We start from the raw sequence: 57360 nt of genomic DNA on the forward strand, positions 1-57360 counted from the left end.
ATATTGATGACCGTGGCGCCGCTGTCGACCGCGTGCACCACCGCGCTGGCGAGGGTGTCGACGGTGCCGTAGCCACCCGCCGACATCGCGCCGGGATCGTCGGAGCGGTAGCTGTTCTTGGCCTGGTAGGCCAGGCTGGTCTGGCGAATGGAGAGGATCGCGGCGGCGGGCGCGACACCGGAGAAGCCGTCGCCGCCCTCGGGTGCGGGCCGACCGGCGATGAGACCCGCCACCAGGGTGCCGTGCCCGTCGCAGTCGGCGGTGCCGTCGGAATCGGAGACGTAATCACCGCCCGGCCGCACCGACAGTCGCGGATGCGGGTTGACGCCGGTGTCGATCACCGCGACGGTCTGTCCCTCGCCGCGGCTGAACTGCCAGGCGGCTTGGAGCCCGAGCGCCTTCTGCGCCACGGGTACTCCGACGGGCGCGGGTCCGGTCCAGATCGGTTGGGAGCACAGCAGCCGCTGCTCGGACGGAACAGGCGGGGCCACTGGGGCATTCGTGATCAGCGCCCCCGGATCGACCACGGGCGGTGCCACGCCGAGTGCCGCACCGACCGGACCTACCGCCAGCGTGAGCGTCAAGGTGACGACGACGGCAGATCGGACGAGCTCACGCATTCCGGGCCATGGCGTAGACGTCGAGGATCCAGAAAACGAGCGGACCGATAATGCAGATCAGCAGGTATTCGAAGATCTCGCCCGCCCGCTGCACCACCGGCGAGACTTCCATGTTCGGCCCGGCGACCCCGATCAGCATGCCGAGCCCCGCCACCAACAGCAGCGCGCCCGCGGCGGGCAAGGCGAGTTCCGGCATCCGCACACCCCACAGCACCGCAGGCACGATCAAGGCCGCGCAGCCACCGGCCACCAGTACCGCGGCCTGGGTCAGATCCGCGAAAGCCCTTCCGCGCCTGGCGAGTACGACACCGGCCGCAGCGGCCAGCACCGCGCACTGCCAGCGGTGTTCGGTGGCCGAGGCGACGATCACGATCGTCGCGAGCACGGTGATCGCGACGATGCCGAAGATCATGCCGGACTGAAAGTCGTTGGCGCGCCGCGATCGTTCGCCGAGGCCGGCCGCCGAGGGGATGGCGGTTGCGCCGACTGCGCCGATGCCTTCGATGGTCGGCCGTGGTTCGTGGTCGCGCGGGTCGATGGCCCCGCCTGCGGTCGGTACCGGAGGCACCGGAAGCCGAGCGGCCGCCACCGCGATCCGTGAGGCGAGGGTGATGCCGAGCAACGCGAAGACGATGATCCCGGCTGCAACCTTGAGCGGTGCGACATCCCAGATCGTCACCGTGCCCGCGGCGCCGACGCCGAACGTCGCGACCGTGATGACACCGGTGAACATCGTCGTGCGCACCGGGATCGCCCGCATCGCGATCACCGCGAGCAGCAGGGTGGCCGCCGCACCGAACAACAGGTGTGGCGCGCCGGGGCGGCCGGGCACCAATGCCGCTGTGCCACTGCCCATCAGGAGCAACCCGCACAGGGCCAGCGCGGTGGCGGGAGCGGTCGCCGCATACTTCTTGGCGACCAGGGCGGCGCCGATCAGGATAACCAGGCCGACGCCGAGGCCCGCCGAGCCGGCCAGCACCGACCAGCCACGCGCCGCCGCGAACAGCAGCAGGAAACACGTGCCGACCACTGCCGTGATCGCGCCACCCATCCCAGCTCGGCCCGCCGACTCACCCGACCAGCCGCTGAAGGAGTCGTCGGTCAGCCGGGCGACCGCGTCGATCACATCATCGAACAGCGGCGGCGACTCGACCGAATCCACCGCGCGCAGCACCAGCAGGTCGCCGTCGAACACCTCGGCCTCGGTGAGCGTGCGCCCTGGATCGATCGCGGTCTGACCGGGCTGGGCCAGGGTCCAGTGCTGGGCGGCGAGCGGCCCGTTGTCCTCCAGTTCGGATAGGTCGGGATTGCGAGAAGCGATGAGCGCCACCACATCCGGGATGAAATTCGCGATCGCGACGGTCGCGGGCAGCACCACATCCACCTGGGTGTTGCCACCGATCACCGAGACCCGGCACAGTTGCGGCTCGATCGCCGTGGACTCCATCACGTTCGGGAAATTAACAACGGAGTCGCTCGCTCGCGCGGGCTGAGCAGTGAGTTTCCTCAGTCGTAACCCTGGTCGGGCGCTGACATGCGGTTCTGTGGCGGCGGTGGTCGCGCGCGGTTAATCCCCGGTGAATGCCGCATGCTCGCGAGCAGGGTAAGGAGTGACGCGGCAACGTATTCCGGCTACGTTGCGCCGCATGTCAGCGATTCGTTCAGCCCAACAGGTCTTCGACGCGGGCGTGCTGTCGTTGGGTCTGATGGTCGACGGCCAGCAGGCCGCCAAGAACCTCGAATACGCCAAGGTGGCCTTCCGCCGGGCCACCGAGCTCGACCCGGACATGTGCGACGCGTGGCTGGGCCGCCTCGCCGCAGGGGACGCGTCCAACGAGGTGTTCGGGCAGCTGCACCGCACCTCGACCACCTCGCTGATGCGCGAACAGCGCCGGCTCGGGTTGCCGCCGCGCCAGCTGGCGGGCCGCTTCCAGATCGGCCAGTACATCGACTATCCGGTCGCCGGCTTCACCGAGATCTGGATCGCGCACGCCATGCGGCTGCTGGACGACAAGCAGTTCGACGAGGCGCAGCATGTGCTCGACGAGCTGGACGAGCGCCGCAAGAAAATCACCGACGACCCTGATGGCGCGCTGGACGACCGGCTCTGCGCCTACGCCCGCGGTGTCCTGTACTTCACCGCCCAACTCTGGCCCGACGTGATGGCGGTGCTCGCCGGGTCAGCCGAATGGCAGGACCAGTACATGGCTGTCGGCGCACACGTCATGGTCGGCACCGCGTGCGCGCACCTCGGGCTGTTCGGCGAGGCGACGCGCCGCCTCGAACAAGCCGAGCACGGTCCGATCCCGGCTGCCCGCACCGCTGCCATGTACTGCCGCGGCCTCGCGCTGCGCGAGCAAGGCAACGAGGACGAGGCGCGGTCGCTGTTCGAGACGGTGTACAGCCAGGTGCCCGGCTTCGCCTCGAACGCTCGCGCCATGAGCGATCCGACGTTCCGGATCATGGTCACCACCCGCGAGCAGATCGAATCACGCACCAACCGTTGGGATCCCGCGACCGCGCCGTCCCTGGACGAGGCCGCCGAACAGGAACACCAGGACCGGGCCGAGACGATTCTTGCTACCGCCCGCGCGGAATTGCAGGCCCAGATCGGATTGGCGGCGGTGAAGGTGCAGGTCGCCAAGTTGCAGTCCTCGGCCACCATGGCCAAGATTCGTGCGGAGAAGGGGCTCAGCAGCATGCCGCGCGGGCAGCACCTGGCGTTCACCGGTCCACCCGGTACCGGCAAGACCACCATCGCCCGTGTGGTCGCCAAGATCTACTGTGGGCTCGGGCTGCTCAAGACCGACAAGGTGGTGGAGACCAAGCGCTCCGATTTCGTCGGCCAGCATCTGGGTTCCACCGCGATCAAATCCAATGCGCTGATCGACTCCGCCATGGACGGTGTGCTTTTCGTCGATGAGGCATACACGCTGATCCAGCAGGGGCTCTCCGGTGGGGACGCGTTCGGACGCGAGGCAGTGGATACTTTGCTCGCGCGGATGGAGAACGACCGAGACCGGTTGGTGGTGATCATCGCGGGTTACGACGGCGAGATCGATCGCTTCCTGGCCAGCAACGACGGGCTCGCCTCCCGGTTCGCCAAACGGGTGAAGTTCGACTCCTACTCGCCCGATGAACTGCGTGACATCGGCAAATTCATTGCCAGCAAACGTGATTCCGCACTTTCGGACGAGGCGGTCGAGATCTTGCGTGAAGCGTGTGTGCAGCTGTACGCGGCGGAACGCACCGACCAGAGTGGTCTGCCGCGGCGCGGTGTCGACATCGCGGGTAACGGGCGGTTCATCCGCAATGTGATCGAGAGCGCGGAGGAAGAACGCGAATACCGTTTGGCCATGGACGAATCCCTTGATCTACGGACCCTCGATGAGGACACTCTGATGCGGATCGAGGCGGACGATATGCGGAAGGCGCTGGATATCGTGCTGGCCACGTTGGCCTGACGCCGTGGCCGTTTTAGGTGATCGCGTCGAGTTCGGCGTCGAAGCCGTTACCCTGAAGTGTGCTCGGCGCGCTGGGGGAGGTAAGTGAAATGCCGCAACTGCGAAGGTTTCTCGTAGAAACCGCATATGCGACTCCATTCGTATTGGCCGTAGCGTCGGTGCTGATGTTCGTACTCGGGTTCGACGGGGTATGGGTAGTCATGGTGTCGGTGCTGGTCGGCATGCTCATGGGGAAAGTCGCCGAAGCTTTGGTGGGGATGGTGCGGGCGTATCGGTCTGCGGCGCAGCCTGTTTCATCGGATCCGGTCTGGCGGATCTGGCAGCGGCGAACGCGTCACGATGGTGATCTCCCGTGAGCGCTGCGCCGTTCCGTCAGTGTCGGAGCTGATCGGTCGGTCCGTCGCCTCGGCGGGGATGACCCAGCCTTGCTGTGGCCGCAGGGACGGACCAGCGGAATGCCGGGCCGGAGTAATGGGCTACTTTCGGGCGAAGGCTGGGCTGACTACCTAGTGCGCCATCGATGTGCTTGTCAGTGCGTTTATTGGCATCGTGCACCGGCGAAACACCGTAAACGAGGTCGCCCCCCAGCTACTGAGCTGACCTGGGCGACCCGAACTGGACAGTGGATCAGTTCCGCCGGGATCCGGCTCCCACGGGCGAGCCTGGCGACCGGGCACGGAATTGTGCGATCATGAGAATTCGGCCCGCGGGTGCGCTGCGGGCCTTGGATCTCTCACCGTTGCCGAGGCCCGGTGAGCACCGCGAGGATCTAAAGCACTCGCGAGCGATGCAGGGGCTCGGGGACAACGGCGTGCACCACTGCCTCGGCAGAGCGGGTAATTCGGTAGATCCCCTTCGGCGAAAGGCGCGCAATCGTGACGTCGGCAACGCTCTCCAGATCTGCAGCAGAATCTCTGAAACCCATTGTCCAGCAGGGCTTTCTGGTTCAGCCGTTCACTCGGCACTGCCAGGTGGTCCAGCGCGATGGTGATCACGCGGTCATCGGTGTGTCACCAGGCAACAGTTACTTCTCCGGTCAGCGAATCCGCGATCTCGCCAAGTGGGGACTCGCGCACTTCGATCGGGTCGACATCGTCTACACAGATGTGTATGTGGCCGAAATGTTCGAAGCCGTAGGGTACTCCGCGCTCGACGCTCGCCGTAAGGCGGACAAGAACATTCGTGGTGTTCGTGCCAAAATTGTTGCGGCAGTTGGTGATGCCGACCCGCAGGGGAGGCGACTGTTCGCGAAGGCGATGTCGGAGTTCCGGGCCAACGAAGCGTACCGGGACCTACATGCGGATCTCGTCAGACGATCGGCCGACGATGCGGAATTCCGCGCCGTGTGTCATCAGCTGGTGGCGCGGTTCCTGTCCTCGAAGGTGCTGGATGGGCGCGCACCTACGCCCCGTCAGCACGAAGTGTGCCTCGACTACATCCGTGCCGAGGCCCCACTGTTCCTGGACACGCCCGCGATCCTCGGGGTGCCCTCGTCACTGAACTGCTATCACCAACTACTACCGATGGCGGAACTGCTGTATGCGCGTGGGTCCGGTCTTCGCGCCTCGCGTAACCAAGGCCACGCCATCGTCACTCCTGTCGAAGGAGCGGGCGCATGACTACTCTCGACACCTTGCTCGCTTTCCCGTTCTCCGCCCGTGGCGACCGAATTCCCGAGGAGGTCAACGCACTTCGCGAAGCAACGCCTGTCCGCAAGGTACGCACCATCGCCGGTGACGAGGCCTGGCTGGTGAGCTCCTACGCCCTGTGCAAACAGGTTCTGGAAGATCGCCGGTTCTCGCTGAAGGAGACCTCCGCGCCGGGAGTGCCCCGCCAGTACGCCCTCACCATCCCGCCGGAGGTGGTGAACAACATGGGCAACATCACGGGTGCGGGTTTACGTAAGGCAGTAATGAAGGCCCTGAGCCCTAAATCGCCTGGCCTCGAAGAGTTTATGCGAACCACGGCCACAAATCTGATCGATGCCCTCGTCGCCGAGGGTGCGCCCGCCGATCTGCGCAACGATTTCGCCGACCCGTTCGCGGCCGCACTGCACTGCCACCTCCTCGGCATTCCGCAGCAGGACGCACCCAAGCTGATGCGCAGCCTGCACATCGCGTTCATGAACTCCGCCGAGCCCATCCCAGCCGCCGAGCTCAACTGGAATCGGGATATCGCCTACATGGTCGAGCGCCTCGACGACCCGGAAACCTTCGGCCTGATGGCCGAACTCGCCGCCCTGCGCGACGATCCAGACTACGCGCAGGTTTCCGAACAGATGCTGGCCACCGTCGGAGTCACCTTGTTCGGCGCCGGCGTGATCTCCACCGGCGGCTTCCTCACCATGGCACTGGTGTCGCTCATCCAGCATCCGGAACTGAAGGCGCAACTGCTCGCAGACCCGGCGCTGATCCCCGCCGGAGTAGAGGAGCTACTGCGCATCAACCTGTCCATCGGCGACGGTCTGCCACGACTGGCCACCGAAGACGTCCAACTCGGAGATGTCCTGGTCAGCAAGGGTGAGCTGGTCCTCGTACTGGTGGAAGGCGCCAACTTCGACCCCGCCGCCTTCCCCGCACCTGAGACCGTCGACCTGAACCGCCCCAACGCCAGCGCCCACCTATCCTTCGGCGGCGGTCAACACTTCTGCCCCGCCACCGCCCTGAGTCGCAAGCACGCCCAAATCGGCCTGGAAGTCCTACTGAGCCGCATCCCCACCCTCGACCTAGCCGTACCCATCGACCAACTCGTCTGGCGCACCCGCTTCATGAAACGAATCCCAGAGCGCCTACCCGTTTTGTGGTAGTCGCCGTCCGATACCCCGCCTGACGAGGAGGGCGGGGTCGTCGGCACTGGTCACCGGCTGCCGCGCGTCCGACACCGGCAAGGTCGAACGCTCTGTAGAACCGGGAGCATCATTGCTGCGTCCTATAGTTGTTCAGGCGTCCACGGACTGCGCTGCGAGGGGAGACTGCATGTCGGACGAACTTCAGGTCGAGCCGGATCGGCTCCGGGATGCCGCACGCTTCATTGCCGACAAGGCGCAAATCATCAAGGACGGGATAGTCCAGCTCGATAAGACGGTCGGCCAGGAGCTGCTGGCCGACGGGTGGCAGGGAAATGCTGCCTCGGCCTACGACGAATCCTGGATCGAGTGGAAGCAAGGGGCGGATGATATCGCCGCTGCGCTGGAGGAGTCAGCGTCGAATCTTGTTGATGCGGCACATCGGTATGAGATGCGAGATCAAGTAAATCGGGACGCGATCGCACAAGCCGGAGAGTAGGTGTAAGGGATGGCGGACGATTACAGCTACCGCGTGAACCTCCAGCAACTCGACGACGCGATCGCCACTATGGCGAAATTCGGAACTGAGGTCGAAGGATGGTTGCGGGAAGTCGATCAGCATATTGCTGATCTGCATCTGTCCTGGTCGAGCAATGCGGCCGAAGCTCAGCGCGCTGCCCACGACCGATGGATGGCGGGCGCGGCGGAGATGCGGGAGAACCTCGATGAGCTGCGTGAGGTTGCGCGACGTGCACACACGAACTACACCGGGGCTGTCCAGACCAACACCGAGATGTGGCCGTGAGTCCGCCGACGCCCTTTCCGGTCATCGTTTGCCGAGGCGATGACTATCGCTCGGCCAGTGAAGGAGTCGGTTTCATCCGCGATGACGCCGGCGAGGTGCACGGCGCGCTGCTGCTGACATTGTCGGGATACGCCGGAATGGGTGGCAGCGACAACGCCGGTGCGCAATGGGCGAAGTCATACGACGAGGCTGTAGATGCGGCACTGCAAACCTCGTCGAAGCTGGTATCGACATGTGCCCGCACCAGCGATCTGATAGCCGCAGGTGCGCACAACCATGCTGTTGCCGAGGCCGGTGCCAATGGCGTCGAACCGCCGTCGGCGCCCAAACCCGGGATGGATCCGTGTTTGGCGATCAGAGTTCCCTCGGCGGGCGGTGGCGGTGGCCCGGAGCCATTCGGGTGGTCGTTGATCAAGTCGGTATCGGGGTTGGTGTGGCCGAATGGCCATCAGGACCAGTTGCGGGCCGCGAAAGACGTTTGGTACGCCGCCGCGGAGTCGATGGGTACCGCCACCAGCCGGTTCCCAGCGACCGTTGGTCTGCTCGAAAACCAGCGGTCGGCCGAAATCCCCGCCGCAGTCGCGGCCTGTAGCGAGACAGCCGACAACTTTCTCGAGTTGGAGACCGCGTTCCGGGAGATCGGGGATTCGTGCTCCGAGTACGCCCAGCACCTCGACGACGCACATCACGAGATCCTGGCCGAGCTGAAGCAAATGCTCATCGAGACGGCCGCGATCGAAGCCGGCCTGGCTGTCTTGATCCCGTTCACGGGCGGGTTATCCGAGCTCGGCAATGGAGCGGTCATCGCGCGAATCGGCATCTACGCTGCGCGCATAGGCCGCATCATTGATCGGCTTGTCGTCAAAGTCACCGCAATCGTCGGCAGGCTCGGCTCGATAGTCACCGGCAAGCTCAAGCCGTTGCTGACGAAGCTCGGGGAGTGGTTGGAGAAGGCCAAGACCAAGTGGTGGCGGTCCGACTCCGGTGGTGGGCTGCCCGAGCTCCCACCCAAGCCGCCTGCAGTGAAGCCGAAGGTGAACAACACCAAACTGCAGAACATGCTGGACGACCTCTACAAGGGCGCGGAAAACCCAGCCCGAGTTGGGGACGGGACAACTGCGGACGCTGTTCGCAACGAGTATCGAACTCTGGAGCCCACTGAAGGTAGATGGCATCTGCAGAAAGCGATGGAGACACAGCGAGGACTCGCGAAATGGCTTATGGACAAGTCGAATACCGATCCGGCCGATCGGGCGGTGGCGATTCGGGAACTGCAGAACCTCATGGACGCATTGGCGGGGCGGTAGAGGGTGAGGCGAGATTATGAATGAGCAGACCGATAAAGAGATTCTGGACATGCTCGACACCTGGACTCGGAGCCTGGTGCCCGAGCAAGCGCGGTTCGTCGACGAACTCGCGGCTCTCGAGCCGGAGATCCGCCCGCTGATCGCTGAACACATCCGCGATAACGACGAGCTTCTCCCGACACTGTTGATGGGCGACATCGCTCGATGGGTGGCGCAGGTTGTTCAGAACAGTGACGATCCGCGATCACGATTGGCACCGTTCTTCCTCGAGCTCGAACGGGCTTGGGGCGATGGACGCGGTCCGGTATCCGATCTGATCGCGGTGTCATTTGTAGAGAACGTCTTCGACAATCCTGGCATCGTCGAACTCTTGGGACCCAATCTCGCTCACTACTACCGGGTTTACACCGGACAAGAGAAGGCACGTGACGACGAGCGCCGACCAGTGCCCAGCATCGTGAAGCAGATCAGGAAGAAGCTGGGCCGCTCATGACCGACCTGCAGAGATGGGAGCAGCAGCTTCAGCAGGAACTCGCCGAAATCCGCCGCAGCGCAGAAACACTCGCGAAGTCGGCCGCAGCTGTGACCGGGCGGGGTGAGCTGCGGGGCATCACCATCGAGGTCAACGCCGGCGGAGACATCACGACCCTGCATATTGCACCGGCTGCGATGCGATGGTCCACCGCGCAGCTGACCAATGCGCTGCTGGACTGCCATCGCCGTGCCCGAGCCGACGTTCGCGCCAAAACCGAAGAGGTCGCTCGGACGGCCGATCCTCGATTGCGCAGTCAGCTGCAGGAGATTCTCGGCACGACGGAGAACCCGCCTGCGGAACAGCGTCGGACGTTGACGGAGGAGCAGGTGCAAGCGGCGGACGACGCGTATTTCGAACGGATCAACCAAGGTTGGACCACCGAGCGCTGACGGTCGTCGGTTCATGGCTCGCGCGCGGGTTGCGTTCTACGTCCTGAGCTGTAATGGAGCTAGAACACGTTGCGCGGGGTTTCGAGTAGGCCGAATGCGTTGCGACTGCCCTCTCCGCTGAACGGGTCGCTGCTGGACTTGTTCGATCGTCGCCACGGACCCGCTGTCGTGGGTCGCACGCAACACCGCGCCGACTGTCTGGCCCGCGCTCATCGCCTCGTCTCGTACCGGGTCAGCAGCACTCCGCCGGGAAACATCCGGGTCTCCACCAGGTTCAAGTTCACCCAGCTGTCCAGCGCGGTGAAGAACGGTGTGCCGCCGCCGACCAGGACCGGCACGGTGACCAGCACGTATTCGTCGATCAGCCCCGCCCGCATAGCCGCACCGGCGAGCGTCGCGCCGCCGATGTCCATCGGGCCGGCGTCCTCGGCCTTGAGCCGCGTGATCTCGGTGACCGCGTCGCCGGTGAACAGGCGGGTGTTCCAGTCGACTGTGCTGGTCGTCGCGGAGAACAACACCTTCGGCATGTCCCGCCAGCGACGGGCGTACTCGATCGCCGCCGGTGTGGCGCCGGGCTGCTGGTCGGCGGTCGGCCAGTGGGAACTCATCGCCTCCCACAGCTTGCGCCCATACAGCGCCAGGCCCGTCGCCGCCACCCGGTCGGACCACCACTGGAACAGCTCGTCGCTCGGTGACGAGTCCGGTCCCTCGCCCCCCACTCCAGCCGAGGTCGTCGCCGGGCGCGGCGATGTAGCCGTCCAGGGTCACATTCATGCCAAAGGTCAGTTTCCGCATGCGGCAGCCTCTCGTGAGTCGATCTCACGCGTACAGACGGTAGCGGTGGATGCTCATGCAGCGGGGTCGCGCTGCGAACCTGCGTCCGAGACGGCGTCTCGATGCTCGCCGCGCCTACGCCAGCCGCGGTATCCGCGATGTAGTGCGACGGCGCCGAGGATCGCGGTGACGCACCACACCGCGATCGCGGTGTAGGCCAGGGGCGCCGACAGGTCGCCGATCGATGCGCCGAGTGCGGTGTAGACGAAGGCGCGCGGCGCCGAGCCGATGAAGGCGCCGACCGCCATCTGCCACACCGGAATGCCGAACGCACCGAAGACATACGACGCCAGCGCATCCGAGATCCCGGGGACGAAGCGCTGCCCGACGACAGCCCAGAGGCCGCGCCGCTCGATCTGCGTATCGATCTGCTCGGCGCGGCGGGCTCCGATCAGCCTGCGTGCACTCTCGCGGCCCGCACGCCGTCCGAGCACGCTGGCGATGATTGCCGTGCCCACGGTCGCGCCGAGCGTGACGAAGGTGCCGACGAGTGGACCGAACAGCAGGCCGCTGCCCGCGGCCAGGATCGTGCCGGGGACGAAGATCGCGCCGAGGGCGGCCGAGGCCACCACATAGACCAGCGGTGCGACCGGGCCGGTCGACTCGATCAGCTCGCGCACGGCGTCGATGTCGATTACGCGGGCGACGGCGACGAGATAGAACATCACACACAAGAACGCGGCGAACAGCACGAGGCGGGCGATGTCCAGTCGCCGACTGATGCGGTAAGGGCTGCCGTTCTCGGTCATGATGCGGGCAATCTTGCCGCATGCCGTCCGGACCCACGAATCGACGACGGTGCAGTAATTCCGCTGCGGCGGTCCTGATGTCGTGCGCGTCGATACGCGGTGGATCGCTAGTCGAAGTCCGGCCACCGCAAGCCGAGAACTTACGTGACGGATTTGCCGACGACAGATTTGAAGAGTCCGTAGAGGACCTCCAGCCCACCCAGGACCATCAACACGATGCCCAGCTTGGTCAGCGTGACGACCGGCGTATCAACATCGCCGGCGAACCGCCACAGCACGAAACCGATAACGAGGGTAATGCCGCCCATGATCACGGCTTTGAATCCTGAATTCATCCCTTACCTCTCCAAGTAGTCCATACGACTGTACTGTACAGTCGTATGGACCGGCGAGTCGTCAGACCACCGCGACAGTTCCCGTGCTGGAGGTCAATCCATGAGCAAGTTCGTCGGTATCACCCGCGACGCCGTCTATATCAGTCCGGTCGAGAAGCAGTGAGCGGTGCGATGGTGACGGACAACGCGCACGCCCTGCGGCGCGCCGAGCTGTTGGACGGCGTCCTCGACGTTGCGGCGACCCGAGGCATGGAAGCGGTGAGCGTGCGTGAGGTCGCCGCACAAGTCGGGGTGTCCCCAGCGAAGGTGCAGTACTACTTCCGCACCAAGGACGAAATGCTGATCGCCGCATTCAGACACGTCGAACAGCTCCTCGACGACCGCGCGGCGCAGGTGAGCTACGAGCACGGCGTGGCAGCGGCACTGCGGGCTGTCCTGGTGGATTGGCTTCCGGTCGACGCGGCACGAGCGCGGTTGGTGAAGGTATGGATCGCGTTCCTCGCGCGCGCCGTCGTCACCGACGAACTCGCCGCGATCGAGTCGGCCTATCAGCAACGCACCCAGGCACAACTGATCGAGGCCATCGAATCCGCTATCGAATCCGGCGAATACGCGGCCGAGGTCGAACCCGCACTCGAGGCGCGACTGCTGTCCGCACTGGTCGAAGGGCTATCGGTGCGCATGCTGACCGACCCGGTCGGGTTGCCGGCCGAAACTGCTATCGCGACCCTCGACGCGCACCTGGCCGTCCATCCCAGGCGAGCAGACCACCGCGCCTCGTCGCACGCGCATCACCGTGCTGACTGAGCTGGCTGCGGGCGCGTCGGTCTGGGATCGACGCGCCGGTCTGCCTAGGCCGTAACGGGGCGGGTGCGGTCGGTGGCCAGCAGGACCGCGACTGCGCCCAGCAGCGTGCCGGTGACCCAGCGCTGCGCCCGCAGCCACAGCGGCCGGCCGGACAGGAACGATGCGAGACTGGCGGCACCGAGCACGATCAGGCCGTTGATGGTTAGCGCGATACCGATCTGCACCGAGCCGAGCAGCAGACTCTGCAACCAAATTCGCCCGTGTTCGGGAGTCACGAACTGCGGAATCAGTGCCATGTAGATGATCGCGATCTTCGGATTGAGCAGGTTCGTGACCAGACCCATGGTGAAGAGTTTGCCCATGGAGTCGGCGGGCAGACCGGACGGCTCGAACACCGAGAGGCCGCCGCGCAACGTCTTCCACGCCAAGTACGCCAAATACGCTGCGCCGGCCAGCTTCAGGGCCAAGTACAACCCGGGCACCACCGCGAAGATCGCGGTAAGCCCGACGGTGGCGGCCACGAGATACACCATGAACCCGATGGCCACGCCCGACAACGACACCAGACCCGCGCGCCGTCCCTGCGATACGGTCCGCGATACCAGATACACCATGTTCGGCCCTGGCGTAAGCACCATTCCCAGCTCGATCGCGGCCACTCCCAGCACCGCCGTCGTTTCGATCACGCCTCATCCTCGGGCACACCCATAGCGGCTGTCGACCGCCACTTCCGACGCACTGGACTGCTCGACGCCGGGCCGATGGTGAACCAGCACAGCGCGTGCCGACCACGATGACGTCGTACATGAAACTCGACTCCGGTATGTCCTCGACTGTTCCGGATCATGCGCGCAGCGGGATCATGGTGCATCTGGTCGGTGTGCATTTGTGCCGTCGACTTGATCAGAGCCTGGGCTTCACCATGTGGACCGCACCGCTGATGTGGTTGGGTGGGAGGGGATCCGGCGTGGGCAGGAGTTGGTAGCCCGCGTTCTGATACATGCGGATGTTGCGTTCGCTGCGTGCGCCGGTGAACAGGATGAATTGCTCGACGTGCGGGGGAGCGAGACTTTCGATCAGGCGCAGCAGGTGGGAACCGGCTCCTCGACCGGCCAGGTCGGGAGCGACCATGAGCCGGCCGACGTGCCAGTCGCTACCTTCGACCTGGCCGCGCACCGCAGCGACCAGACGCCCGCGCTTCCGGACGACCAGAGTCGTCGACGTAGTCGCCCACGCCAGTACCTCGTCGTGAGTCTCGTGCAGTGGGGGGAGGTCGAGCATGTTGTTGAGCACCGCCTCCGGGACCCAGCAGCATCGCTGCAAGACAACGAGTTCGGCGAGATCGTCTGCAGTGAAGAGGGACAGTGTGGAGTCAGGGAGAACGTCCGATAGGGCGTCGCGGGGTAGATCTATCTGCTTCGGCGAGTGTGTGGCCATGAGTGGTTCCTGATCAGTGGTGCGGATGGACAATACGGCGTGCGGATCAGCGCATCGGCTTGTGGAAGATGAGGAAATCGCACGGGGTGGCGAGCAGCGGCACCAGGTGCGGGTAGCTCTCGTCCAGCGCACCCTTACGCTCGAGGGCGTACCCGAGCCGCAGATACCAGCCGCGCAAAAACTCCTTCACCGGATGCGCCCAGCTGCGGGGCACCAGTAGCTCCAGCTGCACCGTCCGCGCACCCTGATCGACACAGTGGCGCTCGGCGAAATCGACTAGAGCACTGCCGATTCCGGTGCCGCGCTGCTCGGGCGCGCACACCAGCATGCCGAATTCGCCGATGCCATCGGCCAATTGCTGAATGCGGACGGCACCAACGATTCGGCCATCCTCATCGCGCGCCACGGCGACATGACCGTCGGTGATCAACCCGGCCAGCTCGGATGTCGTTGTGCGGCTGGCGCCGTCACGCCACAGACCCGCTTCGGCCACTTCGTACACTCGATTCACCAGGTCGGCAAGCTCCGCGAGTAGCGCGGTATCGTCCGCCGCCTCCGTCGGCACCATCTCGATGGACACCATCGGTACTCCTTCTCGCATCGTGACGTTTCCCGCGTCCGTTCCCGCGCTCATGATCACATGGCGACGGCGTCGGCCGCGCCTGAGGCCGAATCTCGAGGCGCGGCCGCCTGTTTCAGTGTTCACCAGCTCCTCGGGCCCGACGCCGGGTTCTTTCCGCTCTCCTCCGGCAGGGTCTGGTCGCGGCGTCGTCTTGTGTCGGCTTCATCCGAGGACTGCGGTTAGATCGAGATGGGCGAGTCGGTTGGGATCGGACAGGATGTCGATCGCGGTGATGCGATCACCGGCAACGGTGAAGGCGAGGACGGAGAAGGGGGCGCCCTCGACGGTGTTGACCAATCCTGCACAGTCGTTGACCAAGGCGGGGTGGATGGTGCAGAGGGTGGCCATGCGCTGAAAGGTTTCGGCTTGTCCGGCGACGGCGGCCGCGCCACGGATCACGCGCATCGCTGCGCCGGAGTCGGCGCGCAGCACCACGTCGGGGTCGAGGAGGCGCAGCAGTTCCTCGAAGTCGCCGCCGCGGGCGGCGGTGAGGAAAGCGTCGACGACGCGGCGATGACCGGCCCGGTTCGAATCCGGGCCCGGACTCGAACCCTGGACTCGGCGGCGGGCCTGGCTGGCCAGTTTCTTGGCGGTCTGGGGAGTGCGGTCGACGATGGGTGCGATCTGTTCGTACGGCAGCGCGAACATGTCGTGCAGGACGAAGGCGAGTCGTTCGGCGGGGCTCAGCGATTCCAGCACGACCAGCAATGCCAGGCTTACCGAGTCGGCAAGTAGCGCTTCGTGTTCCGGATCGAGGGTGGACTCGCTGGTGATCACCGGATCGGGCAGGTGGTCGGCTTCCAGTGGTTCTTCGCTGCGGGTTTTGCGGGAGCGCAGCATGTCCAGGCAGACGCGGCCGACGACGGTGGTCAGCCAACCGCCGAGGTTGCCGACGTCGCTGGTGTCGGTACGTGCCAAGCGCAGCCACGCCTCTTGGACCGCGTCGTCGGCGTCGGTGAGCGAGCCGAGCATCCGGTAGGCGACCGCCCGCAGGTGGGTGCGGTGTCCTTCGAATTCCTCGGCCAGGAACTGGTCATCGTGCACGGGGTCCTCCTCGATCTAGTCCCGTACCGATGACGAATGGGCGGCGGAAAACGTGACCCTATAAGTCTTCGCTGGCTTTTCCCATCACCGGTTCGGTGTGCGCTTCGCCCCGAACCGGCCGCCGGAAGTGGACCCGAGCCGGGTAGGAGCGGGCTCTACCTGCCCTTTTCCGTGTTGCGGTCACGTTTTCTCGCCGCCGTCCGTCAGTGCACCAGAACGCCGATCGCGGCGGCTTTTCGGAGCCGAATGCTCCCGCCTCGCGCGCCATCTCGGCTGCTATCGAGAGGAACAACATTGTGAACGAGATCGAAGTACACGGCACCGTTGCCGACGGATACGAGCAGGTGCATGCCGAGTTCGCCGCCGTCGTCACCGAGGAGGACGGGGAATCGAGTGCGCAGCTGGCCGCGTTCGTGCGAGGCCGGAAAGTGGTGGACCTGTGGGCCGGCCGGGACGTTTCCTGCAATACGCTGACCGGTTTGCATTCCACCAGCAAGGGCGCCGCAGGCCTGGTGGTGGCGCTGCTCATCCAAGACGGTGTCCTCGATGTCGACCAGACGATCGCCCACTACTGGCCACAATTCGCCGCCGCGGGTAAACAGCGCATTACCGTGCGCGACGTACTCGTCCACCGGTCCGGGATCGTCGGGGTCGACGGCGGACTCACCATCGCCGAACTCGCCGACGAAAAGATCATCGCCGAACGACTGATCGGGCAGCGGCCCTTCTTCGAACCGGGATCGGTCCACGGATACGGCGGGTTCGTCACTTACGCCATCATCGGCGAAGTGGTGCGGGCAGTGACCGGCAGCACCATCCAGGAACTGTTCGAACAACGGATACGCGCCCCCTACGGGCTGGATGTCTACCTCGGCCTGCCCGCCGAACTCGACCACCGCTACCTGCCGATCCTGCCGTGGCGAGCGACCCCGGAGATGGAAGCGGCCTTCGCCGCCAACGCACCCAACCCCCATGGGATCGCGGGCATCGCCTACAACCTCAACGCGCGCGGCTTCACCGCCGCCGACGTCATGACACTGCCCAACGACACCACCCTGCGCCGCCGCGGCCAAGGCTCGGCCGGTGGCGTCGGCAGCGCGAACGGCGTCGCAGCGATGTATGCCGCGGCCACCACCGGCATCGCTGGCCGGGAACCGCTGTTGTCCCTGGAAACCATCGCCATCGTCTCCGCCATCCATTCCGGTGGAGCGGATTTGGTGCGCGGTGCACAGGCGCCCTACGCACTGGGTTTCGAAGCCAAGAGTCTGCTGTATCCGTTCCTCGGCACCCACGCCTTCGGACACACCGGCTCCGCGGGCTCGGACGGATTCGCCGACCCACACAGCGGCCTGGCCTACGGCTACACCCGCCGCCGCGCCGCCTTCGCCTTCAACGCCCCCGAGAACGCCCGGCTCGCCGCCGCCGTATACCGCGCCGCCACCGGCACCCCGATCGCCTCGGCCGCCTGACCCGCTACCGGCCGACCAACTATTCAGGAGCAACGAACATGTCTACTCGCACCACGTCGATGATCTCCCGCACCCTGAAACTCGCCCGCTGGATTCCCGTGACCGCCGTGCTCGCCGAAACCGCGGTCGGCGCCTACTGGGACCTCGCCCGGATCTCCTACGTCCGCGACTCTTTCGATCACCTCGGCTACCCCATGTACTTCGCCACCATCCTGGGTGTCGCCAAGACCGCCGCCCTCGCCGCGATCCTGACCCCCGGCCACCCGCAAACCAAGGAATGGGCCTACGCCGGACTGGTCTTCGTCTACGGCGGCGCCGCCACCTCCCACATGGCCGCCGGGGACGGCCCCGACAAGTGGGCGATGCCGCTGTGCTTCGCCGCCGCCACCTTCGCCGCCCGCGCCTGGCTGCCCCAGGGCACCGCCACCCTGCGCGCGCTCGGCATCTCCGGAAACCGGCCCCAGCCCGCCTGACCCCGGCCGATTCACCACAACAGAGAAGGAACACGATGAACGCGAACACCACCACCCAGCGGCGCAGCGGCTCCCGGCTGCCCAATCCCCAGCAACTGGTTCCCGAACTCGGTGAGGTCGGCGCGGCGCTGTTCAAGGCCACCGGCAACGGGGCGATTCCGCGGGCCACGATCGGTCTCATCCAGCTACGCGCGGGCCAGATCGTCGCAAGCACCTACCTCGCCATCCTGCACGCGGGCAACCTGCGCACCGCCGGGGAGTCCGAGGAGCGGATCGCCGCGGTCGCGACCTGGCGCGACGCCCCCTATTTCACCGACGCCGAACGCGCCGCGCTGGCGCTGGTCGAGGCTGTCCTGCAACCGTCCGCGCACGGTGAGCGGGTACCTGAGGAGCTCTACGCCCACGCTGCCGAACACTACGACGACAAAGCCATGGCCACCCTCGCCATGGCCATCGGCCAGGTGAACTTCTTCGTTCCGCTCGCCCTCATCGGACAGCCGCTGCCCGGCCGCCCTCCGGCCGAGCAGTGGACCGCTGTGCCGGTCCGATAGGTCGACACGGCCGGATGCGGGGCAATTGCGCTCCGGCCCCACAGCAGTGCCGGTACCCGGTGTGTCCGCGGAATTACCCGGCAGCGTCCGGCCGCATGGCTTTGAGGAAGACCTCGACGAGGGAGTCGGCGTATTCGGTGGTCAGCGGGCCGGACCGGAGCAGCCAGCGTTGATAGACGGGCGCGTAGAGCAATTCGAGCGCCAGGTCGAGATCGGCGTTTGCGTCGAGTTGCCCGGCCCGTTGCGCGCTGCGGAGCCGGTCCTTCTTGGCCTCGTCCAACGGGCCGGCCAGCTTGGCGTGGTACTGGGCGGCGAGGACTGGGTCGTTGATGATCTCGGTATTGAGCGCGCGGATCGGTCCCTCGAACGCGGGATCGGCGAATTCGGCCACCGTCGCACGCATCACGGTTTTGAGATCTGCCTTCAGGTCGCCGGTGTCGGGCAGTGCCATGCTCTGGTCCGGCCCCTCTTCGCTGAGCGCCAGGAACGCGTCCAGGACCACCGCGCCCTTGGAAGGCCACCAGCGGTAGATGGTCTGCTTGCCCACACCGGCCCGGGCCGCGATGGCCTCGACCGACAACTTCGCATACCCCAGCTCGGAGACCAGTTCGCGAGCCGCGGCGAGGATGGCCTGCCGGGAGCGTTCACTACGGCGCGCGGGATCGGGCTGCTTGACCATGCTCGGATCATAGCAGCGACGCAAGACGAGTCGGTCCGTCTTGTCAGGGTCGGCGGCGAGACGTATCGTCTTGTCTCGTCACAGTGGATCGAGTAGGAGGAGGTGGAGCCCATGACCCGGGTATGGCTCATCACGGGTGCGTCACGAGGACTGGGCCGGGCGTTCGCGGCGGCGGCGTTACAGGCTGGCGACCGGGTGATCGGAGTCGCGCGCAATATCGAGCCCCTTGCCGACCTCGCGCGGCAGTACCCCGACCACCTGGTGCCGATGACGCTCGATGTCACCGACCGCCCGGCCGTGTTCGTGGCCGTGGAGCAGGCGGCCTCGGCCTTCGGAAGGCTCGACATCGTGGTGAACAATGCCGGCGCCATGCTTCTGGGCATGGTGGAGGAGGCGAGCGAGGAGCAGATCAGGGCCCATTTCGACGTGAACCTGTTCGGTGCGGTATGGGTCACCCAGGCTGTACTGCCGCACCTGCGCGCCCAGGGTGGTGGACGCATCCTGCAGGTCACCACGATGGGGACCGGCGGCGGGTTTCCCATGGTCGGCATGTACGCGGCCGGCAAGTCGGCGCTGGACTCGGTGAGCGAGGCCGTGGCGATGGAGGCCGAACAGTTCGGAGTGGAGCTCACCATCGTCCAGATGGGCGGCTACGACACTGGCCTGTTCACCACAGGTACCACCGCGACCACGCCCGACCCGCACTACCAGCAGCTGCGCGACGAGCTGATCGCGATGTGGGGCGAGGACGCCGGACCCGCCCCGGACACCGCAGCTCCGGTGATCATGGAGCTGGTGGACCTTCCGGACCCGCCGCGGCGCCTCATCGTCGGCTCCGGATCCTTCGACGTGGTCCAGCAGGACCTTCAGGACCGTGCGGCTCAGTATCGCGCCTACGAACACCTCAGCCGCAAAGTGCCCGGGTGATCGACCGTCGACGCCGGGCCGATGGGTCGCAGGCGGGGGCAGCGCGCGCGGCGGCGAGAGTGACGGTCAGCTGTCGGGTTCGTCCTGGTGGCTACTTTCAGGCGAATGGCGGTCGGTCACCATAGCGCTCCCATGATGTGCTTGTCAGCGATTCGGCGGTCATCGTTTACCGGCGACACACCGTTCGTGCGGGCCACGTCAGCTACTCGGACAATCTGGGCGCGGCGAACTGGACGGTGGATCAGTTCCGGTGGGGGGAGTTGTGCGGAACCAGCGTGGGCGGTCTGTATCTCCGTGTGGAAGCGCTTGCGGGCATCGCGAGGGAGTGCCGTTTCCGACCGGCGGCCGACATGTTTGCGCAGATAAACGCTGGTAATTAGCGGGTGTACCCGGGTGTCCGAGAACCCTCGGGCACCCGACCCGCGGCTGCGTCACGCGTGACGCAAAGCTGTGCGCGAGAGGGGACTTAAACTCCTCGCCGCGTCACTGATGGAACGGCCGTGTGTTCGAGCGCTGTTATTTTACGTTGCAGGAGCGTAGCACAAGCTGTCTAGCGTGTTGAAAGTCTTCTCTATCTTGTTGTGTTGTAGCAGTTTTCGTGCTGAGTGTGTTTGTTGCTGGGTGGGTGGGTGGTTTCGGGTGGGCGGTGTGGGTTTTGCTGCGGCCGGGAGTTGTGTTGTCGAAAGGTTTGCTGCGGAGGCGGATTCGATGGTGTGGGTGGTGCCGGTCGCTGTGGTGGGCGACCGGCACCGTGTTTTGTTAGTCGGTTTGGTGGGTGAGTAGGGGGTGGGGTTGTTGGGTGAGTGTTGCTAGGGCGGTGGTGATTTCGTAGAGGTCGGCTTTGACGTAGGTGGTGGTGGTGCCGTGGGCTCGGGTGCGGTGGCCGGCGTAGGCGCGGGCGGTGGCGTAGCCGTAGGCGCGTTCGACCCAGGTGAGGGTGGTGTGGCGTAGCCAGTGGGTGGTGATGCGTTGGGCGGCGACCCAGGGGAGGTGGGTGCCGATGCGGGTCCAGAGGTGGTCGTAGCGTCGGCGGGTGATGGGTTTGCCGTTGCGGTAGCGCAGGAGCTGACCTTCTGGTGGGCTGCGGCGTTGTACTGCGTGGTGTTGTAGGTGGGCCATGAGGGTGGGGGAGACCGGTTGCCAGCGGTCGATGCCGTTCTTCTCGCGCAACAGGATCAGACTGTTGTGGGGGTCGAGGTCACACGGGCGCAGGTTCAGGGCGCCGCCGCGGCGGCAGGCGGTTTCGATGTGCAGGCGTAGCAGCAGGGTGTCGAGTTCGCGGTCGTCGCCGGTGATGGAGGTGACGTGGCAGATCTCGGCCAGGCGTGGTGAGGGGATCGCTTGCCGATGTGAGGCGGGCCGGACGGGCCTGGTCAAGCGGGCGGCGGGCCAGCCAACGTGTGGAATAGGTGTTTGTCGTGGAAGCGTCCAGCATCACCGACGGTGCACATGCGGTAGACAATGCTGCGGTTGATCGGTTCGGCGACGGGTGGTGGTGCGGTGCGCAGGCTGTCGATCAGTTCGTCGATCGACGTCAGGGGGGGATGGCTGGTGGGATCAGCACGGCGCGTACCTTCTTGCGGTGGTGCAGCTGAGGTGGAATGTAGTGCGCTGGTTGGGCTGCGGGTGCGTGCTGGCGTTGTGGCGTGACGGGGGTGAGCTAAATGCTGCTCGGGGTGAGGCACTCGGCCGCGCGGCCCAGGTGCGATCAGCCGCACTGCCGGGTGCACGAACAATGACGGCGCATTCGGCCACGTAGTAGTAGTCATCACGCGCAGAAGCGCACTGAACCACCCCTGTGAGGCCGGACGTCCGGGCTCACAGGGGGATTAAGGCCAGGTGGGGAGTTGTTCGTAGGTGGCGGTGTCGCGGTTGAAGGTGAAGGCTTGCCATCGGCCGTGTTCCGCGGCGGCGAGTCGGGCACCGAGTGCGATGGCGATGGAGAGTGCGCCGCTGAGGAAGATCGTGTGTCGGCCGCTGCGGGCGGTTGGTGTGAGGCCTGCGTTGCGCCAGGCGTGGCTGATTTGGGCGACGGCGGCTTCGAAGGTTTCGGGGTTGTTGTTGAGTTGGTGTGTGGAGTTTCGCAGGGTGAGCACGATGCTGATCCGCTGTTGGACGCAGATGGTGTTGACGTCGGAATCGAAAGTGGCGCCTCGGTTTTCGAGGTCGAGTGCGAGTGCTGCGTGGGTGGGTTCGCCTGCGGTGAAGTGGTGCAGTTGTTCGATTGTTAGTGGCGTTCGGGTGGCTGTTGTGGAGGTGCGCAATGAGATTGCGTCGAAGTGGGTGTTGGTGCCGTTGCCGCGCAGGGTTTGGTGGATGCGGATGTCGCGGGCGTGGGCGCTGCCAAGTCGGGTGCCGAACCAGAATCCGGCGTGCAGGGGCATGGTCGGTATGAGATGGAATTGGGTAGCGTCGGGGGTGAGTCGTTCGGCGAGTGTGATGGCGGACAGGGTTTCGTCGGCGAGTGCTTCGATGAGTGGGCGAGTGGGGCGTTGGCCGTCGGTGGTGGGGATTGCGGTTTTGAGGGCGACGGTGCAGGTTCTTTGGGCGTAGCGTTCGGCCTGTTGGTCGAGTTGAGCGGCGCCGGTTAGACCGCGGGCGGCGTCAGGTGCGGTGATTACGATCGCAACGCGAGTGCGGCGGCCGGTGTGCTGGCGCAGGAGTGTGCCCAGGCTGATGACGGCGATTCCGATCAAAGTCGCGGCCACGAAGTACCAGCGGCCGCCTTCATCGGTGGTGACAAACGATTTGGCGGCTTCGACGCCGAAGCCGCCGGCGATGATGCCGCCCACTGTGGCGGCGATGGTGCCGTCCTGCAGGGCTTGGTGCCCGTGGCTGATGGTCGGGGGTGATGTGCCCAGGATCGTCAGCTGCGGGGCTCGTGGGTGGAAGCTCATGGGGGTGCGGGTTCTCTCGACGAGCAGGGTATCGCGGTTCAAGGGTTTCGGGTTGGCGGATGCGGAACGTGGGAACGAGTCGGTCTGATCCGGTGATGACGGCTCGGCCGCCGAGTGAGCCGGGAGCGTTATCGGGTGCTGCCACGGACATCGACCAGGTCGGTCCACACCTTCGCAACGAGGCCGACGAATGCATTGCCTGGCAACTCGGCAATCTCGTTGACAGAATGCGCAAGTCGCAACGCCGGTGCTGCGTCCAAGCTGCCGCCGATACTGAGCTCCTCGAGGATGTCTCGGAAGGAACATGGGAGCGATACGAAGGTGTTGACCAGTTCACGCTCGGCCAATGACTCCAATCGTTCGATCGGTGGCCGCCCGTCCGATCGAACCTCGCGTGTCCACAGCGTTGTCACCACTCTGATCCGACGGTCCAGCTCGTTCTTGGGGAATTTCAGTCCGAGATCCGATGCGACATTGGTTACGACGGCTGGAACACTGACAGATTCGCGGGCCCGCCATTCTGCGCGCAATTCCGCAGACGTAACGATATCGGACGCGATTTCGGACAGCTCAGCCAGAGCCTTGGCGAGACTCTCGGCGAGTGCTACCCCGCAGACTGCCCATTGTGATTCAGCCACACCATCGGTGACCAAGCGGACCCACCTATCTCGTACCTCGATTGCAGAAATCGCATTCGTATGCTCGTTAGCAGTGCGAATGTTGAGGATGAGTGTTGTGAACAAATCCACGGCAGGATGCCGGTCATGTTTATCTTTGAGGAAGGCGATATCATCGGCGAGGGTTTCTTTCCAGAGTTTATAATACGAAGATACCACCTTGCGGAACTCGGCCTCGGTCGAGCTGTCGACCAGCCAGGTGTCTTCCGCTGCAGAGCGTAGCCCGACGCCAGCGCACAACCTCTTCTTCTGATCTATTTCCTGAAGGCTGGACATTGCGAAGATCGTAGCCGTTTTCATTTCACCGACCTCGTCTCGGGACGAGTCGACGACCCACGGATCGGGTCGGCGATGGTGCCGCGCATATTGAAGGCGATATGAAACTTCGGTAGCAGATCGCCTCGCTTCCGCAGCTCGCTGACCGAGAACCTTAACGGTATGAAATTCACTTCCACCGAGAGCTGATCGACCCACACGGCACCGCGTCTGCCATCTGCGGCCGCCCAGGTAACACGGCCGGTGAATTCACGAGCAGTTCCGTCCGGATTCGAGACCACATATGAGGACAGAACGCGCCTCGACATGTCGGTTGATTGTCGTTCGACCGATTTGAAGACCTCGTCCGATATCGCAAAATTGCCGAGATGGAACAGCGATATCCCGCGCAAGAAGTCTACTTTATAGCGAACATACCGGGCGGGGCGTGTGATCAAGTCGGTAATTTTCAGGCACTCTTCCCAATCGGCGCGGCTGAACGGAAGTGCGATCCGCTCGTTGCTCAAAAAGGGGGTACCGGCCTTCAATCTCCAGAACAAATCGAACAGCAGATGCGAGCAACGCCAGTCGTCACGAACAGCGGCGGGAGCGGTCATCAATCGCTCAACTGCTGCGGCGAGGCCAGCTGCGCCGGTATCTGCTTCATAGCGCGCCAAGCAATAGTACGCTGCCGGGTCGCCGCTCTGTCGGAGCACATCCAGATAATTGGATTCTCGCGCCTGATCCTGCATCAGACTGGCGATATTGGCGCGTCGTTGAAGATAGTTTGCTCGCTGGCCTGGGTTCAGTAGCTCCGAGTCGAACGAGTCCAAAGATGCATCGGCATCTGCCAAAACCCGTACGCGGTCGACAGGCGTCAGATTCGACTTTCGTACGAGGTTGTCGCTCACCCAGGCAACAACATCGACCGGATACACGTTCTCGGGATCGAGTGCTCTGGCTTCGAGTGATATTTCTACCACCCGTTCCATCAAATTCATCACCCGGTCTGGTTGGACGGAGTTGGCGGTGAGTTCGTATATCTCAGCGCCGACCGTAGACGCCAGTTCGACCAGCAAGAACAATCGAGTTCTTTTTCCAACGTTGTCTTCATACGCCGTAGCTTCGAGTAGACACCGAGAATACTCCAGAATGCGAAGTCGTTCATCAAACTTCGGTAGATCTCGCTTATTTTTGACGACATACTCACGCCGAAGATTGGCCTCAAGCAGAACCAGGCGTGGATGGCCTGGCGCACCGCGCTCCCGGCGATCGCGCAGCGAGTCGGCGAGGGCTCCATAATAGCGGCTGTATTCGCTCGAATTATTCAGACCTGCTGCCTGTGGTCCGATGCGTCCGATCAAATCGACGATGAATTCAACTTCGCGACCGCCCCAGAGTGTGGAATCGGCATGAATTTCGGTTATGTATTGTGCTAGTATCTCGACCTCGGATTCGAGAGTGATATTCTCTCGCGCCAGCAACTCGGCTTCGAGTTGCGTCCGACTCCCTATGTATTGTTCGCCACTGTTCTCGTCTTCGGTCCATCGGAAAATATCGAAGCTGGTGACCAGATCCACGATCTGGTTGACGCCTGCCCTGCCGATGATTCTGAGCAGCAGTTCCAGTGGTACCGGGAGGCCCCGTCTACCTGCCACGAGTACCACCGCAGTCAGCTGCTCGGCCGTCGAGCGTTGGTCGAAATGGAGGCTTTTCATCTCCTCGTCGGGATGATCGGAGGGCACAAATACTTTGATTTCATAGCCGGCGACAAGCAATGCGTGTGCTACTGCGCCGTAGCATCCGACCTCGGTTCTGTCGAGACTGCGTGCTTGTTTCTCAAGGCCGAATTCGGATGCCCGCATTTCCATTGAAAGGCCTCTGCGTAAGCCTCGCTCCGTCTGCGGCAGGGCTCGGTAGAGCAACGCGAGAAGGGATGATTCGAGCTCATGATCACTCAGCTCCGGGGTAGGGATTTTGAATCGCCGAAGCCACGCTTTCATCTCGGTTATCTCGGCCTCTGACAAATCGGGCGACGCACTGATAATCTCTGATTTCGGTCGCCGTCGAAGCTTGTAACTGCTGCCGACGATCTGGACACGGCGTCCTCTTGCCCTGAGATCATTGTTCAAGCCATAGTATTCATCCGGAGACTCCATGCCATCCCAGATGAGCAGAACGGCGGGCAGGCTGTTCTCTTCGGCCCATGCGCAGAATCGATCTATGTCCGAGAGGTTCGGGCGTTCGCCTCGACGAGACTGGTGCAACACGGCGAATTGACCGGCTCTGGCGATTTCGATGGCCAGCTGACACAGTGCCATTGATTTGCCCGTGGCTGTTTGTCCCATGAGAATCAACGGCTTCGGGTTCGGCTCGCTGAGCCCTTTGCGAACTCGCCTCAGGAGTTCTTCCTCGAAGTCTCTGGTGATCTTCATCCCGCTTGCTATCGACTTCCAAGGTGGCATTCCCTCACTGGAACCGAGAAGTTCGAGCAGGCGCTGGTACTCAGTGGGATCGGGTCCCATGGGTGATGGCTCCAGTAGTTCGGTGTCGATCGGTCGGACCGAGCCGATGACCTGGTTCCAAATATCGACCCCAATTTTGGCGAATCCGTTCTTTACCGGGATGAGGCGTGTTCCAGAACTGTCGGCTGATTCGTACCGAAAATTCAAGACTCCACTATGTGAAAGTTCGTCGAGAGCCTCCGCGGCGGAGGATGAGTGCGTGATCAATTGCCCGCGTCGAACAGCTTCATCTATGAACTGGTCGCGCGCCAATTCTGGTGTCATTGAAAACAGGTGGGCTTGCCCGGGTTGCAGGCGGGTCAAGAGAGAGTACATCTCTTCGGTACTCAGCCAATCCTGCCGACCAAAGCATTCAATTAGAACTATACCGCGAGGCGTTATCAGCTTGGTAGCAAAGGTGAACAGCGTATCGCGCGCGCGTGTTCGAGTGTCACTTTCTTGTATGGCGTTTGTCGGTGGACGTTCGTCGGGAACCAGCTCTACGCCGCCGAAGAGCATTCGTACTATCAACTCGGTGGCACTGCGCGGAAAGCGTCCGAGTTGAGCACCGCCGGTCGCGGCAACTCGCCGCCATGGTGCTTCGAACAAGTGTGGTAGTGCAGCGTCGATGCGGCTGGTGAATACTCCGTTCCAGCTGTAGCCGGCCAGGCGAAGTAGCTGCTCGCTGGGTGCGTCGGAAAGCATCCTATCGCTGTATGCGGCGAATTCTTCGGCGAGATCGGTGCCCGGCTCTGCCTCCGATGGCAGCGGCGGCGGGGCCGTCGACCGATCGAGGCCCAAATTCTGGCCGAGTAGCAGGAAGCGGGGACCATGTGTCAGCCCAAGAATCAAACTGCGTCGTTTGCTATCCATTTCGGATTTCCAGTTCCTGTTTGACCCGTTTGTAAAGATTAGTGTGCTACCTGTCGTGCTGAGGTAGGTATTTGCCTCGGCTTATGTTTTGGCAAATATAAAGAATCCAACTGCAGGTCTTGCAGATATATTGACGACGCCCAGAAGGCGTGTCCTTCCAATATTTGGCTTTCATTTTACGGCGGCGCGAGGTTCGGTACAGTCATTCGAGTGATGGCTTGACTTTTGGCGTTTGTTGCGGTATGCAAGATGCGCGCGCTCAAGCGAGGCAACGGCACGCTACGGTGGGTATGGTCGGCTGCCGACGGGCCCGTCTTGGCCTATTTCTCCTCCTTGCTGCCGGTCTTCCCGACCAGTTCGGTGCTCACGACGTGATGGTCTCTTCCTATATTTAAACTTTGCGCGTTGGTCACTGCGTGGACCGAGCTGAGCGGTTGAGTTCCGGCATGACGATGAGTCGGGCGTTAGAGGCTGCGTACGCGAACACTCTATTCCGCGTGGCGCGCGGTTCCACCGGCCACGCGGCAGCACCTGAAGATCGACGGACACAGACGATCTCGATCATCAGTAGCGCTCTGTACTGCCGAGGAGTGGCACTCTCGATGTCCGCTTTGTCGGTATGCCTTGCGATCATGACTGCATGGGTCAATAGACCTGGTAGGCAATGAATTCCGGTGCAGGGCGATGTTCAACCCGCACCGGAATTCGTGCTTCCGGCCGGGAAATTTCGTTTCCGGATTCAGCGATGCTTGGGACCCGGCCGTGGCCGGGTGTTCGTCGGGGGCTGCGGGTCCAGCGGGCGAGAGCGTCCGGCGAGGGCTGCGGGCCAGAGGACGACGGCGAAAATCGTGTACAGCACGGCCCAGGGCAGCCAGCCCCAGCCTGCCGCGGCCGCGCGCACGAGGCAGTAGATCGTCAGCCCGGGCAGGAGCACGCACGGCGTGAGCACCACCAGCACTCCGGCGCCGACCAGGCCCCACGCCCCGCCAATCGCGGACTACGCTCGTTCGCGTGACTGTCCCGAAACTTCGAGCATCCGACGCGAGCGGACAGACACTGGAGGATCCGACCGACACCCAGGTGCACGACCTCTTCGCGGGCCTGAACGCACGCTGGCCGTTCGCGATCGTGGAAAGGCTCGATCGCGAATCGACGGGCCAGTTCTACTTCCAGATTCACCTCGATTACGTCGGTGACCAGAACCCGGATGCCGACGAAGAGGTCGACATCGACTATGACGTCGAGTTCCGAGACGGTGGCCCGGACAAGCACTACCGAGCCAGGGTCGCCGGCGCGTATCGCATCGACGGAATGGATCTCGCGTACCTCGCGTACACGGTGTATAGCGCGTGGCGGGCAGAAGACCCGCGACTGGAAGATCTGCTGTCGTGGGAATTGCTGAAATTCGACAGCTGAGCTGATGCGCTGGCGGGCCTCTCCAATCCGGCACTTCAGCCGGGCACGGGGGTCGAGGAACATCGGCGTGAAATCTTCCGGTAGCGCTCAATCGGCCTTCCAGGAGGCCGAGAGTCGCGCCGACCCTGGGCGCTACCGCTCATAGTTTCGTGAGTCGACCGTGGCACCGGGGCAGTTACGCCAGCTCGGAGACCGTGTTGCCGCATATAGCGCGCGGCTATATGCGGTTACTGCTAAGCGTGGTGTTGACCGGTCGAGGCCTACCGATGTCCTCGACCGGTCAGCCGATCCATGTTGCAGTCAGTAGGCCCCTGCGGCGATTCGATACACCGCTGAGGGATCTTGGCTGGTCCTCCCGGTCAGGTACAAATCACCGGAATTGGCAACTGCGACATCGGAAAGTATCAGTCCGTTTGTGGGAATCACGGAGCTTGTAGTCGATCCTGTGGGAAACCGCATGAGCGCTGTATCGATGAAGTCGCCGCCTGGCCCGTGGCGCGACACGATAGCGAAGAGATCTCCGTTGCTTGCTGTGGTGCATTTCTGCGCGATTTCGTTGCTGAACAGCGGGATCACTGTAATTGTGGTTCCGTTGTCGAGTCGCAGAATGCCGTGGTCGGCGATACCGCCGGTTTCTCCGTCGTAGTTGCCGCCGGCGTAGATGACCCCGTCTGGCGACGCGGCGAGGCAGCCCGATCCGGCTGCTACCTCGGTGCGTCCAGGATAGTTCGGCTGCAGAAACGGCAGAACCGTCGACGTGTTCGTCCCTGCCTCGATCTTCTCAACTCGATTGCGAGCGTGACTCTCGGGTGCTGTCGGATCTTTTCCCAGCACGTACGTATTGAATTGACCGTCCACTGCCACGTCGACGAGGCGCTGCACCTGCGAGTACGGCACGGTGACCGCTGAGGCTGCTCCCGGGGCCAGCTTTTGCACGAGATGTCCGCCGGCGGGACCACCTGGGGTGTCGGCTACGTACACCGCCCCTGCCGTGTCGGTGGCGATTCCGACGACGTAGTACAGCTGAGCGAAGGGCAGCTCAACGGGAGTCGTCGAACCGGGGGCGTACTTGACGACTTTGCCTCCCTGCGTGTGGCTTGCGAGGTAGAGGTCGCCATTCGGGCCGATCGCGAGCTGGCTCGGGTCTGGGAAACCGGTCAGCGGGACCTGCTGCAACACACCGGATCCGCCGGTAGAACTGCGGGTGATGGTCAGACTCGCGGGGCCGCTGATCGTGGCGACCAGTCCACGTGCCTGCCCGTCAAATCTAGCGAACAACTCCGTCAAGCTGTGCGCGAGCGCCAAGACGTTGCTGCCCTTTTCGGTGAGCGCGCCGGTCTGTTCGGCATAGCTCACCAAGCACTGCGTCACGATCTGCGCTGAGGACAACACGTCGTCGACGTTGCTCGGGTTCTTCCCGGCCAGATCCATGGATTGGCGCACGCACTCGCCGGCCGGTTTGATTTGGGCGAGCGGCTGTCCTCGTGTCAGGCGATCGGTGACGAGCTTCATCGTGGTGACCAGGATTTGGAAGGTGGTCAGTCCGGCGTTCGGCGTCAAGGTCGCGGAGCTCGGCGGGAGGTTCGCTTCGAACGACGCCGATCCGCCGGTCAAGATCTGGGTCGCGTCTCCGTCCAGTCCGGCACCGATTTCCCCTGCCATCCAGTTGAAGACATCATCGACGGTGCCGATCGTGTCGGTGTTGATCACGCCGTCGATAGGTGGATCGGTCGTTGCGTCCCATACCAAGCTGGTGTTCGAATGCAGCGTCAGGCGGGCTGCACCGGATGATCCACGATCCAGGCACGGCCAGACCACATCGTCAGTGCCGGGAACTGGCCCGACACCAGGCGAATTGACTCGTGGCAGTGAGTATTTCGTCGCACCGTCGATGTAGTCGGTGAACGCGCACCCGGGCTTGGGGTACCGGGTGCCGGTCAGCTCGCCCCACTTCTGTCCGAGCCACGTGCTGGTCTGGTCCCAGTTGATCTCGAACGGAAAGACAATGCTGAGTTGTCCCAGCCGTGCGGTGAGCACCTTGGTACCCGGATCCCATGTCGCATCGGTCCATGTCGCGGTTTGGTCGCCCTGGTGCTGAGACAGCAGTTTCGGAACCGAACGGTGCGTTGTGCCGCCAAGACGATCCGCAGGCAACCCGGATAGGTTGTACCGCAGGGTGATCGGTGTAGCGGGCTGCATGTTGCCGTCGCCGAGCCGGATCGACACCGGTGCTGCGATCACATCAGCGAGTTCGGCCTGCGCCGCGTTGAGCTGGGTGGAAGCCATTGCCACGGTGACGGCGGTGCCGACCGGTGCCACGCCCGAGTCGCCGGTGACTTCCACGGCACCAACCACGGCAGTGAATCCCTCCGGCCCGACCGTGGTGGTCAACGGCGGCGGTGTCGGGGGCTCGTTCCCGCTCCCGGAGCTTCCGCTGCCTGTATCGGGTAGCGGAGCCGCTTCCGCGACAGATGCAGACATCGGACCGGTCAGGACCGCCACGGTCAATACTGCGACGGCGGTTCGCCACCGCGCCTCGGCGCGTGCAGACCGAAACCTACCGACCATTTGTATTCCTTTCCAGCAAAGTCGAATTCACAGCTGCGAGTCAATCGCACAGGGTTGTCGAATAGCTGCACTCGACTGAGCGGTTCAGTGCTCGTTGGCCGATTTCCGCGTGCATTTCCGGGCAAACTGGACGCAGAATTCCGACCAGTACTCGCTGAGGATCGACAGAAGGGTTGGCCTCGCAATTGTCGATCGCGACCGGGGCGGGATCGGTACCCGACATTCCGCCGAAGTTCAGGCCAGGCCGACCGTCGTGTTCAGGCGGAAGCGACCCGATTCGGTCCAGTGTGGGCAGCTATCGACGGTGGGTGTGCGTGTCGCAGTCCGGTCGCGGTGTGAGCATGAAAACCGGGCCGTGGCCGATTGAATAGCGGGTCATCGTCCAGTGGTGGGGTCGGTGGGTGTATGGGTCACGTAGAAGGACCCTCGCAGAACTCGCACAGCAGCCTCCGCCGTAGGTACGGCGTTCGATAATCGACAAACGTTGATCAACAGTTGATCTGGCGACTGCGCGCGCACACTTGAAGAGCAGCCCCCCGTGCGGTCTATGCGTTTGCCTTGTTGTATGCCTCGGTGACGTCAGGGAGATTCGTTCCTCGGGCCGATACTTTGCGTCCGTTCTTGGTTGCCCAGTCGCGGATGGCGGCTGAGTCCAGTGCTGCCCCGGGGGCACGGAAATTGGCAGGCCGGACGTGGGCATGCCGATGTACGCTCAGCTCTTCGAAAAGGAGGCAACTGTGGGTGCCGATGCGAATGCATTTGACACGAACGCGGAAGCGGCACAACCGCAATCCGCGGCCGGGCCCGACCGTGTGCAGAGGCAGGTCGGGTACACAAGGTTGCCATTTCTCGGCGCCCACATCTCAGGATTGCCCGCGCCTACCGTGGAGGAGCTGGGCATCGAGTGGATCCACGACGTGTGCCACCGATTGTGGATGTATCGCAGTGCCGATCATTTCGAGCCCGACATTACGGTCCCGATCGCGGAGAGCCAGTGGCGTGAGACCCGCGCGCTTTCAGGCTCGACCGCCGAGTCTCTGATGCTCGGTACGGCGGCGCTCATCGAGATCGCGTGGCTCGAACGGGGCCTGCAGCAAGGCAAAGTCGCGCCGCGGATGGGATTGGGCCAGCGGTACTACGCGGACACGGTGTGTGAGACCTCGATTGCCGTCGGGCACCGCCTGATCAACTTGATTGCCCGTGTGCTGCGCACCGACGCTGCGACACAGCAGCGGATGGCAACCCACGGCGTGGGCGGAAAGAAAGTCCTAAAATGGCTTGGGCCGGGATACAAGCCGTTTAATTCCACCGATCGTGGTGCATGGCTCTCGCTCAACGAGGTGACCCTCAACGCGCTGCGCGATGTCGCTCCCGCGGGCCAAGGCGATGTGGCAGCGGCTGTGAACCGGCTGGCAGACCTGGAAGCCTCGCCGGAGTGGGGCGACGCGTTTGAGCACCGTGCCGAGAACTTTCACCGCTGGCGTCTTGAGCATGAGTATGTTGCCGGTGTCGATCAGGTCTCAGGCAACGCGCGTGACGTCTATGACCACACAAACCAGATCGTTACAGGTAAACGGTATGGGGGTTACAACGACGTGCGGTACTCGGCCGCTGACGGTCTCGGCGACCAGGCGGTGGTTCGTGCCCGCACGGGTCTGGTGGCGACCGCTCATGCCGCCGACGACGTTCTGCAGCATATTCTCGATGCTCTTCCCGACCTGACGAAAGGCTGCTGGATCGAACTCGGCACCTCGACCATCACCTCGGGCAGAGGAGGTCGGCGGAGGTCATAGCCGTCTGTTCGCCTCGCGACTCCGTCGATGCGCGGCGGACGAAGGCGTCGGTGCTCGACGTAGTAGTTCAAAGAGGAACATCCGGTAAGCCCACGCCGCTGTGAGCGCTGAGTGAAGCGGCCACGCTGCCGTGGCCCGGCCTCAGGTACGTCGTGTGAACCAACCGCTCCTAGCCCGGCACCGCCCAGGGCAGGAGTACTTAAACCCGGAGAGCGGTCGCTTGCCTGCGGGTAATGTGCTTCATCATGCTGCGGGGGCGGATCGCCTGCTTGCCGCACGCTGAAAGGTAGGGGTCATGGGGCTCCGACGCGGCCGCTCGGTCAACACGGAACTCGAAGCGATGGCCTTCATGGCCATCAGCGACACACCGGGCGCCAGCCCGAGCCCTCTCCGCGATCCCGCTCGCATCGCCGCCGTTGTCGAAGTCTTGCGCTCCGGGCTGTCCGCGTCCCTGGGTAGTGCAGGCCGGATCCATGGACTGCGCGTTCAAGCGCTCTTTCAAGCTGTCGTGGTCGCACTGGGGGCAGTGAAGTTCATCAAGCCGGAGGACTTCGGCATTTACTACAGCGACGATACGGACGGCGCGATCCTGCCCGCCGATTTCATGCTCGTCCTCGCGGACGGGCAACGAGTGCTGGTCGAGGTTAAGAACGTCGCGCCGAAGGATATGTCCGAGGGTTTCGTGATGCGCCGCCAGGACTTTGACGCTCACAAACGATATGCCGCGATGGCTGGTGCGCGACTGCTGTTCGCACACTACTGGGCGGGGTTGAAGATCTGGACCCTTGTCGACGCTGACATCATGACCGTCAACGCCAACAAGGTCCGGCTCAAGATCAACCAGGCCATGCGGGCCAGCCAGATGGCTGCACTCGGCGACGCCTGGATCGCGACGAAGCCACCACTGACCTTCACCGTCCACGTCGAACCCGAAGGCCAGCAACGGCTCGGCGACGGACACTATGAACTTCAGATAGCGGCCATCGAGATCGCTGCCGCGGGGCATGTACTGACCAATCCGGTCCAGAAACGAATGGCCGTCACCTTCATGTTGGGGAGCGACTGGACCGAGAACGTCGAGGTCCAGTTGACCCATGCCGACGTGGTAACAAAGATCGTATGCATACAGGAACCGTTCGGAGATCAGGACTACATCGACAAGATTGCCGAGCAAGGCTTCGCGTTTCTCGGACCGCTCAGCGCCGTTTACTCCCGCCTCTACCACATGGACACTGTCGACGAAGACGGTGAGATAACCGCGTTGAGCTCGGAACCTGAACCCGGCTTCTTGCGTGATCTCATCCCAGACGACTACTGGGAACGCGACGACGATCTCCTGCCTATCTGGAGATTCCAGATGGAGAGCATTGACCCGGCACACACGCCCGAACGTCCGCAAATCAGCGTTAGACGTTCTGGATAACATCCGGCCCAAGCTGACTCCAGCCAGGGCGAGTGAGCGGTTGAGCCGCGAACCGCGCGTTCGAGGACGCGCGCGCATCTAGAACGAGTCGTAGTCAGTCGCTGGTCCGTTCACGGACGATAGTCTGCTTGAGCTGTCCACGGGAGCTCGAACGATGTACGCGAAGTACGCGGGATGATCGAAACGACTGGACCGGCGATACTTTCCGCCTTCTACATATATCTGGATTTGGGCCGTGCCACCCGCCGCGAGTATGGGCCACGTTATGAGAATCGACCTCTGGTTGTGCCCTTATTGCTGTCCAGTACTTGCCAGCTGAGTTAGGCGAAGGCGCCGAGTATGTGGCCCCAGTCGCTGTTGTGGTTGGCGGTGAGGTGGGCGGGGCCGTCGGTGTGCCACCGACAGGGTCTCCGTGGCGTCGTAGACGGATCCGCCCGGCATCCGGGATTGGCAGACCCTGTGCCCTCCTCGTTCAGTAGCCCTCGTCCAGGAGCCGGATGATGTACGGGTTGAACACCTCGCGCCGGACGTGGGCGAAACTCGGGCGCACCAAGGCATGCGGGTGCCTTCCGGCCTCGTACCGCACTCGGTCGGCGAGTTTGGCGCGAAAGCGGTGCAAGGCGGGCCGCACGTCGAGGCGGTCCCATACCATGTCCGGCTGAGGGATCAGCATCATCTGATAGAAGCCCGGACAGTAGGCGTCGAACTCATCGAGATGATAGACGCGAGGCGATCGCAGACACCCGCCGTCGACGGCGACGGTCTCCAGCGGGAGATGGTAGCTGCGCCCGGCGAACGTGCGGACATGGTCATGCTCTCCGCGCGGCACTTCGCGGTAGTCGTGGACGGTCCGGCTGGCGCCGGCCGTCTCCGGCGCTAGCCGGGGTGTCGAGCCCACAAGTATGTGGTCCAGCGCGGACGTCGTCATGAAGTGAAGGCTGAGCAGGTAGTCGGCCGGTGCGATCGATGATGGCAGCAACGGGTCCGGCGTGTCCTCTGGCCACGTCTCGATCTTGTGACTGAATACGGTCCGGCCGTCATCAAGACGGTCGGTGAAGATTTGGGCCCGGTAAGCGAGATAATCGACGTCTCTCGCCGAGGCGCGGGAGAGGCGCGACAATCGGCTGACGATTGCGTCGAGGGCACGGCTGTCGTCGATGACTACTAGCAGGTCTAGGTCCGAAGCCGGTGCCCCGTATCGATTGCCCCGGACGTAGCTGAACGGAGCGTAGCTCGTCGAGCCGACCAACAGGCCCGAAGTGCTGGTGTCACCGAGAGCCTCACGTAGTGCGCGGGTGTCCCGCAGTCGACGGCAGGTCTCGACGACCGCCTCGTAGAGAGACGGCCGGCGCCGGGAGCCTCGATAGGGCGCCAGAGCCAGAATCCCGCGGTCGTCGGTGAAGTGGGTGCGGTACAGGTCGACGTCGACAACCTCATGCTGGTTGACGTCGGCCAGGACGGCCAGCAAGTGCTCACACATGAGCTCCTCCCGCCCGACGTAACTCCACGAGATCCGCAGGACAGCGTCAGCGAGGGCATCGGCGAGCGGGTCGGGCACGTATCCTGCTGTGCCGCCACTGAGAACCTGTATCCGCTGCTGGTAGAGTGCCCGCAGCCGGCGCCAGTCCGCCTCCCGTTCGGCTGCTGGCAGCACGTCGGCGACCAGACCCCGACGACGATAGCTTGTGGTCATGGCCACAACCCTCGGCGCTCCGGATCGGTCCGGCCAGAGGGTTCGGACGGACGGATGCGGCCGGTAGGTATGGATAGGGAAGAGGTCAAGAACGCTCTCGCGGACGCGCTGCACAAGCTTGCCGGCCGCGGCCACCTCAACCAGGAACTGGGGGAGGTCCTTGGTGCAGCCCGAGCCACTCTATCGGACTGGAGAAACGGCAAGAGCCTGCCCGACACCGTACGTGAGGGCTCGGACGGCCTCACCGTCATCGGTCGGCTTGAAGCACTTCCGACCTCCGACGAGGTGCGCGCTGTACTCCTTCCTATCCTGCAACGGGTACGCAGCCTGGCCGAGGCGAACGCTACGTCGCCGCGCCGCGGTCCTGACCTCGCCGAGAAGCTCCGGCCGGGCGGCACGGCCCTGCCGTCGCCTCCACCGAACTTCGTCCCGCGTCCGGCCGAGGGCGGTCGGTTGATCTCTGCCCTGATCGACGCCGACTCGGCGACCACGGTCGGTCTGGGATCGGCCGCGGCTGTCCACGGCACCGGCGGATACGGCAAGACAAGCCTCGCCGCCTGGGCCTGCCGTTCACCGGATGTCCAGGCGGCGTTCCCGGACGGTATCCACTGGGTCGAACTGGGTCGTGATCCATCGACGGAGACGATCGTCGGCGCGTTGTCGGATCTGGCCGCCATGCTGAGCGGTGAACCGCCCCGGGGCTATTCGACGGTGTTCGCCGCCGGTGCCGCGTTTGCCGGGGCCACGCGAGGCCGGCGGGCTCTGATCGTTGTCGACGACGTGTGGAACGCTCGCGATCTCGACCCTTTCCTGCGCGCCGACCCGACCTGCAAGCTCCTGGTGACCACACGCCAGCCGCGAAGCCTCCCCCCAGACGCCGTCCGGATCGAGGTCGACCGGATGACGCCGACGCAGGCACAGGCTCTTCTCGGGGCGGGGCTCGACCCGGCGACACAGCCGACGATCTTCCGCCTGTACGAGCGCTCCGGACGCTGGCCGATCGTGCTCAGCCTGCTCAACGGCGTACTGCGGAGCATGGTCGACGAATTCGGGCTGCCTGTCGCCGACGTCGTCGACGACATTGTCGCCCGACTCGATCGCCGTGGTGTCGCCGGGCTGGATGCGATCGCCGACGAGCGGGATCGGACCATCGCCGGCACTCTCGAGCTCAGCCTGGACGAGCTCGGCGCCACGGCGGGGGCGGACACCGGGCGGCGAATGGTGTCATTGTGCTGCTTCCCGGCAGGCACGCTGATTGATTACTCGTTGCTGGAGATCCTGTGGGGCGCCGACCGCCTTGACGTCCGCCGGACTTGCGCGGCTCTGGCCGCTCGCTCACTCGTGCAGGGGATCACCCGCGACGGGGTGCACCTTCACGAAGTGATCCACGACTACCTGCGGCGCTCCCGCTGGCCGGACGTCTTCACAGGGCATACGGAGCTGGTCAGGACGGCCCGCATGATGGTGACCGACGGCTGGCACGAGTTGCCACACCGGCTACCGGCGCTCGTCAACCTGCTGGCGTACCAACTCGTCAACGCCAACCTGGAGGATGAACTTCGATCGGCCTTGTCCGACCTGCGTTACCACGCAGCGCGGATGGTCGGCTCGGGCCCGGCCGGCCTGGCCAACGACACCTTCATCTGCTCCACCGCGTTCGCGCGCGATCCGTTCCTGGCCGCACTCGCCCGCTGCTTGTCGCTGGAAGGCCACGTGGTTGTCGGTCTCGATCGTATGGAAGATGTCGCCTCGACGTGGTATAGCCGCCTGGTCGGGCACCGCGAACTCCGATCCGGGGTGCAGTCGGCGGCAGACCTGCTGGCTGAAGCCCTGGTCGCCGAGCACCCGTTCCCAGACTTTCCCGATGAGCGCCTTCAGCAGGTGCTCCACGGTCACGCCGGCCCGGTGTCGGCTCTCGCCTGGCGCGACGACGGCAACCAGTTGGCGACCGCGTCCGAGGACGGCACGGTCCGGGTGTGGGAGCCACGGTCGGGGCGCGAACTGCTCAGCGTCCGCCTCCCCGCGGACCGCAAACCCGGCCGGCTCGCATGGAGCCGGGACGGTCTCCACATCGCTGCCGGCGGCGACGGGTTCGTGGCGCTGATCGACCCGGTCCTCGGCGACGTGCTGGCGCTCGAACCGCTGTCGGGTCCGGTCGGCAGCGTACGGTTCGCCCCCGGCTCCGACTATCTGCTGGTCGCGACGGGCGACGGCTTGGAAACCCGCATCCTGGACGGTCTCCGCCAGGGAGCACGGCTCGATCTCCCGGCCAAGTCGGCGATCTTCCTGGCCGACGGTCGAGCACTGGCCGCTGGGCTCGACGGCCCCGGACAGCTGTCGACTCTCGACGTCGCGACCGATTCCCTGTCGGTGCTCCGGCAGGTGGTGACCTCGGCTCAGGTGATCCGCGGCTTGGCCGGGCACCCTTCGGGCGATTCCGTGCTGGTCCTCGCGGCTGGCCCCGCGCTTCTACTCGTGGACTCCGGCAGCCTGGAGGTCGTCGCGCGATCCGCCGATCAGGAGTCGGCCCGGTCCACGGCCGCGTGGAACGACACCGGGATCCAACTCGCGGTTGGCACTGGAGACGGTCACGTCGACGTCTGGGGCCACCCTGAGGACGGCGCGGTGCATTTCGCCCCGGCCGACCCGCTGCGGCAGTCCTGGGAGGACCGGCTTGGATTCGTCACCACCCTCGATTACCACCGCGCGCAGGTGCGGGATGTGGCCTGGCAGCCTGGCGGCGACCAATTGGCGGTGGCGACCCACTCACCTGTTGTCCGCCTGTGGGGCGGCCTGCACGCCGATCGGGCGGCGCCCACCGACACCGGTTTGTACTGTGTCGCCTGGCAGCCGTCAGGCTCGCTCATCGCTGCAGGGAGCCTCGACGGCGAACTCCGCGTCGTGCGGGTCGGCGACGGCCATTCGTGGACCCGGGAGGCGCACGGCGGCCAGATCCGCGGGCTCGCGTGGTGCCCAGACGGCACCATGCTCGCCACGTACGGCGAGGACGGAAGACTGCTGATCTGGTCGGTCGAACCCGAGCCGAAGCCGCTGGCGTCGGTCACGCCGAACCAAGGGCCGGATGCGGCGATGAACGACTGGCCCGGTCCGGTCGTATGGACGACAGCGGGGATCGTTGTGGCCACGGGCGGCTTGGTCTCGTTGATTCATCTGATCGACCGGACTCTACGGCTCGCGGGCGAGGCGAATGTCGGTCAATTCGTCTCCGCCATGGCCTGCGCGCCAGGCGGAACACATGCCTTCGTTGGCACCGCCGACACCGCGTTGACCGTCGTGGACTTGGCTACGATGCACGTCGCGCACCACGATGCCGGTGACGAGACGATCACCGCCGTTCGTATGGTTGATGGGCGACCCGTCACCTGCGACCTGATAGGCCGGATGCATATCTGGGACCGGGAAACCTGGCGACCCCGCCCGTACGTCTTGCTTCCGACGGACACGTTCTACGACTCCGACGTGAGCGCCGACGGCGACGTGGTCGTCGCGATCGGCAGCGAGGGTTACGTATACCTGCGAAGTGGGGTGCCGGACAGACCTGCGTCGCGCCTGCGGGTCGACGCCGCCCTGAACGCCTGCGCCATCTCGCCCGGCGGCGACCAGGTCGCGTTTGCCGGAAGCGCTGGGCTGTATCGCTGCCGGATCGGCTGGAACACTTGATGATCCGGAATCCATGCTGCCCGCGGCGAGACGGCCGCGCCGCCAGCCACACCGTTGACTCGCAGGCCGGCACGCCGACGCGCTCCGGCGAGCCCACGAACCGCCGGAACCCCGGCGGCGTCGATGCTGGATTGTCTTCGTGGCCCGGTGCCTCTAGCTGAGGTAGTGGGTCACGATGTCTGCAACGGTCCGGGTGGACGTCCCATGGACCTCCGGCGATGCGCTGCTGGTATGCGAGGGATCGCCGCCCATGGTAGCCAATGGCTCGCCGTGGTAGTCGGTCTTCGCACTTCCGGGCTTCGGCATTCGAATGCGATACTTGCGGTGGTTCTTCTTGGGGGTGCCGATGACCGTACTCATCGCTGCGGCAATGACATTGATCGGAGTCGCGGTCGGCGGCTGGGTCACGCTACGAGCTCAGGACCGGTTGTTGCGACGCGACCACAGCACCCAATGGCGAGATATCCGTTTGGCGGCCTATACCGGCTATCTGGCCGCGTTTCGGGAGTACGTCGCCTACGTGCAGCGGCCGGGAGCGAATGTAACGGTGGTGCCGCGTCCGGTGCGGCCGCACGACCCGATGCCGGTTTTCGACGAAGCCGGAGCCGTCTATAAGGAGCGACTGGAGGCCGCCAAGACCACCCTGCGGCTGGTGTCGGGTCAGCCGCGCGTCGTGCGCTCGTCCAATCTGATGGTGCGCTGCGCCCGTCAGCTTGCTGCCGAACGCGCCGAGCATGCCGTCGAAACCATACCGGCACACACCTTCGAGCAATTGTGGTCCGCCGAACGGGAGTTTGTGCTCGCCGCGCGCGCGGAACTGGGATTGCCCCACGACTTCGAGATCGGGGACCGGCCGACTCGGCGTCCCGGGAGCAACGCGGACGAGCTGTCGCCGCTCGCGGTATGGATTCAGGCACCCGAATAGGGTCCGTCCAGGGGCCTGTCCACGCCCGGGGCGAAGTCATCACCGCGGACGTGGGCGAAGCTTTGCCGCAGCATGGCGTGCCGATGCCGCGTTGTCGCGATTCGGACGTGCTGAAGCGACACCTTTAGATTGGCGTGCGAATGTCTCGCCGAGTCCACGAGCGGACGGTTGGATCCAGAGGATCAGCGGGATGGTGCGGTGTGCTCAGTCCAGTTCGTCCCGTCCCACCAGCGCAGGACGGTGGGCTGAGCGCTGTCCGGGTACCAACCGGCCGGCGCCGATGGTGGAGGTGGGCGCGGTGGAACTACCGGGTCTGTTGTAGTGGTCTCGACGGCCGCATGCGGTGGTCGGTGCCCGTCGACTGGCAGGTCAACGGTGCGAAGGTGGCCTCCGGCAAGCGCCTGTGCCAGTGCCTCGCGCAACGGTTCGAAGCGTTTGACCTGCTGTTTGGTTACGAGGACGGCGTTTGGGTTCGCCGCAGCATCGATTGTGGTGCTGGCTTCTGGGTCTTCGCCGATTACTACGAATTTCAAGTACCCATTCACCAGCATTGACGGCGACTTCCACTCAACATGCTCCAGGTAGTTGAGTGGGATTCGCCTCGACTCGTACCCGTTTACGTTGGCTGAAAGCTTCGCGACCACACCGGTGCGTTGGATGTTGATCCACCACCCGTCGAAGGTAATGGTGCCGTCATGGCCTTTGGCCGTAATCAGTTCGGGCAGGGCCAATGGCTGGACGTCACGGGGTTCGGCCGACGTTAGATGCGCCCGCATCGCTGGTTGCGATGTGGCCTGGTTTGCAGGTTGGGCGGCATGTCCGACAACTTTCGTGTCGTAGATGCCAGTCCCGGGTACGCGGAGCGTGCGCCGTAGTTTGCCGTCCGCACCGATGCCGACCCGGACTGGACCGGCGCCGGCGCTGACGCCGATGCCCTTTTTTGATGCGGTGAACCGCACAGGGCCAAGCTTCTTAGACTTTCGGAACTGGACCATATTCGGATATCGGAGCTGGCAGCACGGGTGATACAGGTCACTCCTTTGGATGCGAGTTTCGCAGACATAAGCGCCGACGCTGCGGCGGGCCGAACGCAGGATAAAGCCGATGAGCGCTCACACTACGTCGGCGATGTGCACCGTCAGCGCCTCGTAGCCACGTCGGCGCCTGGGCTCGCCTCGACCGTGATCACCATCTCTCGAGTTGCCCGATAACCATGAGTCGAGGGCGCCCACTGGATCCGGTCCGGCCACCTCATGCCGCACCGTCCTAGCGATAGTTGCCCGATAGCCGTAGTTATCTGGCAACTTGCGACCGTTCGAACAACCCGCCCGACACGTTCCCTGAACAGCATCGGTACAGGAGCCACTACGGCCTGCGCTCCTGGTGGACAAGCGGCAGACAGTCCGCCGGTCACCCCGTGTCGATTCCGGTGCGATCCTGACCCAGTAGTTCCGGGCGAACGCTGACCCACCCTGTGACGAATCATGAGGTGCTCAACGTGGAGGACTGGGCGGAGATCCGCCGATTGCATCGGGCCGAAGGCATGCCGATCCGGGCCATCGCCCGGCATCTACACGTCTCGAAGAACACCGTAAAGAAGGCCCTAGCTGCGCACCAACCCCCGAGATACCAACGGCCGTCCAAGGGTTCGGCCGTCGATGCGTTCGAACCGCAGATCCGGGCGCTGCTATCGGAGTTCCCGGACATGCCGACGACGGTGATCATGGAACGAGTCGGTTGGCAGCGCGGCAAAACCGTGTTCTTCGAGCGAGTCCAGCAGCTGCGACCCTTGTTCAAGCCACCGGACCCGGCCTCGCGCACCGAGTATCAGACTGGCGAGCTCGCTCAGTGCGACCTGTGGTTCCCGCCTGCCGATATCCCGTTGGGGTTCGGGCATGTCGGTCGACCGCCGGTGCTGGTCATGGTGAGCGGGTATTCGCGGGTCATCGCCGCGGTGATGCTCGCTACCCGGCAAAGCCCTGATCTGCTGGCCGGGCATTGGGCGTTGATCTCACACTGGGGCCGGGTGCCGCGCGCACTGGTGTGGGACAACGAATCCGCAGTCGGGCAATGGCGCGGCGGCAAACCCCAGCTGACCGACGCGATGAACGCCTTCCGTGGAACGCTCGGCATCAAGATAATCCAATGTCGTCCCGCTGACCCTGAAGCGAAAGGACTCGTCGAACGCGCCAACGGCTACCTCGAGACCTCGTTCCTTCCCGGCCGAAGCTTCATCGGCCCAGATGATTTCAACGCTCAGCTCGCCGAGTGGCTGGAGCGGGCGAACCAGCGCCACCATCGGCGATTGGGTTGTCGGCCGGTCGATCGTTGGTCTGCCGATCGAGCCGCGATGCTCGAACTGCCGCCGGTCGACCCGGTCGTCGGGTGGCGGCTAACGACGCGGCTGCCGCGCGACCACTACGTGCGCTTGGACTCCAATGACTACTCGGTGCATCCAGCAGTGATCGGCCGCAACGTCGACATTCGTGCCGACCTGCACCGGGTGGTGATCCTCTGCGGCGGCACCGAAGTCGGGCGTCACGAACGGTGCTGGGCGCGGCATCAGACCATCAGCGATCGCGTCCACATCGCCGCGGCTGCCCAGATGAGGCGGTCTCGCGGTCTGGCGGCCGTGCCGATGGTCGACACGTTGGTCGAGCATCGCGATCTCACCGACTATGACCGGATGTTCGACCTCGACAGTGAAGGGATCGCCTGATGACCGCCAAGTCCTCCACCAGCGGCGCCCGCAATGTAGGTTCTGAAATCGCTTATCTGGCAAGAGTTCTCAAAGCGCCCACCCTGGCTGGCGCGGTCGACCGGCTCGCCGAGCGTGCTCGCTCGGAAGGCTGGACTCATGAGGAGTTCCTTGCCGCGTGTCTGCAACGCGAAGTCGCTGCCCGCGAAGCTCACGGCGGCGAAGGCCGCATCCGCGCCGCCCGGTTCCCATCACGGAAATCCCTGGAAGAGTTCGACTTCGACCATCAACGCTCACTCAAACGTGACACCATCACTCACCTCGGAACCCTGGATTTCATCACCGCCCGCGACAACGTCGTCTTCCTCGGCCCACCCGGAACCGGCAAGACACATCTATCGATCGGGCTCAGTATCCGCGCGTGCCAAGCGGGACATCGTGTGGCATTCGCGACCGCCGCCGAATGGGTTGCCCGTCTAGCCGAGTCCCACCAGGCCGGAAAACTGCAGGCAGAGCTGATCAAGCTCGGCCGGATTCCGCTCCTGGTAGTCGACGAGGTCGGCTACATCCCCTTCGAATCCGAAGCGGCCAACCTGTTCTTCCAGCTGGTCTCGTCCCGATACGAACGGGCAAGTTTGATCGTGACCAGCAACAAACCCTTCGGCCGCTGGGGCGAGGTGTTCGGAGACGACATCGTTGCCGCGGCCATGATCGACCGCCTCGTCCACCACGCCGAGGTCATCTCCCTCAAAGGCGATAGCTACCGCCTCAAAGACCGCGATCTCGGCCGCGTTCCCGCGGCCAAAACCAACGACTGAGCAACGCGCTATACGCGACATTTTCCGCGTTGGTTTCTTGGCTGCCGTACGAGTTCTGTGCAGGGTTATGGCTGTTGGAGGCTGAGTGCGGCGGTTGGGCAGGCGTGGACGGCGGCGGTGACTTGGGCGTGTTGGTGGGGTGGGATGTGGTCGGTGCTGAGGTGCATGGTGCCGGTGTGGTCGAGGGTGAAGTGGTGTGGTGCAAGGGACACGCAGATGCCGGTGTGGAGACAGGCGGTGGGGTCGACGGCGATTTTCATGGCTGTTCCGGTCCGGTGGGTCGTGGACTGGTGGCCTGTGCGGGGTTGGGATCGAGCGGTGCGAGGTCGCTGGTGGTGGTGTGGTCGTGGCTGTTGTAGACGGTGGTGAGGTTGGTGTGGCGTTGGGTGTAGGCGTGGTAGCGGGTGTGGAGGGCTTTGATGAGTGGGTCCACCGGTGGGGTGGGCAGGGTTCGGCGGCCGCCGAGGGTGCGTAGTTGGTGGCCGATACTGCTGCCGCGCACGAGGGTCATGGACAGGGCGCCGCCGAGGATGGCCCAGCTGTTGAGGTTCAGGGTGCGGTATCGGGTGTGGGCGATGGCGGTGGATACGACGGTGGGGCCGAACAGGTGGGTGAGGTGGCCCAGTAGCAGTGGTGTGAACAGGTGGCGGGAGACAGGGCTGAGGATCTGGCGGGCCCAGGCGGTATCTGGGGCTAGGCTCAGGGGGATGTCGGTGGTGGTGTCGACGAGCACGCGTGCGACTTCGGGTGTCCAGGCCGAGGGTTCACCGATGTGGGTGACGATGTAGTCGCCGTAGTCGATGATGTCGGTGGCGGTGTCGGGGATCAGGTAGGCGGGGGCGCCGAGCAGGTAGGCGATGTAGCCCCAGTAGTCGGTGACGGCTTCCATATCGGCGGGGGTGCATGTGTGGCCGAGGGCGTGGTCGTAGAACAGTGGTACCAGTCCGAACGCGAGGTAGCCCGCGGCGAGTCCGGACGCCGAGATGGGGGCACCGTATTGGTCGTAGGCGTCGGGGCCCCAGGTTTTGCGCAGCGCGCGGCTGACTTGGGCGTGCATGAGCCCGATCCGGACCACGTCTTTGAACCCGTCTCCGTGTCGTGTGAGTGCGTCTGCGCGGGTGACGGTTTCGAAGAAGGCGAAGGTTTCCAGGTTGCGGCGCATGCCGTCGCGGGCGAAGCGGCCGGTCGCGCCTACCGCGGCCGAGACGTCCGGGGCCATGATCGTGTTGATGAGGTTGACGGTCAGTTCGGTGGCGCGGCCCAGCGGGGATCGTGAGAGCCACACCCGCCGACCGGCTTCTATGCGTTCGGGAGCGAACCGGGCTGGTGGATTGTCCAGCTTGTCGAACAACCGCACCAGCTCGCGGGGTGGATCGTCGAGGGTGGCGATCCCGTCCTCGAGTGCGGTGTCGAACAGTTGGCGTCCTCGGGCGGGACCTTCGCGGTGAAACATCGCGACCACGTCGTCCATCAGTTCGTCGCTTTGCCAGCGATGGTCGGCATGCAGGCGGGCCAGCGGTGTCTGCGAGGGGCCATCCTCGACGGGACGCCACGGGGTGAGCAGGAACCGGCGCAACGGCTGCCACAGCTCGCTGGCCGCGTACCCGCGAGGCGCCGGCCGCAGATCCATGCCCTCGCGGTAGTAGTAGTCGAACCGATGGGCGGGCTGCTCGACGGGGCTGGACGAGGAGTGGTCGGGATGTATTTGCGTCATGGCGGACTCTCTTGTGGGCCTTGATGATTCATCTCTTGGCAGTCGCTGGGGATGTTCGGCCCGGCACGGCCGGAGCTGCGGGGAGACGGTCTTGCCGGTCGATGGCCCGATGGCGGGTTTGCTAGCAGCGTGCGCACCTCGGCGTCCGGACCGGCGCCCGCGGCGCTACGCCCCATCGAGTACTGAATGTTACATGGAACGCTACTCATGTAACTCATGTAACGTCAAGGGGGTGCTGACCTCTGCGACCTCACTGATCGAGATGCTGGGTCGCGTGCTCACCGGCGAGGCCGAGGTAAGCGCGCAGCGCACCGAACAACGCATCCTCGATGCCGTGATCGAGGAATTGCTGGTCACGCCGCTTCGGAAGCTGACCTTGGAAGACGTCGCCCGCAGGGCTGGGCTGACCCGGATGACCGTGTACCGGCGCTTCGGTGACCGCGAGGGCCTGATCCAAGCCACCCTTACCCGCGAGGTGTCACGATTCCTCGGCGCGGTCCAACAGGTGGCCGACGCCGAAACCGAGCCTGCGGCCAAGACCTGCGAAGCCTTCGCCACCGGTCTGCATTTGGCCTACTCGCACCCGCTTGTGGAGCACTGGCGGCGCACCGACCCCGGCGCCCTGCTGAACTACCTGCTGGCCGACAACGGACTCATGTTCGCCGCCGCCAGCGCCATGATCGCCGACAACCTCGCCACCCTCACCCCGCCCCCGCGCGACCCTTTGCAGACCGCCGAAATCCTCGCCCGCCTGTTCACCGCCCTGGTCCTCATCCCCCCGACCACCCTCGACCTCACCGACCCCGACGCCGCCCGCCAACTCGCCCGCGACACCATCGCCCCACTAGCCCTCACCACCCCGTAACAAGAGCCAGGCCTCTGCCAAGAATCGGTCGGTCGCCCTGCTGGCACTCGCAGCTTTCATCGCAACCATCCACTCCGACGCAAACTCAGGCCCTCGCACCAAGGCGAGCGCACGTTCATCGGGCACTGTGGGACGTCCGCTTAGGCGGCTGGGTCACGATTGTCCCGGAAGATCCGGGTCAGGTTCGAACCGGAATTGACACCCCGGACACTTCACCTACCGGACCGGACAGCCGTCCGGCCGGCGGACACCGGACAGACGGACACTGGACAGACTGACACCGGACAGGCATCCGCCTGGCGGACAGCTCAGGTGTCCGTCAGCTTTGTTCATCATGGTCAGTGCGGTTCCCGGATTCGGAGTCCACGGTGTCGATGACACCTCCAAGGAAGGTCGCATAAAGCCCCGCGAATGTACGGGCGGACTTCACGAAATTGGCCGCCGCGGATGGAGAAACGGCCACGGGGGCGATCTCAGCACGGGTATGCAGATCCTTGAGCTTACGGAACACGTCAGCAAGATCGCTGGGTGTGCCTGGCCAGAGCTCGAACCCTACGGGAGCAGCCTCCAGCATTTCGGCTATCAGTTCGTTGAGGCGGGAGCCCCGGCTGAGGACTACCGCTCCCGGATACTTCTGAACCGCTGAGGGGAACGAGACCCTGGCGTGCTCGTTTGAGTAGCTTCTCAGCCTCTCGGCGCTGGTCCTGAGGATCTGAAGCTTTTCCGGGCGGAGGGTTTTGGCTGTCGATATGGCGAGCGGAGGTATCTTGACCACTGTCGCCTCATCGGTGGCTGTGATGTGATCCTCGGCTTCTGCCATGCGCGGTGCCTCCGCCGCTTGCTGGGCTTCTTCAGCGACCCTCTCGCTCTCTGCCTCGATCGTCGCCGTGAAGCCGGCCACGCTGATCGAACCGGATTTGATGCGGTCCACCAGTTTTGCGATCGGGTCACGGAGATCGCGGAGATAGATCACCGCAGCGCAGACGACGACGGGCCACTTCAGCGCGTTGATGTATGCCAGAACCACTTCCGGAGCTGCCATCCGGCGAATCGTAGTCGCGGAGCTACTCAGTCGGCGGCATCTGTCCGTCCGGGCCGGGTCGGGGGACGCCTGCGGAGTCCAGGTGCTCGTGAACGCGGCAGGTTCGGTACGTCGGCGGGATCCATTCAGATGGAGACCGCCCCGGACAGCAGCTTCTCGGTGGGCAGCTGGTTATTGAAGCCGATTTCGTGCTGTCGATCGACTGATGCTCGACGCCTGGCGGACTGGCGTCGACGCCCACCATGTTCGAAAGTGCTTTGAACGCCAATTCGCTCGAATGCATGGCTCCGCCAATGGTGCGCAGCGTCGAGACAGCCATAGCTGCCAGTTGATGGGTAGTCGGATGCGCCGCTCTGGGGCGGGCCGGTGGGTAGCCACATGCACTGATCGACAACGTCTTCGAACCCGACAGAACCCAGTCACCGAGCTCGCTCATTCGGTCGTTCAACCCTGAGGCACTGAGGATGCGTACAAGGTGACGGTGTCGTTCCAGGACAGGAACCGGTCGCGGTTGGCGAAGCAATAGATGTCGCTGGTGTCGACCAGAAGACGCGCCGCTGGAGGCCGGATGCCGCGCAGGTCAATTAGTTCGTCCGTATGGTTAACGGTCTGCCCATCTAGTGCAACCCTAATCTGACTCCGGCGAGTAACGTCCTTGAACGTTGCCCGAGGGCGACGACTTTGTTGGGGCCGAGGGCGGCCCCTGGCCCGCTGGCACCCGGAGCTTGTCGGTGGGCCCTGATATGCCGTCATTTTCCAATCGAGTTGTGGGAGAGAACCACACAAGATCCTGACTCCGGGGCCGGACCTTGGTTCACCAGACGAAGCATTTCGTACTGGTCGAGCTAAGGCCGTCCGTTTGCCTCTCGACCAGAAACTGCAGAGAGGTAAGGACTCAGTGGACCCCTTCATACTCATCGGGGCAATCACAGGCGTCTCAGGTACGGCTTCCGCCGCTGCTGCTCACGTCGCCAACACTCGGACCAAGGTCAGACTCGTACGCGAGGCATTGGACGGTGTTCCGCCAGCGGAGAAGCCTGCCGTCCTTGAAGCGCTCGCCGCTATCCTGTAGTTCCGAGACGCAAAGGCCCCACCGGCTGTGCAAGCTGTTGGGGGCCTTTGCGTTTCATCCGCGCAGTTCCGCCGACAGGAACCTTCGTCGCCCCGGCCAGGTCCGCGCCGTTCGGCCGCGTGGTAGTCGCGCCGACCCTCCGTGTTCTGGCTGGGCGCGGCACTGCGGAACGTCAAAGCAGGGTGTAGGTGGTGATGGTGGCCAGGGTCAAGGTCAGGGTGGCTCCAAACCCGATCGTGCCAGTGCGGACAGCAGCGAGCATGGTGGCCCCGTCGGCCTTAGCGAGGATGCCGGCGCAGAGGCCGGTGATGATCGCGAGTAGCGCGGTGCCAGCAAACAGCAGCGCCTTGGTGATGGTGGGCATGGGTTTCCATTCGGGTTGTCGTGAACCGGACGAATACCAGTGCAGCGAATCCAATGCCCCACAACCCATATCGCACAGCGCTACAGTGCCTCTGTGCAGGCGAAACAGGTGTGCGAGTCGCCGCGACTCGCTACGAGTCCTACTGCCGTCGACTCGGCCGGGTCGAGCGAGCATTGACAGCGCCAGACGCCTACTCCGTGTTCGTCGCGGACCTGGACCGCTTGCATGCGGCCGCGGGATACCCCACCGCAGCCCGGATCTCGTCGGCGATCAGTATCAGCTACAAACAGAAGGTCGCTGCCTCTACGATCAAGGGCTGGCTAGGCGAGAGGAACAGCCCACGACGGATCCCCCGTGAACACCAGAGCCGAAAGTTCGCTCTCGTCCTCTCCTATCTGCACGAATGTGCCAATAGACCATTCGATCGCGATGTCCCGCAGTCATGGGAGCTCCGTCGCCGCGCCGCGGAGAACGGACGCCCCAAGACTGAGGATGGCCACGCGGGCGCTCCAACTCCCGCAGATGACGGATCGGGCCGCTATGCCGATGTGAAGCCGGTGTATGCAGGCGTGAACGGTGAGCCGTCGTCGCTGGCTGGGCGGTCGCTATATGTGACGCAGGTTCGAGAGTTCATCGCCCCTATCGGTGGTCTGCGCGACCGCGCCTCCGAGATGGAAATGCTGGCCCGGTTCTGCCGAGGCAGGAGCCCGTATCTATGGGTGCGTGCTGATCCTTGGGCTGGCAAGTCGGCGATGCTGTCGACGTTCGCGGTGAAACCGCCTGCCGATCTCACCGTGGTGAGTTTCTTCGTTACTGACCGCCTTGCCGACCAGAACACCCACACTGCCTTCACCGCCGCAATCCTGGATCAACTCGCGGCATTGCTACCCGAACACAGGGAAGTGATCTCGGTAGCGGCGATTAACCGTGACGGGCTGCGCAACGAGCTTCTCTCGATCGCTGCCGATCAAGAGGAAAAAGCGAAGCGACGGCTGGTGCTGGTGGTCGACGGGCTGGACGAGGATACTGGAACACCGCCGATCGCGGGCCTGCTTCCGGCCCAGCCCCCGCAGAACCTGCGAGTTATCGTCGCTAGTCGCCACGGCCCGGAGTTGCCGATCCCGCAACGACATCCCCTCACCAATGCGAAGTCACACCTGCTCAAGCCCTCACCGTTCGCTGCCGACATCCGCTCGCGCGCGGTCACAGAACTCGATACCCTGCTGCGCGGCCCGAACAGTCAGCGCGACCTGCTCGCCCTGATCACCGCCGCAAACGGCCTGTCCACGAGCGAACTCGTCGGCCTCACTGTGATGGCACCCTACGAGATCGACGGACTGCTGAGCGCGGTCACTGGACGTAGCTTCCGCGCCCGCGCAAGCAGGACCGACCGCGACGACGGGACGAATCCGGTTTATGTGCTGGCGCACGAAACCTTGCAGCGCACCGCCGAACACCGACTCGGCCCCCACCACATCAATAGGGCCTTGACACATTTGCATAGGTGGGCCGAACACTACCGCGATCAGGGTTGGCCATCGCACACCCCCGATTTCTTACTGCAGCGCTACTTCCCGGTGCTCGAACGCCACGGCGACCTGCCGCGGATGGTCGCGCTGGCACTCGATGCCACCCGCCACCGGCTGATCGCCAAACGCACCGGCAGCGGCTGGATCCCGCTCGCCGAGATACGCACCGTACAGCGGCACATCTGTGAACAGCGCGACCCCGACCTGCTCACCACTGTTCGTCTCGCCCGCTATCGCGACAGCCTGTACCATCGCAGCAACACCACCTTTCGATGGCCGACAAACCTGTGGGGCCGCAGTGCCCAACATGTCGCACGATATTGGACGGAAGCTCAGAGTGGTGACAACAATGAACCGGGGCGGCAGCACGAAGCCCTCGCCCGCGACATCACCGATACCAAACAGTGGGATGACGCGCTGGTCCGTCTCGCCGAGTTCACCGCGGCGATCGATCCTGATCGGGCTGAAATCCTGGTCCACGACATAAACGAACCGTGGCGGCGGGCCGAAGCATTGACCCGCATCGCCGAGGTAGTCGCGAGAACAAACCCCGACCGGGCTGAAATCCTGATCCATGACATAAACGAACCGTGGCGGCGGGCCGAAGCATTGACCCGCATCGCCGAGGTAGTCGCGAGAACAAACCCCGACCGCTGCCGAATGGATCGACTCGCCGATCGAGCCGAAGCCCTCGTCGGCGACATCACCGACACATCCCGGCGAGCGGACGCGCGGGCCCGCATCGCTGGGGTTGTCGCGAGAACTGACCCCGACCGAGCCGAAGCTCTGGTAGGCGACATCACCGACGCGTGGCGGCGGGCCGAAGCACTGACCCGCATCGCCGAAGTAATCGCTAGAACCAACCCCGACCGAGTGGATCGACTCGCCGATCAGGGCGAACTCCTGATCCGCGATTTCACCGACCCATGGTGGAAGGCCAATACGATGGCCCGTCTTGCTGGAATTATTGCAGAAGCCGATCCCGACCGGGCAACTCAACTCGCTGATCGAGCCGAAGCCCTCGTCGGCGACATCACCGACACATCTCGGCGAGCCGACGCGCTGGCCGGCATCGCCGAGGCAGTCGCAAGAACCAAGCCCGACCGAGTGGATCGACTCATCGATCAGGGCGAACTCCTAATCCGCGATATCACCGACCCATGGTGGAAGGCCGAAGCACAGGCCCGTCTAGCCGCGGCAGTGGTGGAAACCGATCCAGACCGAGCGGAAACCCTAGCGCGCAACATCGGCGATCCGAAGCGGCAGTCCGCCGCACTCATCTACCTCGCAACTGTGGTCGAAGGTGCCAACGTCCGATTTCAAGGGCGCACCACCCCCGGCTCAAGTTCCGGCAGAGACCAGTCAGCGGTCGCCACTGAGAAACCGGCAGGTATAAGGGCGAAACGTCTCCTCGCGCGTGCCTGGGCAGTTTGGCGGTGGGAGGCTCCGCTGTCGGCGCTGGCCATTGTTGACAAACCGATCCTGGCCACCGTCGTGTCCGAAGTCACCGCCGAATCGATGAATTCGCCGATTCATCAGAACCCGGACATAGGCACCGACCTCTGATGCAGGGAGTGGCCCTGCCACAACGACCGCAATACCAACCAGGCCTGCGCTGGGTATGCAGCAGCCTGCGCCTCAGACTCGACAAATTAACACCGCGAGTGTTATCGCCGCGAATACGGGTGTAGACCTCGATGTACGGTGGCCGTGATCTCAGGTGCCTAACTCTGTTTCGCATAGAACGCACCGTTTCTCATCATCGCTGACCGGATGCCTTACCTTGCTCTTCGCACACCGGCTGAGGCGATTCGGACTCGGCAGTCACCGCGGGTGGGGTGCTATCGGGTTCAGGAGCCCGATCTCCCGATGAGATTGCATCATGAATTGTATGCCCCTGGCGGTAAGACTCACGAGGCGGTCTTCCGGGAAGCCATGGCCATTCCGCTGGTCGAGGAAAAGTAGACTCGGTCAGGGCGGGGAGATCGAGTTCATCCCGCATCGCGTTGCGGAGCACTTGAAGTAGGTCGCGGGCCTGAAACCAAGCCGGGTAGTAGCCTACGAACATACGGCTTTCTGAGACCTCGTCAGAGAGCATCAAGAGAGCGCCTGACATGCGGTCAGCTAGGTCGACAACCCGTGGAGACGCCATGAGTTGAATTTCGAACAAAAGCACCTGAAGTTCAGTGTCCCATTTGTGAACATACTCAAGAACGCCACTCCTTAGAGTCTCGGCATCCTCAATAGAAATGCTATTTGTATCGTCATATGGCATCAGGGTGGCGATCGCATCCACCTCACGGAGCATCGATTCGCATAACAAGAGATACTTTGCGTATATTTGCCTGAGATCGGTTAACCATCGACGTTTATCTTCATCGGTTTGCTTCTGTTGGACTGAGCGCTGGTTCAGGAATCCAGTTAACAAAACACCCGAAATACCGCCAATGAGAGTGAATGAACCGATCAATATCGCCGTCAGGGGCCCCATGCGCCAAAGATAGCCGGAAAGACCGCTAGATGCGACGGTTTGGTTCCTGAACCATCGGCGGCTGAACATCCGCTCTTGCCGCGATCCGCGCGTTTCTAATCGGCCAGCCCGGGCCCCGTGGAAGATCAACGGGCCGAGGAATTCCCGCTGGCCCTGGGGCAGGTTCGCGCCCAACTACTGGACGCAGCTGCCCTCGGCAAGCATCTGAGCCCGGCGCAGTTGGAGAGAACGCGGTCAGGAAATTGCCGACGCGCTGCGCGTTTACGGTTGCCCGGACTGACTCAAGTCGACTGGCCGCGAGTCTCGGGCGTATGTGATCTCCGCCTGCTGTGCGGGATCGGCAGATCTCAGGAGGCACTTACGTTGAAAACCAAGAAGAGATCACAGAGTGGGGCGTGCAGGTGCAGGATTAGCTGTCGAGGCTTCTGATGGTCGAAGTGCCGGAAGTAGGTGGTGTGGTGGCGGGGGATAGGAAGCTCGTAGCGGCAGCGATCATCGTGCCGCTGCTCATCCTGCTGGTGGGCATGCTGTTGTTGTTCGGAACACCGGCATCGAAGAACAGCTCGCTCGTGGCGGCGGCGTTCACGTTTTGCGGTGCTGTCGTCACAGCGTGGGTGTCGATGATCGGGTTGGTGCTCAAGAAACTGGCCGACGCACGGTTGGAGCGCGAGCGTGAGTTGGCCGAGGCACGATTGGAACGCGAGCATCAGGATGAAAGCAACAGGTTGCGGCTGGACGCGGCCATGCGCGCCGGGCAGTTGCTTGCCTCCGACGCCACCCACCCTCCTGCTCCCGCCGTGGTGGCATCCGGCTTGCTTGTCCTGACCAGGCTGGACCAGGTCGGGCTGGCGGTAACACTATTGGTGGATCTGTGGACCGAGGAGAACCCTCGGATTTCCTCGGAAGCAGCGATTCTCGTCATTGACGCCGCCCTGCGTTCTACGACACCGACGACACAACTGGTCGCCGCGGAAATCCTGTGCCGCAACGCAACCAGGCTCGATCCTTGCCAGTCTCTGCACTGGCCGAGCTCGTTGGAAGGCAGATGGAACCCGGACTTCAGCGGCAGGACCAAGTTGCTGATTATCGAGGCGCTGGCGGACATGATGTTGACTGCCCCAGCGAACGAAGCCGCTCTACGCGCGGTCGCCGTGCGACTGTACGCGGTCTGGGACGCTGAGATTGGAGACGACCGAGTCCGTGGATGCGTCGGGAAACTGCTCAAAGCCCTGTTGCCGCAGCTCGAACTGCTCGGATACAGCAACTTCATGCACGGCAACCGCGAGGTGCGGCTCGAACAGCTCATTGCCGCAGGCAGCAGCGCGCACGCCAATCCGGACGGCTTCCTCGACCAACTGTCCACTCGGCTCGCAGAGCAGCTATCTACTTGGTCCTTGACGTGCGGAGGTCTGCCGCAGAACCCAGGCAGCCTCGCTGCGGCCTATTGCGGCACCCCCGAACCCCTTCCGGAGCACACCAGCTGAGTTCACCGCCTCTCGGCTAAACCATTTCACCAGAGCGCCCGGGCGTCCCTGTGTCTTACTGTCTGACTTGGGTTAACTCAAGTGAGCTGTAATAGCTGCTGGGCGCGCGGCCTGGCCTCGCGGTTGTCAGCCAGCTGTGGAGGGCAGCACGCCAACGTTCCAGTCGAGGACCTGCGGGCCCGCTTCGATCTCTGAGGAGCTGCTCGAAATCAGTCCCCGCCGAACGGCGGAAGCTGTTGCTCTCGGCGCATGTCGGGGATTCCATCGCTGTCCTCGTCGCGGGCTTCGTGTTCGGCGATGACGCGGTAGGCCCGGTTACGGAATCGCAGCACCACGGTGGCCGGCAGTGCGGCGGTGAGGGTGCCAGTAGCACTCCGATGCGCACGTGATCACCACGCACTGCGCTGAAGGCGTTAACCAGAATCGTTGTACCACACACGGCACGGAGGGCGCGGCGCATCAGCCTTCGAACAGCGACATCAAGATGTGTGCTGCGCCAACCACATAGCACTTGGCACGTTCTGCGTCGGGCCGCGAGCGGGCCTCGACGAGAGTTTGAGAACGGTATTTGAACCCAGGCCTCTCGTCGACCTCGGTCTGCGTGTGGTCGAGTTTTGGGTGGCGTGCTTGGGGAATTTCGGCTTTGATGGGGTTGGGAGAATCGGTGGACGGGTCCGGGAGCCTGATGCCCTATGTCCAGATTCGATCGTCAACAGTTCCACACCCTTCTGAACCGCTATCTGGACGAGGCGCAGTCCCTGCTCCCGCCGGAAAGTCCCGATCCGTCAGATCCGTTGCGCTTGTCGGAGTTCGCGGTGTCGCTCATCAACGATCGCTCGCGGATCTGTGGGCAGCGCGTGTTCGAGTCGATGGGGTGGCCGCCGGGCACAGCGATCGGTTTCGGGGTGGTCGATGGGGTGGTCACGATCGGTGCGGTGGTGCGGAGTCGTTCGGTGATCGACAGTCGCGGGCATGCCCGGTTGCCGGCGGCGACACGGCGTGCGGCTGGTATCGAGCCGGGGGATCCGGTGCTCCTGGTGGCGATGCCCGAGGAGGGCCTTGTTGCGGTGATGGGCCCGCGGATGCTGGAGCAGGCCCTGGCGTCGGTGCTGGCTCCATTGCGAGATCCGCAGTCTCGGTTCGTGATCCCGATCCTGGGACCGCGCGAGCGCTAGCTGCGGCGTAGCGGTCCTCACTTGCAGCGTTTCTGACCGGCCTTGTTGCGAAGCTACAGGGTCGTTGCGGCCCTTTACACCGTGGATTGCTGGCTCGCATCGATTCGAGCAAACGTGCTCGGCAGGACACGCCGGGCACGTCTGCCTTCGTCCTCATCGGACCAGCGACCACCCCGTTATCGGGAACAGGCCACTCGGTCGGGTATCGAGCGGGTTCCCGTCTGCGTCCAGCAAACCTTTCGCGTGTCTCAACTGCGTCGTGACACGTGTGCGAGGGTGCGCGGGAATCGCCTCGGACACGTATCGGTGACACCGATGACGGGAAAGTGCGCTGGGAGAGGCCTGATTGGCGCATCTGCGACGTGCTCGAGAGCTCTCGAACCCCCGAAAGCGACATACGTGACACATCTACGTGTCAAAGCTGTGCGCGAGAGGGGACTTGAACCCCTACGTCCGTGGACACCAGAACCTAAATCTGGCGCGTCTGCCAATTTCGCCACTCGCGCGTGATGGTACGACCGTGCAAACTCTACCGGGCTTGACCGACTTCGCGAAGCTCCGGGCGGGCGTGGCGTACTGGTCAGTAACCCTACCAGGGATTATAACGATTAGATAACTGTCAACATGAGGAGAGCTCATGTTTCGTACGGGTTAGTAACCCGGTAGACCAGCGTGTTCAAACATGAGGAAGGGTCATGTTTGACATCATTCTGGTACGGATGTGCACGAATACTCGGCGGTATGCCCCGTAGCCGCCGAGCAAACGTGAGGATTTCCTCATGATTTTGGCTATCCTCGCCCGTATCAGGCCCCAACGCTGAGGAACACCTGCGCACCGGAGGGAGCGGCGTGTCTCGCAGGGCACGTCGCCAGGAAAAGGAAGTCGAATCGTCTTGACGATCAACGAGAGCACCGAGACCGGTACCGGACAGAGCGCGAAGGTTGGAGCCACCCACGGGGGTGGGGACCGCTCGCCGCTGTTGGATCGGCTGCTGAGCGGGACGCCCTACGCGCTCGCTTTCGGGGGACAGGGCGCCCAGTGGCTCGATGAACTGGAAGAGATCGGACGCGACAGCGCGCTGGAGCCCGAATTGACCGCATTGGTCAACGAGGCGGAAGAGATGCTGGAACCCGTTGCGGCACAGCTGCTGGTGGTCCGTCCGGTCGGTTTCGATCCGATCGGGTGGATGCTGGAGGACGAACTGGTCGACACCGACCAGGGCGAGGTCTCCGCCGCCCCGTCGCCGCAGATTCTGCGATCCGCCGCCGTGTCGATGCCCGGCGTGCTGCTCTCTCAGGTGGCGGCCATGCGCGCGCTGCGCCTGCAGGGACTGGATCCGACCGAGCAAGCGCCGGTAGCGATCGTGGGCCACTCGCAGGGCCGCCTCGCGGCGACCGCGGTCGAGGCCGGTGGCAGGCGGGATGCCGAGCTGCTCGCGATCGCGCAATTGATCGGCGCCGCAGCCGGTTTGGTGGCGCGCCGCCGCGGGCTGATGCCGGTGGGCGAGCGCTCGCCGATGGTCGCGGTGTCCAACGTAGACCCCGAGCAGCTTCGTGCCGTCGTGGCCGAG

51 protein-coding genes, 1 tRNA gene and 1 pseudogene (1 of these 53 only partly in view) are annotated in these 57360 nt (G+C 64.0%); 27 read left to right on the forward strand and 26 right to left on the reverse strand.

The window, feature by feature from the left end:
• Both NN4_RS14445 and eccD read right to left on the reverse strand, forming a co-directional pair.
• On the reverse strand, positions 1-620 hold a 620-nt coding region (locus tag NN4_RS14445; RefSeq protein ID WP_147130718.1), incomplete at its 3' end, for a S8 family serine peptidase.
• Positions 613-2067: a type VII secretion integral membrane protein EccD gene (gene eccD, locus NN4_RS14450; protein ID WP_147130953.1), complete on the reverse strand. Its 1455-nt coding sequence runs from the start codon at positions 2065-2067 to the stop codon at positions 613-615. The genes NN4_RS14445 and eccD, both read right to left, overlap by 8 nt.
• 199 nt (positions 2068-2266) lie before the next feature.
• Here eccD and eccA point away from each other — a divergent pair, with 199 nt between their 5' ends.
• The 9 genes from eccA to NN4_RS14495 all read left to right on the forward strand — a co-directional run bounded on the left by eccA (position 2267) and on the right by NN4_RS14495 (position 9905).
• Positions 2267-4084 (forward strand): type VII secretion AAA-ATPase EccA, encoded by a 1818-nt coding sequence (gene eccA / locus NN4_RS14455; protein WP_147130719.1) that lies wholly within the window; start codon positions 2267-2269, stop codon positions 4082-4084.
• Positions 4085-4248: 164 nt separating this feature from the next.
• Entirely contained in the window at positions 4249-4440 is a 192-nt protein-coding gene (locus NN4_RS14460) for a hypothetical protein (protein ID WP_147130720.1), read from the forward strand.
• A gap of 519 nt (positions 4441-4959) precedes the next feature.
• Positions 4960-5703 carry a cyclodityrosine synthase gene (locus NN4_RS14465; RefSeq protein WP_281289350.1) on the forward strand — a complete coding sequence of 248 codons (744 nt, stop codon included), beginning with the start codon at positions 4960-4962 and terminating at the stop codon, positions 5701-5703.
• On the forward strand, positions 5700-6890 hold the full coding sequence (locus tag NN4_RS14470; RefSeq protein ID WP_147130722.1) for a cytochrome P450: 1191 nt from the start codon (positions 5700-5702) through the stop codon (positions 6888-6890). The genes NN4_RS14465 and NN4_RS14470 overlap by 4 nt, the downstream gene beginning before the upstream one ends.
• Positions 6891-7059: 169 nt before the next feature.
• Entirely contained in the window at positions 7060-7368 is a 309-nt protein-coding gene (locus NN4_RS14475) for a WXG100 family type VII secretion target (RefSeq protein WP_147130724.1), read from the forward strand.
• Between the two features lie 9 nt (positions 7369-7377).
• The gene (locus NN4_RS14480; RefSeq protein ID WP_147130727.1) at positions 7378-7674 is read left to right on the forward strand and encodes a WXG100 family type VII secretion target; all 297 of its coding nucleotides are present in this window, start codon (positions 7378-7380) and stop codon (positions 7672-7674) included.
• Positions 7671-8981 (forward strand): WXG100-like domain-containing protein, encoded by a 1311-nt coding sequence (locus NN4_RS14485; protein ID WP_147130730.1) that lies wholly within the window; start codon positions 7671-7673, stop codon positions 8979-8981. The genes NN4_RS14480 and NN4_RS14485 overlap by 4 nt, the downstream gene beginning before the upstream one ends.
• Positions 8982-8997: 16 nt before the next feature.
• A complete protein-coding gene (locus tag NN4_RS14490) occupies positions 8998-9474 on the forward strand; it encodes a DUF7674 family protein (protein ID WP_147130732.1) in 477 nt (158 codons plus the stop codon).
• Positions 9471-9905, forward strand: coding sequence for a YbaB/EbfC family nucleoid-associated protein (locus tag NN4_RS14495; RefSeq protein ID WP_147130734.1), 435 nt, complete (start codon positions 9471-9473; stop codon positions 9903-9905). The genes NN4_RS14490 and NN4_RS14495 overlap by 4 nt, the downstream gene beginning before the upstream one ends.
• 209 nt (positions 9906-10114) lie before the next feature.
• Here the strand turns inward: NN4_RS14495 and NN4_RS14500 are convergent.
• The 3 genes and pseudogenes from NN4_RS14500 to NN4_RS14510 form a co-directional block, all read right to left on the reverse strand.
• Positions 10115-10700, reverse strand: a pseudogene (locus NN4_RS14500) (dihydrofolate reductase family protein).
• 53 nt (positions 10701-10753) lie between these two features.
• Positions 10754-11488 (reverse strand): TVP38/TMEM64 family protein, encoded by a 735-nt coding sequence (locus NN4_RS14505; RefSeq protein WP_147130736.1) that lies wholly within the window; start codon positions 11486-11488, stop codon positions 10754-10756.
• Between the two features lie 140 nt (positions 11489-11628).
• On the reverse strand, positions 11629-11823 hold the full coding sequence (locus NN4_RS14510) for a DUF5708 family protein (RefSeq protein ID WP_147130738.1): 195 nt from the start codon (positions 11821-11823) through the stop codon (positions 11629-11631).
• Between the two features lie 171 nt (positions 11824-11994).
• Here NN4_RS14510 and NN4_RS14515 point away from each other — a divergent pair, with 171 nt between their 5' ends.
• Positions 11995-12630 carry a TetR/AcrR family transcriptional regulator gene (locus NN4_RS14515; protein ID WP_186818420.1) on the forward strand — a complete coding sequence of 212 codons (636 nt, stop codon included), beginning with the start codon at positions 11995-11997 and terminating at the stop codon, positions 12628-12630.
• Between the two features lie 44 nt (positions 12631-12674).
• On the opposite strand, the gene NN4_RS14520 is transcribed toward NN4_RS14515, so the two are convergent.
• From NN4_RS14520 to NN4_RS14535, 4 genes are all read right to left on the reverse strand, one after another.
• Positions 12675-13316 (reverse strand): LysE family translocator, encoded by a 642-nt coding sequence (locus tag NN4_RS14520; RefSeq protein ID WP_147130742.1) that lies wholly within the window; start codon positions 13314-13316, stop codon positions 12675-12677.
• A 217-nt stretch (positions 13317-13533) separates the two neighbouring features.
• The gene (locus NN4_RS14525; protein WP_147130744.1) at positions 13534-14067 is read right to left on the reverse strand and encodes a GNAT family N-acetyltransferase; all 534 of its coding nucleotides are present in this window, start codon (positions 14065-14067) and stop codon (positions 13534-13536) included.
• Between the two features lie 46 nt (positions 14068-14113).
• Positions 14114-14650 (reverse strand): GNAT family N-acetyltransferase, encoded by a 537-nt coding sequence (locus NN4_RS14530; RefSeq protein WP_246180882.1) that lies wholly within the window; start codon positions 14648-14650, stop codon positions 14114-14116.
• A 201-nt stretch (positions 14651-14851) separates the two neighbouring features.
• Positions 14852-15733, reverse strand: coding sequence for a sigma-70 family RNA polymerase sigma factor (locus tag NN4_RS14535; protein ID WP_147130746.1), 882 nt, complete (start codon positions 15731-15733; stop codon positions 14852-14854).
• A 296-nt stretch (positions 15734-16029) separates the two neighbouring features.
• Here NN4_RS14535 and NN4_RS14540 point away from each other — a divergent pair, with 296 nt between their 5' ends.
• Genes NN4_RS14540 through NN4_RS14550 form a run of 3 tightly spaced genes read left to right on the forward strand, consistent with a single transcriptional unit; the run spans position 16030 to position 18226 of the window.
• Positions 16030-17202 (forward strand): serine hydrolase domain-containing protein, encoded by a 1173-nt coding sequence (locus tag NN4_RS14540; RefSeq protein WP_147130748.1) that lies wholly within the window; start codon positions 16030-16032, stop codon positions 17200-17202.
• Between the two features lie 38 nt (positions 17203-17240).
• Positions 17241-17675, forward strand: coding sequence for a DoxX family protein (locus tag NN4_RS14545; RefSeq protein WP_147130750.1), 435 nt, complete (start codon positions 17241-17243; stop codon positions 17673-17675).
• A 35-nt stretch (positions 17676-17710) separates the two neighbouring features.
• On the forward strand, positions 17711-18226 hold the full coding sequence (locus NN4_RS14550) for a carboxymuconolactone decarboxylase family protein (protein WP_147130752.1): 516 nt from the start codon (positions 17711-17713) through the stop codon (positions 18224-18226).
• A 73-nt stretch (positions 18227-18299) separates the two neighbouring features.
• Here NN4_RS14550 and NN4_RS14555 read toward each other — a convergent pair whose 3' ends face one another.
• Positions 18300-18905, reverse strand: coding sequence for a TetR/AcrR family transcriptional regulator (locus tag NN4_RS14555; RefSeq protein ID WP_147130754.1), 606 nt, complete (start codon positions 18903-18905; stop codon positions 18300-18302).
• Positions 18906-19016: 111 nt separating this feature from the next.
• On the opposite strand from NN4_RS14555, the gene NN4_RS14560 reads away from it, so the two are divergent.
• Positions 19017-19832: an SDR family NAD(P)-dependent oxidoreductase gene (locus NN4_RS14560; protein ID WP_147130756.1), complete on the forward strand. Its 816-nt coding sequence runs from the start codon at positions 19017-19019 to the stop codon at positions 19830-19832.
• A gap of 759 nt (positions 19833-20591) precedes the next feature.
• Here NN4_RS14560 and NN4_RS14565 read toward each other — a convergent pair.
• From NN4_RS14565 to NN4_RS14580, 5 genes are all read right to left on the reverse strand, one after another.
• The gene (locus tag NN4_RS14565; protein WP_147130758.1) at positions 20592-21209 is read right to left on the reverse strand and encodes a tyrosine-type recombinase/integrase; all 618 of its coding nucleotides are present in this window, start codon (positions 21207-21209) and stop codon (positions 20592-20594) included.
• Between the two features lie 452 nt (positions 21210-21661).
• Positions 21662-22729 carry an SAVED domain-containing protein gene (locus NN4_RS14570; protein WP_186818421.1) on the reverse strand — a complete coding sequence of 356 codons (1068 nt, stop codon included), beginning with the start codon at positions 22727-22729 and terminating at the stop codon, positions 21662-21664.
• A 128-nt stretch (positions 22730-22857) separates the two neighbouring features.
• Positions 22858-23682: a hypothetical protein gene (locus NN4_RS44965; RefSeq protein ID WP_186818422.1), complete on the reverse strand. Its 825-nt coding sequence runs from the start codon at positions 23680-23682 to the stop codon at positions 22858-22860.
• A 20-nt stretch (positions 23683-23702) separates the two neighbouring features.
• Positions 23703-27038 carry a P-loop NTPase gene (locus tag NN4_RS14575; RefSeq protein ID WP_147130763.1) on the reverse strand — a complete coding sequence of 1112 codons (3336 nt, stop codon included), beginning with the start codon at positions 27036-27038 and terminating at the stop codon, positions 23703-23705.
• Positions 27039-27777: 739 nt separating this feature from the next.
• Complete coding sequence (locus NN4_RS14580) at positions 27778-27990, reverse strand: hypothetical protein (RefSeq protein WP_147130765.1); 213 nt, start codon at positions 27988-27990, stop codon at positions 27778-27780.
• A gap of 59 nt (positions 27991-28049) precedes the next feature.
• Between NN4_RS14580 and NN4_RS14585 the strand changes: the two genes are divergently transcribed.
• The gene (locus NN4_RS14585; RefSeq protein ID WP_147130767.1) at positions 28050-28454 is read left to right on the forward strand and encodes a hypothetical protein; all 405 of its coding nucleotides are present in this window, start codon (positions 28050-28052) and stop codon (positions 28452-28454) included.
• Between the two features lie 300 nt (positions 28455-28754).
• Here NN4_RS14585 and NN4_RS14590 read toward each other — a convergent pair whose 3' ends face one another.
• Entirely contained in the window at positions 28755-30164 is a 1410-nt protein-coding gene (locus tag NN4_RS14590; protein WP_147130769.1) for an NHL repeat-containing protein, read from the reverse strand.
• Positions 30165-31567: 1403 nt separating this feature from the next.
• Complete coding sequence (locus tag NN4_RS47135; RefSeq protein WP_443093876.1) at positions 31568-31813, reverse strand: Lsr2 family DNA-binding protein; 246 nt, start codon at positions 31811-31813, stop codon at positions 31568-31570.
• Between NN4_RS47135 and NN4_RS14600 the strand changes: the two genes are divergently transcribed.
• Both NN4_RS14600 and NN4_RS14605 read left to right on the forward strand, forming a co-directional pair.
• A complete protein-coding gene (locus tag NN4_RS14600; RefSeq protein ID WP_222595061.1) occupies positions 31760-32815 on the forward strand; it encodes a hypothetical protein in 1056 nt (351 codons plus the stop codon). The two genes, NN4_RS47135 and NN4_RS14600, sit on opposite strands and share 54 nt — an antisense overlap.
• A gap of 295 nt (positions 32816-33110) precedes the next feature.
• Complete coding sequence (locus NN4_RS14605; protein WP_147130775.1) at positions 33111-34238, forward strand: hypothetical protein; 1128 nt, start codon at positions 33111-33113, stop codon at positions 34236-34238.
• A gap of 472 nt (positions 34239-34710) precedes the next feature.
• Here the strand turns inward: NN4_RS14605 and NN4_RS14610 are convergent, their stop codons facing one another.
• Positions 34711-35931 (reverse strand): nucleotidyltransferase domain-containing protein, encoded by a 1221-nt coding sequence (locus NN4_RS14610; protein WP_186818423.1) that lies wholly within the window; start codon positions 35929-35931, stop codon positions 34711-34713.
• A gap of 69 nt (positions 35932-36000) precedes the next feature.
• On the opposite strand from NN4_RS14610, the gene NN4_RS14615 reads away from it, so the two are divergent.
• Positions 36001-39612 (forward strand): WD40 domain-containing protein, encoded by a 3612-nt coding sequence (locus NN4_RS14615; protein ID WP_186818424.1) that lies wholly within the window; start codon positions 36001-36003, stop codon positions 39610-39612.
• A 153-nt stretch (positions 39613-39765) separates the two neighbouring features.
• Here NN4_RS14615 and NN4_RS45705 read toward each other — a convergent pair whose 3' ends face one another.
• Positions 39766-39972, reverse strand: coding sequence for a hypothetical protein (locus NN4_RS45705; RefSeq protein ID WP_147130782.1), 207 nt, complete (start codon positions 39970-39972; stop codon positions 39766-39768).
• Between the two features lie 10 nt (positions 39973-39982).
• Here NN4_RS45705 and NN4_RS14625 point away from each other — a divergent pair, with 10 nt between their 5' ends.
• Positions 39983-40537, forward strand: coding sequence for a hypothetical protein (locus NN4_RS14625; protein WP_147130784.1), 555 nt, complete (start codon positions 39983-39985; stop codon positions 40535-40537).
• Positions 40538-40719: 182 nt separating this feature from the next.
• Here the strand turns inward: NN4_RS14625 and NN4_RS45710 are convergent, their stop codons facing one another.
• Entirely contained in the window at positions 40720-41532 is an 813-nt protein-coding gene (locus NN4_RS45710; RefSeq protein WP_281289351.1) for a DUF4236 domain-containing protein, read from the reverse strand.
• A 494-nt stretch (positions 41533-42026) separates the two neighbouring features.
• Between NN4_RS45710 and istA the strand changes: the two genes are divergently transcribed.
• Together istA and istB are read left to right on the forward strand one after the other, a co-directional pair.
• Positions 42027-43256, forward strand: coding sequence for an IS21 family transposase (gene istA / locus NN4_RS14640; RefSeq protein WP_147130959.1), 1230 nt, complete (start codon positions 42027-42029; stop codon positions 43254-43256).
• Positions 43256-44053, forward strand: a complete 798-nt coding sequence (gene istB / locus NN4_RS14645; RefSeq protein WP_147130786.1) for an IS21-like element helper ATPase IstB — start codon at positions 43256-43258, stop codon at positions 44051-44053. Before istA ends, istB begins: the two co-directional genes overlap by 1 nt.
• 65 nt (positions 44054-44118) lie before the next feature.
• Here istB and NN4_RS14650 read toward each other — a convergent pair whose 3' ends face one another.
• Together NN4_RS14650 and NN4_RS14655 are read right to left on the reverse strand one after the other, a co-directional pair.
• The gene (locus NN4_RS14650) at positions 44119-44313 is read right to left on the reverse strand and encodes a ferredoxin (protein WP_147130788.1); all 195 of its coding nucleotides are present in this window, start codon (positions 44311-44313) and stop codon (positions 44119-44121) included.
• Positions 44310-45767: an oxygenase MpaB family protein gene (locus NN4_RS14655; RefSeq protein WP_147130791.1), complete on the reverse strand. Its 1458-nt coding sequence runs from the start codon at positions 45765-45767 to the stop codon at positions 44310-44312. The genes NN4_RS14650 and NN4_RS14655 overlap by 4 nt, the downstream gene beginning before the upstream one ends.
• Before the next feature lie 232 nt (positions 45768-45999).
• Between NN4_RS14655 and NN4_RS14660 the strand changes: the two genes are divergently transcribed.
• Positions 46000-46632, forward strand: coding sequence for a TetR/AcrR family transcriptional regulator (locus NN4_RS14660; RefSeq protein WP_186818426.1), 633 nt, complete (start codon positions 46000-46002; stop codon positions 46630-46632).
• A 319-nt stretch (positions 46633-46951) separates the two neighbouring features.
• On the opposite strand, the gene NN4_RS14665 is transcribed toward NN4_RS14660, so the two are convergent.
• Positions 46952-47674, reverse strand: a complete 723-nt coding sequence (locus tag NN4_RS14665; protein WP_147130795.1) for a hypothetical protein — start codon at positions 47672-47674, stop codon at positions 46952-46954.
• A gap of 1244 nt (positions 47675-48918) precedes the next feature.
• Positions 48919-49110 (reverse strand): hypothetical protein, encoded by a 192-nt coding sequence (locus tag NN4_RS14670; protein WP_147130797.1) that lies wholly within the window; start codon positions 49108-49110, stop codon positions 48919-48921.
• Positions 49111-49829: 719 nt separating this feature from the next.
• On the opposite strand from NN4_RS14670, the gene NN4_RS14675 reads away from it, so the two are divergent.
• Entirely contained in the window at positions 49830-52205 is a 2376-nt protein-coding gene (locus tag NN4_RS14675) for a P-loop domain-containing protein (RefSeq protein WP_147130798.1), read from the forward strand.
• A gap of 193 nt (positions 52206-52398) precedes the next feature.
• Here NN4_RS14675 and NN4_RS14680 read toward each other — a convergent pair whose 3' ends face one another.
• Entirely contained in the window at positions 52399-53130 is a 732-nt protein-coding gene (locus NN4_RS14680; protein ID WP_147130800.1) for a hypothetical protein, read from the reverse strand.
• A gap of 117 nt (positions 53131-53247) precedes the next feature.
• Between NN4_RS14680 and NN4_RS46915 the strand changes: the two genes are divergently transcribed.
• From NN4_RS46915 to NN4_RS14695, 3 genes are all read left to right on the forward strand, one after another.
• A complete protein-coding gene (locus tag NN4_RS46915) occupies positions 53248-53559 on the forward strand; it encodes a DUF6374 family protein (RefSeq protein WP_222595063.1) in 312 nt (103 codons plus the stop codon).
• A complete protein-coding gene (locus tag NN4_RS14685) occupies positions 53559-54614 on the forward strand; it encodes a hypothetical protein (protein ID WP_147130803.1) in 1056 nt (351 codons plus the stop codon). The genes NN4_RS46915 and NN4_RS14685 overlap by 1 nt, the downstream gene beginning before the upstream one ends.
• 692 nt (positions 54615-55306) lie before the next feature.
• Positions 55307-55789 (forward strand): AbrB/MazE/SpoVT family DNA-binding domain-containing protein, encoded by a 483-nt coding sequence (locus tag NN4_RS14695; RefSeq protein WP_147130805.1) that lies wholly within the window; start codon positions 55307-55309, stop codon positions 55787-55789.
• Positions 55790-56213: 424 nt separating this feature from the next.
• Here NN4_RS14695 and NN4_RS14700 read toward each other — a convergent pair.
• Positions 56214-56295: transfer RNA gene (locus NN4_RS14700), tRNA-Leu, on the reverse strand.
• Between the two features lie 387 nt (positions 56296-56682).
• Between NN4_RS14700 and NN4_RS14705 the strand changes: the two genes are divergently transcribed.
• Positions 56683-57360 carry the 5' end (the start) of a type I polyketide synthase gene (locus NN4_RS14705; protein ID WP_186818427.1) on the forward strand. Its footprint extends 8679 nt past the window's final position, so the window shows 678 of its 9357 coding nt (coding positions 1-678); the start codon lies at positions 56683-56685; the stop codon falls past the right edge of the window.

Origin of the sequence: Nocardia ninae NBRC 108245 (assembly GCF_007990755.1) — a bacterium.
Taxonomy (GTDB): Bacteria; Actinomycetota; Actinomycetes; order Mycobacteriales; family Mycobacteriaceae; genus Nocardia; species Nocardia ninae.

Excerpts from the sequence above, each read along its gene's own strand:
- eccD (WP_147130953.1), bottom strand. The coding sequence starts at position 2,067 with ATGGAGTCCACGGCGATCGAGCCGCAACTGTGCCGGGTCTCGGTGATC.
- eccA (WP_147130719.1), top strand. The coding sequence starts at position 2,267 with ATGTCAGCGATTCGTTCAGCCCAACAGGTCTTCGACGCGGGCGTGCTG.
- NN4_RS14460 (WP_147130720.1), top strand. The coding sequence starts at position 4,249 with ATGTTCGTACTCGGGTTCGACGGGGTATGGGTAGTCATGGTGTCGGTG.
- NN4_RS14470 (WP_147130722.1), top strand. The coding sequence starts at position 5,700 with ATGACTACTCTCGACACCTTGCTCGCTTTCCCGTTCTCCGCCCGTGGC.
- NN4_RS14475 (WP_147130724.1), top strand. The coding sequence starts at position 7,060 with ATGTCGGACGAACTTCAGGTCGAGCCGGATCGGCTCCGGGATGCCGCA.
- NN4_RS14480 (WP_147130727.1), top strand. The coding sequence starts at position 7,378 with ATGGCGGACGATTACAGCTACCGCGTGAACCTCCAGCAACTCGACGAC.
- NN4_RS14490 (WP_147130732.1), top strand. The coding sequence starts at position 8,998 with ATGAATGAGCAGACCGATAAAGAGATTCTGGACATGCTCGACACCTGG.
- NN4_RS14495 (WP_147130734.1), top strand. The coding sequence starts at position 9,471 with ATGACCGACCTGCAGAGATGGGAGCAGCAGCTTCAGCAGGAACTCGCC.
- NN4_RS14505 (WP_147130736.1), bottom strand. The coding sequence starts at position 11,488 with ATGACCGAGAACGGCAGCCCTTACCGCATCAGTCGGCGACTGGACATC.
- NN4_RS14510 (WP_147130738.1), bottom strand. The coding sequence starts at position 11,823 with ATGAATTCAGGATTCAAAGCCGTGATCATGGGCGGCATTACCCTCGTT.
- NN4_RS14515 (WP_186818420.1), top strand. The coding sequence starts at position 11,995 with ATGGTGACGGACAACGCGCACGCCCTGCGGCGCGCCGAGCTGTTGGAC.
- NN4_RS14525 (WP_147130744.1), bottom strand. The coding sequence starts at position 14,067 with ATGGCCACACACTCGCCGAAGCAGATAGATCTACCCCGCGACGCCCTA.
- NN4_RS14530 (WP_246180882.1), bottom strand. The coding sequence starts at position 14,650 with ATGGTGTCCATCGAGATGGTGCCGACGGAGGCGGCGGACGATACCGCG.
- NN4_RS14545 (WP_147130750.1), top strand. The coding sequence starts at position 17,241 with ATGTCTACTCGCACCACGTCGATGATCTCCCGCACCCTGAAACTCGCC.
- NN4_RS14550 (WP_147130752.1), top strand. The coding sequence starts at position 17,711 with ATGAACGCGAACACCACCACCCAGCGGCGCAGCGGCTCCCGGCTGCCC.
- NN4_RS14555 (WP_147130754.1), bottom strand. The coding sequence starts at position 18,905 with ATGGTCAAGCAGCCCGATCCCGCGCGCCGTAGTGAACGCTCCCGGCAG.
- NN4_RS14560 (WP_147130756.1), top strand. The coding sequence starts at position 19,017 with ATGACCCGGGTATGGCTCATCACGGGTGCGTCACGAGGACTGGGCCGG.
- NN4_RS14570 (WP_186818421.1), bottom strand. The coding sequence starts at position 22,729 with ATGAGCTTCCACCCACGAGCCCCGCAGCTGACGATCCTGGGCACATCA.
- NN4_RS44965 (WP_186818422.1), bottom strand. The coding sequence starts at position 23,682 with ATGTCCAGCCTTCAGGAAATAGATCAGAAGAAGAGGTTGTGCGCTGGC.
- NN4_RS14575 (WP_147130763.1), bottom strand. The coding sequence starts at position 27,038 with ATGGATAGCAAACGACGCAGTTTGATTCTTGGGCTGACACATGGTCCC.
- NN4_RS14605 (WP_147130775.1), top strand. The coding sequence starts at position 33,111 with ATGGGGCTCCGACGCGGCCGCTCGGTCAACACGGAACTCGAAGCGATG.
- NN4_RS14610 (WP_186818423.1), bottom strand. The coding sequence starts at position 35,931 with ATGACCACAAGCTATCGTCGTCGGGGTCTGGTCGCCGACGTGCTGCCA.
- NN4_RS14615 (WP_186818424.1), top strand. The coding sequence starts at position 36,001 with ATGGATAGGGAAGAGGTCAAGAACGCTCTCGCGGACGCGCTGCACAAG.
- NN4_RS45705 (WP_147130782.1), bottom strand. The coding sequence starts at position 39,972 with ATGAGTACGGTCATCGGCACCCCCAAGAAGAACCACCGCAAGTATCGC.
- NN4_RS14625 (WP_147130784.1), top strand. The coding sequence starts at position 39,983 with ATGACATTGATCGGAGTCGCGGTCGGCGGCTGGGTCACGCTACGAGCT.
- NN4_RS45710 (WP_281289351.1), bottom strand. The coding sequence starts at position 41,532 with ATGGTCCAGTTCCGAAAGTCTAAGAAGCTTGGCCCTGTGCGGTTCACC.
- istB (WP_147130786.1), top strand. The coding sequence starts at position 43,256 with ATGACCGCCAAGTCCTCCACCAGCGGCGCCCGCAATGTAGGTTCTGAA.
- NN4_RS14650 (WP_147130788.1), bottom strand. The coding sequence starts at position 44,313 with ATGAAAATCGCCGTCGACCCCACCGCCTGTCTCCACACCGGCATCTGC.
- NN4_RS14655 (WP_147130791.1), bottom strand. The coding sequence starts at position 45,767 with ATGACGCAAATACATCCCGACCACTCCTCGTCCAGCCCCGTCGAGCAG.
- NN4_RS14665 (WP_147130795.1), bottom strand. The coding sequence starts at position 47,674 with ATGGCAGCTCCGGAAGTGGTTCTGGCATACATCAACGCGCTGAAGTGG.
- NN4_RS14670 (WP_147130797.1), bottom strand. The coding sequence starts at position 49,110 with ATGCCCACCATCACCAAGGCGCTGCTGTTTGCTGGCACCGCGCTACTC.
- NN4_RS14680 (WP_147130800.1), bottom strand. The coding sequence starts at position 53,130 with ATGGGGCCCCTGACGGCGATATTGATCGGTTCATTCACTCTCATTGGC.
- NN4_RS14685 (WP_147130803.1), top strand. The coding sequence starts at position 53,559 with ATGGTCGAAGTGCCGGAAGTAGGTGGTGTGGTGGCGGGGGATAGGAAG.
- NN4_RS14695 (WP_147130805.1), top strand. The coding sequence starts at position 55,307 with ATGTCCAGATTCGATCGTCAACAGTTCCACACCCTTCTGAACCGCTAT.